Origin of the sequence: Plantactinospora sp. B6F1, assembly GCF_040120695.1 — a bacterium.
Taxonomy (GTDB): Bacteria; Actinomycetota; Actinomycetes; order Mycobacteriales; family Micromonosporaceae; genus Plantactinospora.
In genome coordinates this window covers 1-57671 of sequence record NZ_JBEEAC010000040.1, presented here as the reverse complement: position 1 = coordinate 57671, position 57671 = coordinate 1, and the positions used below count along the sequence as shown (strand labels likewise).

The 57671-nt window shown below is 72.0% G+C and carries 38 protein-coding genes and 1 pseudogene (1 of these 39 running past the window's edge); 27 read left to right on the top strand and 12 right to left on the bottom strand.

The window, feature by feature from the left end:
* Positions 1 to 714: the 3' portion of a PIG-L deacetylase family protein gene (locus ABNF97_RS30330; protein ID WP_349340617.1), read on the top strand. Its footprint begins 48 nt before the window's first position; only the last 714 of its 762 coding nucleotides appear in the window; its start codon lies off the left edge, out of view; the stop codon is at positions 712 to 714.
* A 28-nt stretch (positions 715 to 742) separates the two neighbouring features.
* Here ABNF97_RS30330 and ABNF97_RS30325 read toward each other — a convergent pair whose 3' ends face one another.
* On the bottom strand, positions 743 to 2182 hold the full coding sequence (locus ABNF97_RS30325) for a condensation domain-containing protein (RefSeq protein WP_349340616.1): 1440 nt from the start codon (positions 2180 to 2182) through the stop codon (positions 743 to 745).
* A 343-nt stretch (positions 2183 to 2525) separates the two neighbouring features.
* Between ABNF97_RS30325 and ABNF97_RS30320 the strand changes: the two genes are divergently transcribed.
* The 4 genes from ABNF97_RS30320 to ABNF97_RS30305 are packed head-to-tail and all read left to right on the top strand — an operon-like array spanning position 2526 to position 9142.
* Complete coding sequence (locus ABNF97_RS30320; protein WP_349340615.1) at positions 2526 to 3344, top strand: hypothetical protein; 819 nt, start codon at positions 2526 to 2528, stop codon at positions 3342 to 3344.
* The gene (locus ABNF97_RS30315; protein WP_130463503.1) at positions 3341 to 6655 is read left to right on the top strand and encodes a non-ribosomal peptide synthetase; all 3315 of its coding nucleotides are present in this window, start codon (positions 3341 to 3343) and stop codon (positions 6653 to 6655) included. The genes ABNF97_RS30320 and ABNF97_RS30315 overlap by 4 nt, the downstream gene beginning before the upstream one ends.
* On the top strand, positions 6652 to 8574 hold the full coding sequence (locus ABNF97_RS30310) for an AMP-binding protein (RefSeq protein WP_130463504.1): 1923 nt from the start codon (positions 6652 to 6654) through the stop codon (positions 8572 to 8574). Before ABNF97_RS30315 ends, ABNF97_RS30310 begins: the two co-directional genes overlap by 4 nt.
* Complete coding sequence (locus ABNF97_RS30305) at positions 8555 to 9142, top strand: phosphopantetheine-binding protein (RefSeq protein WP_130463505.1); 588 nt, start codon at positions 8555 to 8557, stop codon at positions 9140 to 9142. Before ABNF97_RS30310 ends, ABNF97_RS30305 begins: the two co-directional genes overlap by 20 nt.
* A 53-nt stretch (positions 9143 to 9195) precedes the next feature.
* Here ABNF97_RS30305 and ABNF97_RS30300 read toward each other — a convergent pair whose 3' ends face one another.
* Genes ABNF97_RS30300 through ABNF97_RS30290 form a run of 3 tightly spaced genes read right to left on the bottom strand, consistent with a single transcriptional unit; the run spans position 9196 to position 18963 of the window.
* Positions 9196 to 12771 carry a non-ribosomal peptide synthetase gene (locus tag ABNF97_RS30300; protein ID WP_349340614.1) on the bottom strand — a complete coding sequence of 1192 codons (3576 nt, stop codon included), beginning with the start codon at positions 12769 to 12771 and terminating at the stop codon, positions 9196 to 9198.
* Positions 12768 to 13004, bottom strand: a complete 237-nt coding sequence (locus ABNF97_RS30295) for a phosphopantetheine-binding protein (protein ID WP_130463507.1) — start codon at positions 13002 to 13004, stop codon at positions 12768 to 12770. Before ABNF97_RS30295 ends, ABNF97_RS30300 begins: the two co-directional genes overlap by 4 nt.
* Positions 12997 to 18963, bottom strand: a complete 5967-nt coding sequence (locus tag ABNF97_RS30290) for a non-ribosomal peptide synthetase/MFS transporter (RefSeq protein ID WP_349340613.1) — start codon at positions 18961 to 18963, stop codon at positions 12997 to 12999. Before ABNF97_RS30290 ends, ABNF97_RS30295 begins: the two co-directional genes overlap by 8 nt.
* A gap of 336 nt (positions 18964 to 19299) precedes the next feature.
* Between ABNF97_RS30290 and ABNF97_RS30285 the strand changes: the two genes are divergently transcribed.
* From ABNF97_RS30285 to ABNF97_RS30255, 7 genes are all read left to right on the top strand, one after another.
* Positions 19300 to 20724 (top strand): AMP-binding protein, encoded by a 1425-nt coding sequence (locus tag ABNF97_RS30285; protein WP_130463508.1) that lies wholly within the window; start codon positions 19300 to 19302, stop codon positions 20722 to 20724.
* A 266-nt stretch (positions 20725 to 20990) separates the two neighbouring features.
* Positions 20991 to 22166, top strand: coding sequence for a 3-dehydroquinate synthase family protein (locus tag ABNF97_RS30280; RefSeq protein ID WP_165436767.1), 1176 nt, complete (start codon positions 20991 to 20993; stop codon positions 22164 to 22166).
* A complete protein-coding gene (locus tag ABNF97_RS30275; protein WP_349340612.1) occupies positions 22163 to 23233 on the top strand; it encodes a glycosyltransferase family 2 protein in 1071 nt (356 codons plus the stop codon). Before ABNF97_RS30280 ends, ABNF97_RS30275 begins: the two co-directional genes overlap by 4 nt.
* Before the next feature lie 130 nt (positions 23234 to 23363).
* Positions 23364 to 24065: a VOC family protein gene (locus tag ABNF97_RS30270; RefSeq protein WP_349340611.1), complete on the top strand. Its 702-nt coding sequence runs from the start codon at positions 23364 to 23366 to the stop codon at positions 24063 to 24065.
* A gap of 97 nt (positions 24066 to 24162) precedes the next feature.
* Positions 24163 to 25629, top strand: coding sequence for a peptide MFS transporter (locus tag ABNF97_RS30265; protein ID WP_349340610.1), 1467 nt, complete (start codon positions 24163 to 24165; stop codon positions 25627 to 25629).
* 84 nt (positions 25630 to 25713) lie between these two features.
* Entirely contained in the window at positions 25714 to 27525 is a 1812-nt protein-coding gene (locus tag ABNF97_RS30260) for a glycoside hydrolase family 15 protein (protein ID WP_130463512.1), read from the top strand.
* 112 nt (positions 27526 to 27637) lie between these two features.
* On the top strand, positions 27638 to 28228 hold the full coding sequence (locus ABNF97_RS30255) for a DinB family protein (protein ID WP_349340609.1): 591 nt from the start codon (positions 27638 to 27640) through the stop codon (positions 28226 to 28228).
* Positions 28229 to 28430: 202 nt separating this feature from the next.
* On the opposite strand, the gene ABNF97_RS30250 is transcribed toward ABNF97_RS30255, so the two are convergent.
* Positions 28431 to 30677 (bottom strand): ATP-binding protein, encoded by a 2247-nt coding sequence (locus ABNF97_RS30250; protein ID WP_349340608.1) that lies wholly within the window; start codon positions 30675 to 30677, stop codon positions 28431 to 28433.
* 195 nt (positions 30678 to 30872) lie between these two features.
* Between ABNF97_RS30250 and ABNF97_RS30245 the strand changes: the two genes are divergently transcribed.
* Together ABNF97_RS30245 and ABNF97_RS30240 are read left to right on the top strand one after the other, a co-directional pair.
* Positions 30873 to 31328: a carboxymuconolactone decarboxylase family protein gene (locus ABNF97_RS30245; protein WP_349340607.1), complete on the top strand. Its 456-nt coding sequence runs from the start codon at positions 30873 to 30875 to the stop codon at positions 31326 to 31328.
* Between the two features lie 73 nt (positions 31329 to 31401).
* Positions 31402 to 31860: a DUF1801 domain-containing protein gene (locus ABNF97_RS30240; protein WP_130463516.1), complete on the top strand. Its 459-nt coding sequence runs from the start codon at positions 31402 to 31404 to the stop codon at positions 31858 to 31860.
* 84 nt (positions 31861 to 31944) lie between these two features.
* Here the strand turns inward: ABNF97_RS30240 and ABNF97_RS30235 are convergent, their stop codons facing one another.
* Positions 31945 to 34917: a 3-keto-alpha-glucoside-1,2-lyase-like domain-containing protein gene (locus ABNF97_RS30235; RefSeq protein WP_349340606.1), complete on the bottom strand. Its 2973-nt coding sequence runs from the start codon at positions 34915 to 34917 to the stop codon at positions 31945 to 31947.
* 480 nt (positions 34918 to 35397) lie between these two features.
* Between ABNF97_RS30235 and ABNF97_RS30230 the strand changes: the two genes are divergently transcribed.
* A complete protein-coding gene (locus ABNF97_RS30230; RefSeq protein WP_349340605.1) occupies positions 35398 to 37371 on the top strand; it encodes an ABC transporter ATP-binding protein in 1974 nt (657 codons plus the stop codon).
* Between the two features lie 21 nt (positions 37372 to 37392).
* On the opposite strand, the gene ABNF97_RS30225 is transcribed toward ABNF97_RS30230, so the two are convergent.
* Both ABNF97_RS30225 and ABNF97_RS30220 read right to left on the bottom strand, forming a co-directional pair.
* Positions 37393 to 37995: a histidine phosphatase family protein gene (locus ABNF97_RS30225; RefSeq protein WP_130463519.1), complete on the bottom strand. Its 603-nt coding sequence runs from the start codon at positions 37993 to 37995 to the stop codon at positions 37393 to 37395.
* A 9-nt stretch (positions 37996 to 38004) separates the two neighbouring features.
* Positions 38005 to 38649 (bottom strand): transcriptional regulator, encoded by a 645-nt coding sequence (locus ABNF97_RS30220; protein WP_207230557.1) that lies wholly within the window; start codon positions 38647 to 38649, stop codon positions 38005 to 38007.
* A gap of 105 nt (positions 38650 to 38754) precedes the next feature.
* On the opposite strand from ABNF97_RS30220, the gene ABNF97_RS30215 reads away from it, so the two are divergent.
* The 6 genes from ABNF97_RS30215 to ABNF97_RS30190 all read left to right on the top strand — a co-directional run bounded on the left by ABNF97_RS30215 (position 38755) and on the right by ABNF97_RS30190 (position 46877).
* Positions 38755 to 40041: a PEP/pyruvate-binding domain-containing protein gene (locus ABNF97_RS30215; protein ID WP_349340604.1), complete on the top strand. Its 1287-nt coding sequence runs from the start codon at positions 38755 to 38757 to the stop codon at positions 40039 to 40041.
* 107 nt (positions 40042 to 40148) lie between these two features.
* A complete protein-coding gene (locus ABNF97_RS30210) occupies positions 40149 to 41933 on the top strand; it encodes a gamma-glutamyltransferase family protein (protein ID WP_349340603.1) in 1785 nt (594 codons plus the stop codon).
* 274 nt (positions 41934 to 42207) lie between these two features.
* Positions 42208 to 42921 carry a hypothetical protein gene (locus ABNF97_RS30205; protein WP_130463523.1) on the top strand — a complete coding sequence of 238 codons (714 nt, stop codon included), beginning with the start codon at positions 42208 to 42210 and terminating at the stop codon, positions 42919 to 42921.
* A 99-nt stretch (positions 42922 to 43020) separates the two neighbouring features.
* The gene (locus tag ABNF97_RS30200; RefSeq protein WP_130463524.1) at positions 43021 to 43257 is read left to right on the top strand and encodes a preprotein translocase YidC; all 237 of its coding nucleotides are present in this window, start codon (positions 43021 to 43023) and stop codon (positions 43255 to 43257) included.
* A 272-nt stretch (positions 43258 to 43529) separates the two neighbouring features.
* The gene (locus ABNF97_RS30195; protein WP_349340602.1) at positions 43530 to 45137 is read left to right on the top strand and encodes a glucuronyl esterase domain-containing protein; all 1608 of its coding nucleotides are present in this window, start codon (positions 43530 to 43532) and stop codon (positions 45135 to 45137) included.
* 321 nt (positions 45138 to 45458) lie between these two features.
* The gene (locus ABNF97_RS30190) at positions 45459 to 46877 is read left to right on the top strand and encodes a glycoside hydrolase family 43 protein (RefSeq protein WP_349340601.1); all 1419 of its coding nucleotides are present in this window, start codon (positions 45459 to 45461) and stop codon (positions 46875 to 46877) included.
* Between the two features lie 48 nt (positions 46878 to 46925).
* Here the strand turns inward: ABNF97_RS30190 and ABNF97_RS30185 are convergent, their stop codons facing one another.
* Positions 46926 to 48128 carry a fumarylacetoacetate hydrolase family protein gene (locus ABNF97_RS30185; protein ID WP_349340600.1) on the bottom strand — a complete coding sequence of 401 codons (1203 nt, stop codon included), beginning with the start codon at positions 48126 to 48128 and terminating at the stop codon, positions 46926 to 46928.
* A gap of 378 nt (positions 48129 to 48506) precedes the next feature.
* Positions 48507 to 49988 (bottom strand): RICIN domain-containing protein, encoded by a 1482-nt coding sequence (locus ABNF97_RS30180; RefSeq protein ID WP_349340599.1) that lies wholly within the window; start codon positions 49986 to 49988, stop codon positions 48507 to 48509.
* A 360-nt stretch (positions 49989 to 50348) separates the two neighbouring features.
* Here ABNF97_RS30180 and ABNF97_RS30175 point away from each other — a divergent pair, with 360 nt between their 5' ends.
* From ABNF97_RS30175 to ABNF97_RS34375, 5 genes and pseudogenes are all read left to right on the top strand, one after another.
* Positions 50349 to 51083 carry a M23 family metallopeptidase gene (locus tag ABNF97_RS30175; protein ID WP_349340598.1) on the top strand — a complete coding sequence of 245 codons (735 nt, stop codon included), beginning with the start codon at positions 50349 to 50351 and terminating at the stop codon, positions 51081 to 51083.
* A 60-nt stretch (positions 51084 to 51143) separates the two neighbouring features.
* Positions 51144 to 51851, top strand: a complete 708-nt coding sequence (locus ABNF97_RS30170) for a TnsA-like heteromeric transposase endonuclease subunit (protein ID WP_130466091.1) — start codon at positions 51144 to 51146, stop codon at positions 51849 to 51851.
* The gene (locus ABNF97_RS30165) at positions 51848 to 53848 is read left to right on the top strand and encodes a TnsB C-terminal domain-containing protein (RefSeq protein ID WP_349340597.1); all 2001 of its coding nucleotides are present in this window, start codon (positions 51848 to 51850) and stop codon (positions 53846 to 53848) included. Before ABNF97_RS30170 ends, ABNF97_RS30165 begins: the two co-directional genes overlap by 4 nt.
* Positions 53845 to 54936, top strand: coding sequence for a TniB family NTP-binding protein (locus ABNF97_RS30160; protein WP_130463527.1), 1092 nt, complete (start codon positions 53845 to 53847; stop codon positions 54934 to 54936). Before ABNF97_RS30165 ends, ABNF97_RS30160 begins: the two co-directional genes overlap by 4 nt.
* A gap of 4 nt (positions 54937 to 54940) precedes the next feature.
* Positions 54941 to 55318, top strand: a pseudogene (locus ABNF97_RS34375) (TniQ family protein); the annotation flags it as partial.
* A gap of 162 nt (positions 55319 to 55480) precedes the next feature.
* On the opposite strand, the gene ABNF97_RS30155 reads toward ABNF97_RS34375, so the two are convergent.
* Positions 55481 to 55810, bottom strand: a complete 330-nt coding sequence (locus ABNF97_RS30155; protein WP_349340596.1) for a hypothetical protein — start codon at positions 55808 to 55810, stop codon at positions 55481 to 55483.
* A 182-nt stretch (positions 55811 to 55992) separates the two neighbouring features.
* The gene (locus ABNF97_RS30150) at positions 55993 to 56325 is read right to left on the bottom strand and encodes a hypothetical protein (protein ID WP_349340595.1); all 333 of its coding nucleotides are present in this window, start codon (positions 56323 to 56325) and stop codon (positions 55993 to 55995) included.
* Between the two features lie 21 nt (positions 56326 to 56346).
* On the opposite strand from ABNF97_RS30150, the gene ABNF97_RS30145 reads away from it, so the two are divergent.
* Complete coding sequence (locus ABNF97_RS30145; protein WP_349340594.1) at positions 56347 to 57381, top strand: LysR family transcriptional regulator; 1035 nt, start codon at positions 56347 to 56349, stop codon at positions 57379 to 57381.
* Positions 57382 to 57671 lie beyond the last annotated feature (290 nt).

Genomic DNA, 57671 nt, shown 5'->3' with positions numbered 1-57671 from the left:
GAGGACTGGCAGCGCGGACTCGCCATCGTCGCCCACCCCGACGACCTGGAGTTCGGCGCCGCCGCCGCCGTTGCCCGCTGGACGCGGCAGGGCAAGGACATCACCTACGTACTGCTCACCAGTGGCGAGGCCGGCATCGACGGGATGGAGCCGGCCCTGGCCGGACCGGCCCGGGAGGAGGAGCAGCGCGCCTCCGCGGCGATCGTCGGCGTGTCCCAGGTCGACTTCCTCGGGCTGCCCGACGGCATCCTGGAGTACGGCGTCGCGCTGCGCCGTGACCTCAGCCGGGTGATCCGGGCGTACCGGCCGGAGATCGTGATCACCAACAACTTCCGGGACAGTTGGGACGCGGACGGCAACGCGCTGAACATGTCCGACCACATCGTCACCGGCCGCGCCGTGCTCGACGCCGCACGTGACGCGGCCAACCGCTGGATCTTCCGGGAACAGCTCGACGAGGGGCTGGAGAAGTGGAGCGGCGTCCGGGAGGTGTGGGCCGCCGGCTCGCCGCTGTCGAAGCACGCGGTCGACACCACCGAGACGTTCGACCTGGGCGTCCGGTCGCTGGAGGCGCACGCCGCCTACCTACGGGGCCTCGGCACCGGAGACTTCGACCCCGAGGAGTTCCTGGAGGGCATCTCCCGACAGACCGGCAGCCGTCTGGGTGTCAAGCACGCGGCCGGCTTCGAGGTCTTCCGCCTCGGCCTGTACTGAGACCCGCCCACCGTCCCCGCCGCGCAGGTCAGGAGATCTTCAGATCGGAGATCCGCTGGTTCGGGTCACGCAGCAGTTCCGCCAGCACGACGCGGTACCCGCGGACCGCGTCGACCACCGCGTCCCGGTCGTAGCACGTCGGGTTGTAGTTCAGCTCCGCGCTCCGCCGATCGTCGCTGACCGTCATGCCCGGCTCGCCCCGCTTGGCCCACAGCGCCCGCCGGTCCGGCGCGATCGCCGCACCGACCGGAAGTCTCCCCCGCGACCGGTGTTCCCGGATCTCGTCCCCGGCCTCGGCCCGGCCGCCGGGGGCACCGCCGGCCGGTGGAGCGGACTGGAACCACGAGTGGTACAGCAGCAGGAACGGCCACGGCCGCGACCCCGGGAAGCCCGGATTGACCGCCTGGGCGATCTCCTTGAAGGACGCCACCTGCCGCATCGCCGCGAAGGTGCCGGCCCGGACCTCGGCGACGGCGTCGGCCAGGGTGGTTCGCAGCGGGATGGTGGTCGCCACGTAGATGTTGTGGGTGAACTGGCCGACCAGTTCGGTCGCCCCCGGCTCGTCCCGGCCGGAGGTGGCCGTCCCGAGCACCAGCCGGGGCCAGCCGGTCATCGCGCCGAGCAGCACCCGGTACGCCGCCAGGGAGAGCACGAACGGCGTCATCCGGTGCTGCCGGGCGTACCCGTGCAGCCGACGGGCCAGCTCGGCGGGGAGTCCGATCGTCACCTTCGCCGCGGCGGCCACGTCCAACCCGGCGTACCGGTCGACGTCGGCGCCCTGACCGTCCGCGCCGGCCGACCATCCGCCCTTTCCCGCACCGACCCCGGGAAAGGGCAACGCCTCCGGCAGCGGCGTGAGCTGCCGCTGCCAGAACTCCGCCCGGCGCCGCTGCTGCGCGGCGCTCCACCTCGGCGCGGCGGTCGCGTCGGCGTACCGGAGGGGCAGCTCGGGCAGCGGGCCACCCCGACCGGTGCGGGCCGCCAGCGCGGCGGCCAGGTCGCGCAGGAAGACCCCGGTCGACCAACCGTCCGCGATCAAATGAAACATGGTAACCGCGACCAGGTGGTCGGTCGGGGACGAACGGACCAGCGTCACGCTCCACAGCGGACCGCGCCGGAGGTCGAAGGCGCGGCCGCTCTCGTAGCCGAGCACGCTGCCCCGCCGGGCGGCGGTCCGACCCGGCGGCCCGGCGGAGAGGTCGACGAAGGTCACGATCGGCTCGACCTCGTCCTCGATCCGGATCAGCGGGTCGTCGGCGATCGTCTCGAAGACGATCCGCAGCGCGTCGTGCCGTCGCGCCACGTCCGACACGGCGGCCCGGAACACCGCCAGTTCCACCGGACCGGGCAGCGGCATGGTGCGGAAGACGTTGTAGCCGAGGCATCCCGGGTCGTCCGGCGCGAAACAGCGGACGAACTCCCAGAGCGTTTCCTGACTGCGAGCCAGCGCGGTGACCGTCGGCGGCATGGGTGCAGAGCCTTCTCTCCGGCGTTCGGTTCTGTCAAGGCCGGGAACCCCCGCGGTCGGTCGATCCGCGGAAGGATCGATCGGGCCGAAGGTCGATCCGGAACTGATCCGGAAATCCCTTGGGCGGACGACCGGTGCCCAGGCGGGATCGGCCGGCGGTTCGGCACCCCGACTCTCGCGCTGAGCTGCGATTCATCGACCACCATCCAGGGCCGAACGGACCGAAAAATATCCGGGACCTCGACGGGCGTGGATGATCGCACTAGGGTGATCGGCCAGCGGGTGCCTCGGCGGGGAAGGGACCGGGCGGTGGGTGACGCCGCCGGTTCCGGGAGGGGGAGGTATGTCATCCGAAGGCTGGCGACTGCTGCGCCCCGGAGCCGGGCCCGGTCTGCTCGCCGTCGACTTCACCCCGGCGCAGGCCCGCACCGGAGCCGGGTTCACCGATCTGGCACGGCTGCTGCCCGAGCCGTACCCGGTCTGGGGCACCGAGGAGGCCGGCTGGAAAACCGTCGCCGCCGCGTCGGTCGACTCTCCCGGCGGTGGGCTCGACGCCTGGCTGGACCGGGACCTGCCGGCATCCGGCGGGACGGCCGGCATCCTCGGGTACTGCGCCGGCGCTGCGCTCGCCTGCGCCCTGGCCCGACGGCTGGCCGACCGCCACGGGATCGCGCCGCCGGTCGTCCTCTTCGATCCGGCCGAGGTGACGCCGGAGACGCTGTACGACCAGTTCGGAACCGCACTGGACGGTCTCGCCGCCGCGCTGCCCGCCGCCGAGGTACGGTCCGCCCGGGAGGCCGCCCGACGGGACGTACGAACCGAGTCCGACCTGAGCCGGTTGGCCGCGCGGCTCTCCGACCGGTACGCGGCACTGGCCCGGCCGGCCTGTGCCGGGCAGGGCGTTCCACCGTCCATCGCCGACCAGCTCTGCGCCCGGATCGACACCTACCTGCGGTACCTGCTGCTGTCGGCGGCGGCACCCGCCGGGGCCCCGGGGCCGGTGCTGGTCGTCCTCTCCGCCGGCCACGAACCACCGCCGATCCCCGGCGCCGACCGGGAGGTCCGGCTGGAGGTTCCGCAGCCGGGACTGCTCGCCGACGTACGCGCCGCCGAGCTGGCCGGACGGGCGCTGGTCGGCGAGCCGCTGGGCGGGCGGTCATGACCCGGTCGACCCGACAGCGGCCGGCCGGCCCCGACCAGGCCGACGAGGCAGCGCTGAGTCGCAAGGAGGAGGCGCTCTGGATCTTCCAACGGCTGGCGCCCACCGTCGCGGTGGACAACCTGCCGTTCGCGATCAGCACGTCCAGCCCGATCGATCCGGCCGGGCTGACCGCCGCGGTGCACGAGCTGACCCGACGCCACCCTGTGCTGCGTACCATCTTCCCGGCCCGCGACGGCGTCCCCGGCCGGCGGGTGCTCGACCCCGACCTGCCGCCCCCACCGGTACGGAGTCGGCAGACCACTCGGGCCGGTCTCGCCGACACCCTGGCCGAACTGGCCGGAGAGCCCTTCGAGCTGACCACCGAGCCGCCGCTGCGGGTGGCCCGGGTGGAGTTCTCGGACGGCCCGGGCACCGTGCTGTGCCTGGTCGTCCACCACATCGCCTTCGACGGCCGGTCCGCCGGCATCGTGCTGCCGGAACTCGCGACGATCTACCTGGAGCTGACCGGCACCGGCCCGGCGCAGGGGCGACCGGCGGGGAACCCCCGGCGACCGGCGGGGAACGTTCGCCGCCCGGCCGACGGGGTCGTCGCACCGGCTCTCACCGGCCACCGGGAGCCCGCGCCCCGGGCGACCAGCCTGCGGTACTGGACCGAGCGGCTGGCCGGGATCGACCCGAGGACCTTTCCGCTGGGTCGGGCCCGGATCGAACCGCCGGAGCCCCGCTTCACCGGTGCCCGGCTCCACCGGGTGCTCTCCGTCGAGGGTCGGGCGGCGTTGGACTCGCTCCGCCGTCGGCTCCGGGCCACCGACAACATGGTGCTGCTCGGCACGTACCTGTTGCTGTTGGCCCGGCACGGCGGCGGCCCGGACCTGGTGGTGGCGGTGCCGGTCGACACCCGGGGCAGCGGGGCGGCCGGCCGGGTCGGGTACCACGTCAACACGCTGCCGCTACGGGTCACGGTGCGAGGGCGGGAGAGCTTCCGGAACCTCGTCGCGAGTGTCCGCGCGGAGCTGGTGGCGGGGCTGGCGCACGCCGACGTCTCCTTCGAGAGCCTGCTCGGCGGGCTGGGCCTGGAGATGAACTGGCGCGCGCCGCTGTTCCGGCACATGTTCAACTTTCTGCCCGCCTCGACCGTGGTGCCCGCCGGCCCGTTGCCGGACTCCGCGTGGGTCAGCGTCGACTCCCGGCTGAGCCGGTACGACCTGCAGTTCGTGGTACTCCGCTGGCCCGAGCGGATCGCCCTGGAGGCGGTCTACAGCACCGAAATCCACGACGAGGACTACGTACGGGCACTGCTGAGCCGGTTCGAGCTGCTGCTCCGGGCTGCGGCGTCCGACCCGGACCGCCCTCTCGCCGACCTGGAGATGTGGCATCCCGACGAGCGGACGGCCCTGGACCGGGTGCTCAGCTCACCGGCCCCGGTGAGCCGGCTGGTGCCGCACCTGGTCGCCGAGCGAATCCGGAGCGGTGCCCGGGAGGTTGTCCTGGTGGAGTCGGAGGGGCGGGCCCGGGACCGGGCCTGGCTGGCCGACCGGGCCGCCGTCATCCGGGCACACCTCGCGGCCGCCGGGGTCAGGCCCGGCGCGGTCGTCGGGCTCGCCCTGCCCCGCGGCGGCGACCTGGCCGCAGCCGTCCTCGCCACCTGGTCGCTACGCGCCGGCCACCTGCCGGTGGACCCGGCCCAGCCGGCCGCCCGGCTGCGGGCACGGCTCGATGCGGCGGACGTCCGGGCGGTACTCACCACCGCCGGTCCCCCACCGGCGTGGGCGGCGGACCGACACGTGCTCCGGCTCGACCAGCTCGCCCCGGGGACCGGGTCGGCCGACCCGGCGCTGCCGGCCGGGCTCGACACCGTCCGGGACGACGACCTGGCCTACGTCATCTTCACCTCCGGCTCGACCGGGACGCCCAAGGGCGTGGAGATCACCCACGGCAGCCTGGCCAACCTCGTCGGATTCTTCGCCGACCGCCTCGCCGTCTCCGACCGGGACCGGGTGCTCTGGTTGACCTCGTTCGGCTTCGACATCTCCGCCCTGGAGATCCTTCTCGCGCTCGGCTACGGCGGTGCCGCGGTGGTGGCCCCGGACTCGGCGCAGGTACGCCCGGACCTGCTGCTCGACCTGGTCACCCGGTACGACGTCGGTGTGCTCCAGAGCACGCCGACCATCTGGCGGCTGGTGGCCGCGGCGCTGACCGACGAGTTGGCCGGGCGCCGGGTGCTGTGCGGCGGCGAGCCGCTGACCGCCGCGCTGGCCCACCGGCTGCTGCGCTCGGGCTGCCGGCTGTTCAACGTCTACGGCCCGACCGAGACGACGATCTGGTCGACGGTGGCGGAGATCCATCCCGGCGTGCCGGACCCGGTCGGGATCGGCGGTCCGATCTGGAACACCACCCTGCACGTGCTCGACGACGCGGGACGGGAACTCCCACCCGGGGTGGTCGGTGAACTCTGGATCGGCGGCGCCGGGGTGGCCCGGGGTTACCTGGGCCAGCCGGCGCTGACCGCCGAACGCTTCGGCCACGGACCCGGGGCGGCCCGCCGCTACCGGACCGGCGACCTCGGCACCTGGCGACCGGACGGCACGATCGAGTTGCTCGGCCGGGCCGACCGGCAGATCAAGCTGCGCGGCCGACGGATCGAGCTGGGTGAGATCGAGTCGACGCTGGAGCGGCACCCGTCGGTCGCGGCGGCGGCCGTGGTGGTGCGCGGCGACCCGCAGGGCGACGGTCGGCTGGTCGGCTACGTACAGCCGGTCGATCCGTCCACCGACGACGGGTTCCTGACCGGGCTGGCCCGGCACGCAGCGGCGGTACTGCCGCACTATCTGGTCCCGGCCGACCTGGTCCGGCTCGACGTGCTGCCCCGGAACCCGAGTGGCAAGGTCGACCACCACGCCCTGTCGGAGGCCGTGCCGTCGGTCGCCCGACCCGGCGCGCCCGGCCCGGCGCCCGCCGCCGCGACGGCGAGGAGCGCCGGGCACGCCCCGACCCCCGACCCCGCTGGCGGTCAGGACGGACCGCACCGGGTGGCTGGTGGAGATTCCCTGCTGCGATCGCTGGTCGACCTGTGGGCGGAACTGCTCGGCCACCGGGACGTCGACGAGCGGAGCAACTTCTTCGCCAGCGGCGGCCAGTCCCTGCTCGCGGCGGTCCTGGCCAGCCGGATCGCCGACCGGACCGGCCACGAGGTGACACTCCAGGACGTCTTCGACGCGCCGACGCCGTACCAGCTGGCCGAGGTCGTCCGCGGCGGCCGTCGGGGTTGCCCGGACGACGCCCACAGCAGGCCGGGTGAGCTGGCCGGATGACCAGACTGGAGGGAGCCGCGATGTCGGCGCAGCCGCGTACCGGGGCCGCCCGGTACGGCAACTCGGGCGCGCCCCGGGTGGTACCCGATCTGCTTCGTCGCAGCGCGCGGCTGGTACCCGATCGGCCGGCGATCGTGGTCGACGGCCGACCGGTGCTGACCTTCGCCGAACTCGAGGCGCGGTCGAACGCGTTCGCCCGCGGGCTGCGGGACCGTGGTGTCCTTCGGGGCGACCGGCTGGCCCTGGTCTTCGCCGGTCGAGCCTGGCCGGAGTTCGTGGTGGCGTACTTCGGCACGCTGAAGGTCGGGGCTGCCGCGCTGCTGCTCGGCGAGCGCTTCACCGACGCGGACATCCGGCGGCTGGTGGCCCGGCACCGGGTCGCCGGGATCGTCGCCGCACCCGGCACCGCCGGCCCGGTCGGAAGTGCCGGCTGCTGGACCGCCGACACCGCCGAGCTGACCGCCGGGCGGGACGACTCGGCGGTACCGATCGAGGCCACCCCGCTGGACACCGCCGATGTGGTCTTCACCTCCGGCACCACCGCGCTGCCCCGGGGCGTCGTCGCGACCCACGCGAACGTGGTCCGGGCCCAACCCACCTGGCCCAGCGGTGTCCGGGCCAACCAGCCCGGCCTGCACGCCCTGCCACTCGGGTCGGTCGCCGGGCAGATCCACCTGGTCAACAGCATCGGTGGCCAGCAGACACTGGTGATCATGCCCGAATTCACCGTCCCGGACTTCCGGCGGCTGACCGAACGGTGGCAGATCGCCTCGGTCTTCCTGGTGCCGGCGATGGGGCACTGGCTGGTCCGGGCCGGGACGGACCAGGCACCGGCGCTGCCGTCGGTGCGCGGCGTGCACTTCTCCGGCGCGGCCCTGCCGGTCGGCATCATGCCGGACCTTCCGGCGATCTTCCCGAATGCCACCTTCTACAACTTCTACAGCTCGACCGAGGCGTTTCCGGCCCGGGTGGCGACCCAGTTCGATCCCGACCGACCGGACTCCGTCGGCCGGCCCGTCGGTGCGAACCAGGTACGGATCACCGCCGAGGACGGCAGCCCGCTGGGCGCCGACGCTGTGGGCGTGGTCTGGCTGCGGTCCACGGTCGCCCCGTCCCGCCGGTTCCTCGACGCCGACCACAGCTCCACCCCGCCCGACGGCGGTACGACCGCAGCCGGCGACCCCCAGCCCGGTACGGCCAGCGCCGGCGACCCCACGGCCGGTGCGGCCGGCTTCCAGGACGGCTGGACCCGGACCGGAGATCTCGGGTACCTGGACGCCGAGGGATACCTCTTCCTCGCCGGCCGGACCGACGACGTGGTGAACGTGGGCGGGTTCAACGTGTCGACCTACCGGGTCGAGGAGGTGCTCGGCCGGCACGAGGCGGTGATCGAGGCCGCCGTCTTCCCCGTCGACCATGCGGTGCTCGGCGAGGTGATCGCGGCCTTCGTCGTACTTCGGGCCGAGGCCACCGCCCGGGAGATCCGTCAGTACGCGGCCCGGCAGTTGAGCCGCCGGGAGTTGCCGGCGATCATCCGACTCGTCGAGGAAATCCCCCGGAACGCGGCTGGGAAGGTGTCGAAACGGCACCTGCCGGAGCTGCTCGACGGCACCGGTCCGGCCGCGTTCACGGCGCCCCGGACCGAGGTCGAGGAGCGGGTGGCACAGACCTGGGCGGAGCTGCTCGACGTCGGTTCGGTTGGCGTACACGACAACTTCTTCGAGATCGGCGGCGACTCGCTGCTCGCGGTCGATGTCGCCGCGCAGCTGCGGGTACGGCTCGGCGTCGAGCTGGACGCCGTCACGATCTTCGAACTGGCCACCGTCGCGGAGCTGGCCCGGTACGTGACCGAGGAGCGGGCGGCCGAGGACCAGGCAGGCACCCCAGGAGAGGAATCCGATGAGCACCCTGCCCACTGAGTCCGAGGCCAACGCCGCCGAGCCCGAGGCCAACGCCGCCGAGTCCGAGGCCAACGCCGCCGAGTCCGAGGCCATCGAGTCGCTGCTCGACGGGCACCCGGACGTCGCCGAGTTCGCCGTCGTCCGGGCCGGAGCGCGGCGGATCGTCGCGGTCACCGCACGTCTGTACTGCGCGGCGGTGGACATCCGTGACGACATCTGGGAATCGGTGCCGGTCGAGCAGCTCCCGGACCTCGTCCTGGTACTGCCGGAGCTTCCCCGGGACGCCGAGAACCGGGTACTGCCCGACCGGATCGCGCACCGGGCGGCCGACGACCCCGGGGCGGGTACCTTCAGCCCGCCGCAGACCCCGACCGAGGTGGCACTCGCGGACATCTGGCGGGAGATCCTCGGCCGCCGCCGGGTCGCTGCGGACGACAACTTCCTCGATCTCGGCGGCGACTCGATGACCGCCACGCTGCTGCTGGACTCGACCAACGAGCGGTTCGACGTCGCACTCTCCTTCGACGAACTGCTGTCGATGCCGTCGCTACGGGCGGTCGCCGAGGCGATCGACCAGCGCCGGTAGGCCGACGCCCCGACCGGCCTCGCTCCCCCGGCCGGGCGTCTCCCTGGCGGCGGTCAGCCGTCCGGCGACCGCGTCGTCACGCCGTCGATGGCCAACAGGTTCGCCACCTCCTCCTCGTCGAGCTGCTCGATCTCGGCGATCAGCAGATCCTCGACCGCCTCCGCCAACTCGGCGACGGTGCTGCGTCGGAAGATCGTGTGCAACGGTACGGTGACTCCGGCGACGCCCCGCAGCCGCGCCGCCATCCGGGTGGCCAGCAGGGAGTGGCCGCCCAGTTCGAAGAAGTCGTCGTGGACGCCGACCCGTTCGACGCCGAGCACCTCGGTCCAGACCTGCCCGACGAGACGCTCGGCATCGGTCCGGGGCGCGACCGGTGTACCGCCGGGGGCCGGGGCCACCGAGGTCGGCGCGGGCAGGGCTCTCCGGTCGACCTTTCCGTTCGGGGTCAGCGGCAGGGCGGCCAGCACCCCGTACGCGTCCGGGTGCAGGTGTGGTGGAAGCAGTTCGGACAGGTGTGCCCGCAGCTGGGCCGGCGACGGTGCCGTGGCGCCCGGCTCGGGGACCAGGTGGGCGACGAGTCGCGCGTCGCCGTCGGCCGTGACGACCGCGTGCCGGACGTCCGGGTGGGCGACGATCGCGGCCTCCACCTCGCCCGGCTCCACCCGGTGACCCCGCACCTTGAGCTGGTCGTCGAGGCGGCCGAGAAACTCCAGTACACCGTCTGGCCGCCACCGCACCCGGTCACCGGTCCGGTACCGGCGCCCGCCGTCGTACTCGACGAAACGTTGCGCGGTCAGCTCCGGGCGCCCGAGGTATCCCCTGGCCAGCCCGGCACCGCCGAGCAGCAACTCCCCGGGCACGCCGACCGGCACCGGGCCGCCGCCGGGCCGGTGTACGTGTGCGGTGGTGCCGGGAAGCGGGCGCCCGATCGGCGGCCGGCCGGTGGCGTCGGCCGGAGTCAACCGGTGTGCCGTCGCGATGATCGTCGCCTCGGTCGGCCCGTACGTGTTGAACACCTCGACCCGGTCACCGAACGCCTCGAACCAGCGGCCGAGCGCGTCGGGCCGGACCTGCTCGCCGCCGAGGATCAACAGCCGCAACCGAGCCGGCCAGGCGATCCCGGCCAGGTCCGCGACGAGTTCGTGCCAGTACGACGTCGGCAGGTCGAGTACGGTCAGCTCCTGCCCGGCCGGGGTGGCCAGGAAGTCGGGCAGTTCGGCCCGGGACGGCGGCACGACCAGCGTGGCACCGCCGACCAGGGCCGGGTACGTCTCCTCGCCGAAGGTGTCGAAGCTGGCCGAGGAGAACTGCAGCACCCGGTCGCCCGGGCCGATCCGGTACGCCTCGACCATCCACCGCACCCGGGCGGCGAGCGCCGTCAGCGGCACCCCCACCGCCTTCGGCTGTCCGGTCGACCCGGATGTGTGGATCGCGTACGCCAACGGGTCCGACGCGGTATCGGGCCGCCGCGTGCCGGGTTCACCACCGGGCCGTCCGACAGTGGACGGCTCCGCTCCGGACGGCCGTGTCGACGGCTCCTCGGCCCGACCCAGCCGGTCCGGGCCGACGAGGTCCAGATCGACGAGGTCCAGATCGACTACCTCGCACCCGGCGGGATCGAGGCGGTCCCGGAGCCGGCTCGTGGTGACCAGCAGTTCGGCCCCGCCATCGGCGAGCAGATACGCCAGCCGACGGCGTGGATGTCCCGGATCCAGCGGGAGGTACGCCGCCCCGGCGGTGAGCACGGCGAGCAGGGCGACGACGAGATCCGGGCCCGGGTCCAGGCAGACCGCGACGAGATGGTCCCGCCGGGCGCCGCGCCGACGCAGCAACCGGGCCAGCCGATCGGCGCGGCGGTGCAGCTCGGCGTAGCTCAGCGCACCGTCGACGCCGCTGACCGCGGCCGTCTCCGGGTACGCCGTCGCGGCGGCGGTGAGTAACTCCACCAGGCCGGCCGAGGGCGGCTCGACGCGGGCGGGTTCGCCAGGTGCGGGCTCGCCAGGTCCGGAGTCGATGTGTGCGGGGGCGCCGGGTCCGGAGTCGATGTGTGCGGGGGCGCCGGGTCCGGAGTCGATGTGTGCGGGGTCGTCGGGCGCGGGGGCGTCGGATGCCGGTCCGGCAGGGTTCGCCGACGGGTCCGGCTCGGCAGCGGCCAGCCGGTCGTAGAGCGTGGACAGTGGCGCGTCGGGGGTCTGTGCCGCGCATCGCAGCAGCCCCTCGAAGCGGCGTAGCAGCAGTGTGATGGTGGCCGGCTCGAACAGCTCCGGGCGGTAGTTGGCCTGGAGCCGCCAGCCGTCGTCGCCGGTGTGCACCTCAACCACCAGGTCGAACTTGGCCTGCTGATGCCCCGGGTCGAACGGTCCGGCGACCAGGCCGGCGAGCCGCAGTTCGTCGGCCTGGGTGCCGTGCACCATGAACATGGTGTCGAAGAGCGGATTGCGGTCCGGCTCCCGACGGAGCGCCAGGTGCGAGATCAGCTCCTCGAACGGCGCGTCGAGGTGGCCGTAGGCGCCGACTGCCGTCGCCTTGACCCGGGAGAGCAGCTCCCGGAAGGTCGGGTCGGCGGTGAGGTCGCCGCGCAGTACCACGGTGGTCAGGAAGAACCCGATCAGCGGTTCGAGTTCCGCCCGGTCCCGGCTGCTGACCGGCGAGCCGACCCGGATCTGCGACTGACCGGTGTAGAGCCCGAGCAGCGCGAGGTACGCGGCGAGCAGGGTCATGAACGGCGTCGTCCGGCCGACCCGGCAGAGTCCGCGCACGTCCTCGGCCAGCCCCGGCGGCAGCCGGTGGCCGGCGAAGGCTCCGGCCGTCGTCATGGCCGGCGGTCGGGGTGCGTCGGTGACCAGGTCCAGCGGTTCGGCACCGGCCAACTCGCCGATCCAGTACCGCCAGCTCTCCTCCCGGCCCGCCGCGAGCCGCCGCCGATCGGCGCGGGCATGGTCGAGGTACTGCATCGGCAGTGGGGGCAGGTCGGCGGGGACGCCGGCCAGCCGGGCGGCGTAGCCGGCCGACAGCTCCCGGAACAGCACGCCCAGCGACCAGTCGTCGGCGAGCAGGTGGTGCAGCACGATGCAGAGAACATGGTCGTCCGGCCCGAGTCGCAGCACGCTGGCCCGGATCGGCGGAGCCTCGGTGATCTCGAACGGCGCGTTGACCCGGCCGGCCACCAGCGCCGAGACGTCCGCCAGCCGCGCCGGCTCGCCGAGGTCGGCCCCGTCGGTCCCGTCGGCCCCGGCCGGCACCGCACCGTCGACGGCAGCGGGTCCGTCCAGGTCGGGACCTTCGGCGCGAGCCGGCGCGGCACCGGTGGCACCCTCCAGGTCGAGCAGCTCGACCGGAGGCCGCCAGCCGTCGAGCACCTCCTGTACCGGCTCCCCGTCGGCGGCGACCGGGAACCGGGTACGCAGGATGCCGTGCCGGCGCACGACGTCGTGCAGGGCGTCGGCCAGCGCGGCCACGTCCAGCGGCCCGCGCAGTCGGGTCACCTGCGGCATGTGGTACTCGCTGGATCCCGGATGAAGCCGGGTCAGGAACCACAGGCGTCGCTGCCCCAGGGTGAGCGGTCCCCGGGTGGCCGTCCCCGCGGCCGGGTCGTCGCCGGCCCACTCCCCCGCCGCCGCGCCGGTCATCGTGGACGCGCGGCGGCCACGGCGGCCACCAGGTCGGCGACGGTGGCCGCGTCGAAGTACGCCGACAGCGGCAGGTCGGCGTCGAGACGCTCGCTGACCCGGGCCGCGGTCTTCACGATCGCCAACGAGGTGAACCCGAGGTCGAACAGGTCGTCCTCGGGACGCACCGGGTCGACGTCGAGCACCTCCCGGACGATTTTGAGCACCTCTTCTTGAGTCACGCCGTCAGTCACCGGTACCCCTACCCCCGTTCATGCTCTGTCCGACGGTCAGCGCCCGCTGCCGCTCCTCGCGGGCCCGCACCCCGAACAGGTCGTCCGGGGGCGCCTGCGGTACCGCCGTGTCGAATCGGGCCAGGATGCCCACCCGCAGGCAGGTCAGGGCGAGCGCCGCCATGGCGAGCCCGCAGAGCAGGTACATCAGGCCGATGCCCCGGCCGGGTCCGACCCCGATCAGCTGGCCCACCGTGCCGGCGAGCGCGCCGCCGGGGGCCAGCATCGGGTCGAAGAGGCGCGGGCCGAACGGGACGATCACCGCGAAGCCGAACGGCAGGGTCGACCAGGCCACGATCGTGTTCAGCGCGAAAACCCGGCCGTGGAACCGCTGCGGCACGGTCACCTGCACGATGGTCGCGTAGATCGCGTTGACCAGGGTCAGCATGAACATCATCCCGAACACACCGGCCGCGACCGGCGCGATGGCCGGCCGCACGCCGACGACCAGGGCACAGAGCGCCAGCACGGCGGTACCGACCAGCATGCCGCGCATCCGGCGCCGGGCCGGCCCGCCCCAGATCGTCATGGCCAGCCCGCCGAGTACCACCCCGAGAGCGCCGCCGAACGCCACCTGACCGACCTGCGACAGCCCGGCGAAGGAGAGGACGAGCGGTGAGACGAGCAGGATCAGCGGACCGAGGAAGATGTTGAGCCCGGCGAAGAAGAGCAGCATCGCGCGGATCCCACGGTGGTTGAGGGTGTACGCCAGTCCGCCCTTGATCTCGGCCAGCAACGACTCGCGCCGCTGGTACGCCATGGTGGCCGGGAACCGGAGCACCAGCAGCATACCGATCACCACCGTGTAGCTGAGCACGTCGATCGCGAGGATCCCGCCGAGCCCGATGCTCGCCATCAGCCCCACCGCGACCAGCGGCACGACGAACTGGGCGATCCCGGCCGCCGTCTGGGCGAACCCGTTGGCGTGCCCGAGGTAGCGCTTGGGCACCAGCTGCGGCACCGCCGAGGTGAAGGCGAGCCGTTGGAAGGTCAACGCGCAGGAGAGCGCGGCGAGCAGCGGATAGATCTGCCAGACGTGCAGGCTGTCGGTCCAGAGCAGGAGCCCGAACAGCAGTTGGACGCTCCCGGCCGCGATGTCGCCGCCGAGCATCACCCGGCGCCGGTCGTACCGGTCGACGATGGCGCCGGCCAGTGGCGCGACCAGCATACCGGGTACCAGGCCCACCACGAAGAAGATGGCGAACCTGGCCAGCGATCCGGTCTCCATGTAGATCCAGATCGGCACCGCGAACTCGGTCAGCGCCGAGCCGGTCATCGAGGCCAGCTGCCCGACGACGACCGCGAGGAACCGACCCATGCTGGGCGGGGGTGCGGCCCGTACCGCTGCGCCGCGCCCGACCCCGGCAGGCCCGACCCCGGCAGGCCCGCCGCCGGTCCGGGGGTCGGTACCTCGGTCGCCGGTCCCGACGTCGGTGCCGGAGGGTGTCGGTTCCGCCCCGCCGTCGTGTTCCCGGTAGCGGTCCAGCCACCAGCCCGGGGCCGAACCTCGGGCCGAGGCGGTCAGCGACCGGGCCCCGGCCGGGCCGGCGGCGAGCGCGGTGTGTGTGCCGGTGACGATCTCCGCCAGCTCGTCCGCCCGGTACTTCAGGAAGTAGTGCCCGGCCTCGTCGATCACCACCAGCGCGGTGTCGGCGCCGAGGAAATCCCACTCCCGGTAGCGCTCCTGGGCGTAGTCGGTGCTCGGGTCGCGGTCGCCGACCACCGAGATGACCGGCGCGCGGAGCCGGGGTACGCCCCGGTCGAGCAGACCGGTGAAGTACTCCTCTGCCGCCCGGAAGTCGTGCCGCATGTTCCGCACGATCCGCCTGGCCTGCTCCGGACCCAACTCGTCGACGTCCACCCCCATCGACTTCAACCAGTTCACCTGGTGCCGGTAGCTGGCCAGGCGGTCCTGCCGGAGTAGCGGGCCGAGCCGGCCGAGCACCCTGCCGGTCGGCTTCGCGAACGGGAACACCGCGCCGATGTAGACGGCCTCCAGGTCCCGCCCGGCCGCGTCCAGCTGGCGGGCGATCTCCACGACCAGCGCGCTGCCGAGTCCGCAGTGACCGTAGAGCACCAGCGGGCCCGGTATCCGCTCCCGGATCTCGGCGACGCACCGCCGGGCGACCTCGGCGAGCGGCAGCGAGTCCTCGGTCAGCCCGAGGTCGTGGCCGGGCACCGAGACCGAGTAGAGCGAGTGACCTGCCGGCAGCGCGTCGGCCAGCGGCTGGTACACCACCGCGCTGCCGCCGCCGTACGGGACGCAGACGAGAGTGCGGACCCGCTGTCCGGCCGGGACGGTGGGGGTCAGTTCGTGCAACAGTCGACGGGGACCGCGCCGGTCCGCCGGGGTGTCCAGCAGTTCCGCCAGCCCGGCGACGGTGGGGTGGGTGAACAGGTCCAGCACGCTGACCGGTGCGCCACCGGCCGGCACCACCGCGCGCAGTCGGGTGACCACCTGGATTCCGAGTAGCGAGTGCCCGCCCAGCTCGAAGAAGTCGTCAAGTACGCCGACCCTGGGCAGCCCGAGCACGGTGCGCCAGACCGCGGCGACCGCCTCCTCGGTGGCCGTCCGGGGCGCGACGAAGTCGGTGTCCACGGCGCGGTCCTGTTGCGGGGCCGGCAGCGCGGCCCGGTCCAGTTTGCCGTTCGGGCTCACCGGCAGCGCGTCGAGGACGACGAACGCCGACGGGACCATGTAGTCGGGCAGGGACTCCCGCAGCGCCGTGCGCAGCCGCGCCGGTTGCGGCCGCGCACCGTCGCCCGGCCCCGCACCGTCGCCCGGCCCCGCACCGTCGGTGGCGGCGGGCACCAGGTAGGCGACCAACCGCTGGTCCCCCGGCACGTCCTCCCGGGCGACGACCACCGCCTCCGCCACCCCGGGCTGGTCGCGCAGCGCCACCTCGATCTCGCCCAGCTCGATCCGCAACCCGCGCAGTTTCACCTGGTTGTCGATCCGGCCGAGGAACTCGATCGCACCGTCGGCGCGCCGCCGCACCAGGTCACCGGTGGCGTACATCCGGTCCCCCGGCGGCCCGTACGGGTTCGGCCGGAACCGGTCGGCGGTCAGGCCCGGCCGGCCGAGGTAGCCCCGGGCCAGTCCGACCCCGGCGATGTACAGCTCACCGGGCACGCCGACCGGCACCAGGTTGAGGTGCCGGTCCAGGACGTGTAGCTGGATGTTCTGGATCGGGTGGCCGATCGGCACCGGGGACCGGCCGTCGAGCGTCTCCGGGCGGCAGTGCCAGGAGCTGACGTCGATCGCCGCCTCGGTGGGTCCGTACAGGTTGTGCAGCTCTGCCCCGGGCAGCGCCCGGACCGCCTCGGCGGCCAGTCCCGGGCCCAGCGCCTCCCCGCTACAGATCACCCGGCGCAGCGACCGGCAGCCGCTGACGTCCTCGGTGAGGAACACCGAGAGCATCGACGGCACGAAGTGGACGGTGGTCACCGACTCGGCGACGATCAGGTCGCGCAGGTACCCGGCGTCCCGCTGCCCGCCCGGTCGGGCCAGCACCAGCCGGGCCCCGGTGGCCAGCGGCCAGAAGAACTCCCAGACCGAGACGTCGAAGCCGGCCGGCGTCTTCTGCAGCACCACGTCGTCGGCGCCGAGCCGGTACGCCCGCTGCATCCAGTCCAGCCGGTTCACCACCGCCCGGTGCGTGACGAGCACGCCCTTGGGCCGGCCGGTCGACCCGGAGGTGTAGATGACGTACGCCAGGTCGTCCGCTCCGGCGAGCGGCGGTGGATCCTGGCGGGGCTGGTCGGCCCAGGTCCCGGGGTCGTCCAGCAGCAGCGTGTGGACCGCCGGGTCGACGGCCGGCACCGGCGGAACCCCGTCCGGCGGTCCGGGCCGGCCGGCCGCCGGGGCGGGTCCGTCGAGCGGCGCCGCCCCGGTCGGCCCGGCTGCCACCGCCCCAGCCTGCCCGGCTGCCACCGTCCCGGGTCGGAGTGGGTCCGCTCCCCGCTGCCGCAGCAGCACCCGGGCGCCGCTGTCGGCGAGCATGTACGACAGTCGCCTGGCGGGATAGTCCGGGTCCAGCGGCAGATAGCCGGCGCCGGCCTTGAGGACGCCGAGCAGCGCCACCACCAGTTCGACGGAGCGCTCGGCGCAGACCGCCACCACGTCGTCGCGGCCCACCCCGGCGGCCCGGAGCCGATGCGCCACCTGGTTGGCCCGGGCGTTCAGCTCCGCGTAGTCGCACCACCGGTCCTCGAAGCGCACCGCGACGGCGTGCGGGGTGGCCCGGACCCGGGCCTCGACCAGTTCCACCAGGGTGGCCGGGCCGGTGACCGGAACGGCGGTGTCGTTCCAGCGCCGCAGCGCGTCCCGCTCGCCCGGGGTCAACGGGTCCAGTTCGGACAGCCGCCGGTCCGGCGCCTCGACCACGTCCCGGAGCAGCCGCTGCCAGCCTTCGATCAGCCGGGCGCAGGTCTGCGGGTCGAACAGGTCGCGATGGTAGACGAAGGTGCAGTGCAGCCCACCCCGGGCGGCGTCCGGGGCGACGTACAGCTCCAGGTCGAAGCGGGTGGCCGGGTGGGCGAAGTCGAAGGCCTCGATCCGGGGCCCCGCGAGCCGGTCCGGAGCCGGTCGCGCCGGCTCGGTGCGGGCGCCCCGGCCACCGTAACTCTGCAGGGCGAAGAGCACCTGGAACAGCGGCGGCCGGCGTACGTCGCGGACCAGCTTGAGCCGGCTGACCAACCGCTCGAACGGCAGCTCCTGATGGGCGTACGCGTCAAGCGTGGCGTCCCTGGTCCGGTCGAGCAGCTCGGCGAAGGTGGGGTCGCCGGCCAGTTCGGTGCGCATGGTCAACATGTTCAGGAACATCCCGACCATCGGGTCGAGTTCGGGCAGTGTGCGGCCGGCCACCGGCGAGCCCACCGCGAAGTCCCGCTGCCCGGAATGCCGGGCGAGCAGCACCTGGAACGCGGCGAGCAGCGTCATGTAGGGCGTGGCGTTGTGCCGGCGCCCCAGCGCCACCAGCCGCTCGGCCAGCTCGGGCTCGACCGTGCAGGTCTGGGTCGCGCCGACGTACGTCTGGCGGTCCGGGCGGGGCCGGTCGGTCGGCAGCTCCAGCGGCGGCAGTCCGGCCAGCCGGGGCTGCCAGTAGTCCAGGTCGGCGGAGTAGCCGCCCGAGTCGGCCCGGCCGCGCTGCCACGCCGCGTAGTCCGCGTACCGGATCGGGAGTTCGGGCAGGACCGGCGGGAGCCCGCCCGCCTCGGCCGCCAACTGCTCGCCGATCTCCCCGACCAGTACGTCGGCGGACCAGCCGTCGCAGACGATGTGGTGGATGGCGAGCAGCAGGACGTGGTCGTCGGCACCGAGCCGGAACAGCGTGGCCCGCAGCAGTGGCGGCGCCGCCAGGTCGAACGGCCGAGCCAGCTCGGCGGTGATCAGCCGCCGGGTGGCCTCCTCCACCCGGGACGGTCCGGAGCCGCCGACGCGCGGTCCGGGCCGCTCGGCGTCGACCTCGACGGAGCCGCCGGCCGGCTCCGGCTCGACGGATTCGTTCCCGTCGACGGCCACCTCGGCCAGTGGCACCGGCACGGGGTCCACGACGTAGGTGCCGGCGGTGCCGTCCGGGCCGGCGGTGAAGCCGGTACGCAGGCTGTCGTGTCGGATGACGCAGTGGTCGAGGGCACGGCGTACCGCTGACGGATCCACCGGGCCGCGCAGCCGCAGCACGACCGGGACCACGTAGGCGGCGGTGCCGGGGGCGAACTGCTCCATGAACCACAGCCGTTCCTGGGCCCAGGAGAGCTCCGGGTCGGCCGTGTCGGGCCGGCGCGGCACGGTGCACGCCGGGCCGGTGTCGACGGTGCCGAGCCGGCGGGCCAGCATCGCCCGCTTGGCCTCGGAGAGCCGGGCGATGCGCTCGGCCCGACTCTCCGGCGTGGTGCGGTCGCGGTCCAGTGTGGACAAGGCGACTCCCCGTTCGGCTGCTGACCGGCCAGCCCGGCGGGCACGTCGGAACCCAAGTTCCGAAGATGTTCCGGAAGCCGGTGAGGATGATCAGCGTCGACCACAACATAGCAGCCGGCTTCGATGTCGAACATGGGCAATCGGCGTTGGATGCCCTCGACCGCAGCTCCGGCCGAGGTCGGCCGGGTCGGGCACGCCGCGGCGGCCGGCCGGGTACGCCGCGGCCGCCGGCCGCCCCACCGGTGGCGAAGCGACCGGTCCCGGTGCCGGAGAGTTCCCGATCTACGGGCCGGCGGGGTCTGGCCGCATCCGGAAGTACCGGGTACTTTTCGGTCGATGATCCCGCTGCCGGCACCGGGAGCGCGGCTGATCGACGCGGTCACCGGTGAGACGTGCTCCGGAGCCCGGCTCGATACCGCGCTCGACGCCGTCGTCCGGGCCCTCGAACCGGTTCCGCCGGGCGTCGTGGTCTGTCCGCTGCCGCCCGAACTCCGCCCGGTGCTGCGCTATCTGGGCGCGTTGCGGGCCCATCGGCCGGTCGTCGTCTGGGGGGCGGGCATCGGAACCGGTCCGGTACGGGACCTGGTCGACCGGTTCGGCCCGGCCGCCGTACTCAATCTGGAGGCGCTGGCGGCACCCGGCGTTCCCGGGCCGGCCGGCGCCGACCCGCCACCGGGCTACCGGTCGGTGGAGCCGGCCGGGCTCGGGCCGACCTGGGTCCGGCGGGCCGGACCGGAGGTCCCGGCGCACGACCGGCTCGGCCTGCTGCTCGGCACGTCGGGATCGACCGGTCAGCCCCGGCTGGTCCGGCTGTCGACCGCCGGCGTGCTGGCCAACACCCGGGCGATCCGCACCGCCCTCGGGATCGGCCCGGACGACGTCGCCGTCACCACCCTGCCGCTGTGCTACTCCTACGGGCTCAGCGTGCTGCACAGCCACCTGCTCGCCGGCGCGACGGTGGTGCTGGACCGGCGGGGCGTACTCGACCAGGGCTTCTGGCGGGACGTCGACCGGTACGGCGTCACCTCGCTGGCCGGCGTGCCGCACACCTACGAACTGCTGGCCCGCAAGCCGTGGAGCCCGGAGCGCAGCCCGAGCGTCCGGGTGCTCACCACCGCCGGTGGCCGGCTTTCCAACGAGCTGGCCACCAGCTTCTCCACCGCGATGGCCGCACACGGTGGCCGGCTGTACATGATGTACGGCCAGACCGAGGCCGGGCCCCGGATCTGCGTACTGCCACCGGAGCGGTTGCCGGCCAAGCTCGGTTCGGTCGGCCCGCCGCTGCCGGGTACCCGGCTGTCGATCGAGCCCGATCCGGCCGGGCCGGGCGACCCGGGCAGCGGTGAGGTGCTGGTGCACGGGCCGGGCGTGATGCTGGGCTACGCCGAGACCGCAGCGGATCTCGGCCGGGGCGACGACCTGTGCGGCACGCTGCGCACCGGGGACACCGGCCGGCTCGACGACGACGGCTACCTGTGGCTCTCCGGCCGGCTGGGCCGGATCGGCAAGGCCTTCGGGGTCCGGGTGAACCTCGACGCCGTGGAACACCTGGTCGCGGGGATCGTCCCCGCCGCCGCCGTACCGGCCGGGGACCGGATCCAGGTCTTCTGCGAGAAGGCCGACCGGGAGCGGTTGGCGGCGGTGGTCGGCACGGTGACCGGGCGGCTCGGGCTGCACCGGCTCGGGGTGCTGGCCACGGCGGTCGACCGGCTGCCGCGCCGTCCGAACGGAAAGATCGACTACCGGTCGCTGGTCGAGTGACCGTCGGTCCCGAAAAAGCCACTGGTCGTTGCGGACATTTTCCGGAAGGCTTGCTGATCGATCTTAGCTGATCTAATCTGACGCCGATGGTCCTGAAGCCACCCCTTCCGGCTGGTTGTGGTGGCATTTCACCAGGGGGAGGGCCCGGCCTTGACCTTGCCCAACCAGCGCGCGACAGACACCCTCCGGCCGATATCGGAACACTCGGCGACCGGCCTTATTTCCGAAAATTCTCGGTCACTCAACGTCAAGATGACCGGTGCCCGATGACGCTGACCGAGCGCGATCTGGTCTTCGGCGACATCCGGGTTCCCTACCGGTACGGCGCCGACTGCCTACCGGAACTGGTCGACACGGTCGCGGCCCGGCTCGCCGACGCCGACGCGGTGCTGGTGGTCGCCGACCGGCAGGTGAAGGACCACGCGGGCCGGCTGACCGTCCCGCTCGCCCGGCACCTGCGGGTCGAGACGTTCACCCTGGACGCGGTCGAGGCGCACAAGACGCTCTACTCCGTACAGGCCATCCTGGAGTACGCCACCGAACGGAAGCTCACCCGCCGCTCGGCGATCCTGGCGATGGGCGGCGGAACGGTCGGCAACGTCGCCGGACTCGCCGCCGCGCTGCTCTACCGGGGCACCCGGCTGGTGCACGCCCCGACCACCCCGGTCGCGGCGTTCGACGCGGTGATCTCGCTCAAGCAGGGGGTCAACCTGCCGGCCGGAAAGAACCTCTGCGGCGCCTACTTCCCGCCCTCGCTGATCGCCTGCGACCTGCGCTGGCTGAGTACCGTGCCGCAGGGCAACCTGCACACCGGTCTCGCCGAGATGGCAAAGAACATCCTGGTCGCGGTCCCCGGAGAACGCGAGCGGTTCGTCCGGGCGATGACCGAGCTGCGGCACCGCCCGATGGCCGCGCTGCGCGAGCTGCTGGAGATCGGGATCGAGGCCAAGCAGCCGTACCTGGTCGGCGATCCGCACGAGCGGGGCCCGGCCGTGGTCTTCGAGTACGGCCACACCGTCGGGCACGCCGTCGAGTTCGCCTCGGCCGGCGCGGTCGGGCACGGCGAGGCGGTCGCCTGGGGCATGCTCGTCGCGGCCGAACTGGGCCGCCGCAGGTACGGGCTGGACCAGGACACCGTCGAGGCACACCACGGGCTGACCGCGCTGCTCGGGCTGCCGGAGGCCGGCGACCGGTTCCGCCGGCTCGACCGGGCGGCCGTGCTGCGGGCGCTGACCGCCGACAACAAACGCGGCTACGCCGGCTGCGCGCCGGACGAGGTGCTGATGGTGCTGCTCGACGGCCCGGGCCGACCGGTGCGGGGCGAGGACGGGCGCCCGCTGGTGCCGGTACCCGTGGCAGAGGTGATGGGCGCCCTGGACACGGTGATCCGGGGCACGGGGGCCCGGGCGGCCTCCGGAGAGCGAAGTGGGGTGCCGAGGTGACGGAACGGGGTCTTTCGGTCGTCGTACCGGTCAAGGGCCGGGTCCACGAGACCCGGGCACTGCTGTCCAGCCTGCGCGAGGCCATCGCGTTCTGCCCGGAACCGGTGCAGGTGCTGGTGGTGGACGACTCGCCCCCGGCCGACGCCCGGCTGCACCGGGCCCAGTGCGCGGAGCACGACGCGAGGTACGTCCTCGGGCCCCGGCACGTCGGCGCCAAGCGCAACCTGGGGGTGCGGCTGGCAAACTACGATCTGGTGCTCTTCATCGATTCGGACTGCCTGGCCACCCCGGACCTGTTGCAGCGGCACCTGAAGACCCTGCGGGCCGCCCCGCCCGAGGTCGGCGCGGTGGCCGGACCGACCTACGTGGCGGGGGCGGAAACCGCCGTCTTCCGGGTGATGCGCCGCTCCCGGCTACTCAACGCCGCGTTCGAGTGGCCCGCCCGGTGCCGTCGGGTCGGCTGGGCCACGACCTGCAACCTGGCCGTCCGCAAGAACGCGTTCCAGTCCGTCGGTGGCTTCGCCGAACGCCCGTTGACCGTCGTCGGCGGCGAGGACGTGGACCTGGGAATCCGACTCACCGAGGCGGGCTGGACGATCGCCTGCGACCCGGCGGCGGTGGTCGTGCACGACAAGGGCAGTACCGACTCGCTCGGCACGGTGAGCCGGCGACTGGTCACCTACGGACGGTCCGGGCAGTGGCTGCTCGACGTCCACCCGAAGCGGGGCCGGCCCAAGCTGAACCGGGTCGGAGCGCTGATGATGGCCGCTGCGGCGGCGCTGCCCGGACTCCGGCGCTCCCGGGGGCGTACCGCCCTGCTGGTGCCGCTGGTCGCCGCCGTGCTCCTCGCCCGGGACACCCGCGAGCGGCTCGGCCCGACCGACCAATCGCCGGCCGCGATCGCCGAGGCCGCCGCCTGCGCCCTGCTCGACTGGTCCTTCGACCTCGGCGAGTTCGTCGCCGCGCTGCAGCTGGGGCGGCCGGACCGGATCTTCACCGGCTTCGGCTGGACCGACGACCCGGCGTTCGAGTGGGACGAGACACCGGACCGGCCGTACGGCGGATGACGCTGCCTGCGGGGCTGCCGTAGCCGGCATGAACCCGCGGATCACGCTCTCGTCCGCCGGTGAACCCCGCAGGCGGGCAGCTTCGGCAAAGTACCTTGTCGTCCCGGGGACGGGTGCCTATCGTGCGAGGGTGCTTCCACGACCGCTGACGGTGACCTTCGATGCGCAGGACCCGGCCCGCCTGGCGCGGTTCTGGGCCGGCATGCTGTCCCGGGAGATCGTCGACGGGGCCGGTGGCCCGGTCCTGCCCGGCGAGGACGGACAGCTCGGTCTCAGGTTCGTGCCGAGCCGCGCGGGAAGGGTGGGGCTCAACTGGCTGCACCTCCATCTGACCAGCGACGACATCGGGCAGCAGCAGCGGGTGGCGACGGCCCTGGAACTCGGTGCCGGCCATCTCGACGTCGGGCAGCGCCCCGAGGAGGGGCACATCGTCCTGGCCGACCCCGAGGGCAACGAGTTCTGCGTGATCGAGCCCGGCAACGCCTTCCTTGCCGACTGCGGCCTGCTCGGAGAGCTCGCCTGCGACGGCACCCGGGAGGTCGGCCACTTCTGGAGCGAGGCGCTGGGCTGGCCGCTGGTGTGGGACCAGAACCAGGAGACCGCGATCCAGTCACCACTGGGCGGCACGAAGGTCGCGTGGGGAGGCCCGCCGGTGGCCCCGAAGACCGGCCGGAACCGGCAGCGCTTCGACCTCGTTCCGGCCGGCGGTGACCAGCGGACCGAGGTCGACCGGCTGGTGTCCCTCGGCGCCACCCGGCTGGAGGTCGCCGACGACGGCGCCGTGGTGCTGGCCGATCCGGACGGCAACGAGTTCTGCGTGCGACAGGACTGACCGCGGCCGGCCCGCCCGGTGCGTCCCGATCCCTGGCCACCCGACAACGGCGGTGGAACGTCGCATAGTGTCCGGGCGAGGCGGGTAGGGGCACGGCATGACCGGGGTCGATCGCACGCCGCCGCCCAGGGCGGAGAAGACGTTCTTCGGACAGCCACGGATGCTGGCGAACCTGTTCGGTGTCGAACTCTGGGAACGGTTCTCCTTCTACGGCATGCAGGGCATCCTGCTCATCTACCTGTACTACACAAGTGCGGAGGGCGGGCTCGGAATCAACCGGGACACCGCGACCAGCATCGTCGGGGCGTACGGCGGGCTGGTGTACCTCTCCACCGTGCTCGGCGCCTGGCTGGCCGACCGGCTGTTCGGTGCCGAGCGGGTGCTGTTCTACAGCGCGATTCTGGTCATGCTCGGCCATCTCTCCCTGGCGGTGCTGCCCGGGCTGATCGGGGTGGGCGTCGGCCTGATCCAGATCGCGCTCGGCAGCGGAGGCGTGAAGGCCACCGCGACCTCACTCGTCGGATCCCTCTATGCCGAGGATGATCACCGCAGGGACGCCGGCTTCTCGCTGTTCTACCTCGGCATCAACCTCGGTGCCCTGGCCGGGCCGCTGGCCACCGGCCTGCTGCAGAAGAGCGTCGGCTTCCACTACGGGTTCGGCCTGGCCGCCGTCGGCATGGTGGCCGGGCTGACGCAGTACGCGCTCGGCCGTGGCCGGCTGACCGGCGCCGCCCGGGAGGTGCCCAATCCGCTGCCCGCCGCACGCCGGCCACTGGTCGCGGTCGGTGCCGCGATGGCGCTCGGGCTCGTCGCCGTACTCGTCGTCGCGGGCATGCTCCCGGCGCGGCGGTTGTCCGCGATCGTCGTCGTCCTGAGCGCGCTCGCCGCGGTGGCGTACTTCGTGGTGATCCTGACCAGCAGGGCGATCACCGGGACCGAACGGCGGCGGGTGTTCGCGTTCATCCCGATGTTCGTCGCCAGCACGGCCTTCTGGTCGCTGTACCAGCAGCAGTTCACCGTCGTCACCATCTATTCGGACACCCGGCTGGACCGGCACATCCTCGGTTGGCAGATGCCGGTCTCCTGGGTCCAGTCGATCAACCCGGTCTTCATCATCCTGCTCGCCGGCCTGTTCACCGCGCTGTGGACCAGACTCGGGCCGCGCCAGCCGTCGGCCCCGGTCAAGTTCGCCGCCGGTACGATCCTGATGGGCCTGGCGTTCCTGCTCTTCCTGCCGCTGGCCGGCGGTGGTCCGAACAGTGCGCCGCTGCTGGCGCTGGTCGGCATCCTGTTCGGGTTCACCGTCGCCGAGCTGCTGCTGTCGCCGGTCGGCCTGTCGCTGTCGACCAAGCTTGCCCCCCGAGCGTTCCACACCCAGATGGTCGCGCTGTTCTTCCTCTCGGTCGCCCTCGGCACCGCCCTGTCCGGCACCCTCGCCGGCTACTACGACGAGTCGCACGAGACCGCCTACTTCGGCGTTCTGGGTGGTGTCGCGATCGCGCTCGGCATCGTCCTCGCCATGCTCAGCCCGCTGCTGCGCCGGCTCATGGGCGGCGTCCGCTGAGCCGGGCCCGGCCGGTCGGGGCGATACTGGCCGTGCCGAGCCCGACCCGCCAACACCTGGGACCCGACCGGAAGGAGACGCCGGATGCCCGGCCTCATCGAGGACTACGCCGTGATCGGTGACCTGCAGACGGCCGCACTGGTCGGCCGCGACGGCTCGATCGACTGGCTGTGCCTGCCCCGCTTCGACTCACCCGCGTGCTTCGCCGCCCTGCTGCACGACGACAGCGCCGGGCACTGGCGTATCGCCCCGGCGGCCGGCGGGCACGCCACCCGGCGTCGCTACCGGGGCGAGACCCTCATCCTGGAAACCGAATGGGAGACCCCGGAGGGCTCGGTCCGGGTCATCGACTGCATGCCGCCGCGAGGCCGGGCCGCCGACGTCGTACGTATCGTCGAAGGGCTCTCCGGTGCCGTGCCGATGCGGATGCAGATGCGGCTGCGGTTCGACTACGGCCAGGTCGCACCCTGGGTCCGCCGCCACGGCGGCGATCTCGGCGCGATCGCCGGACCGGACGCCGTGTGGCTGTCCACCGACACCGAACTGGGCGGGACCTCCCGATCCACCATCGCGGACTTCACCGTACGCGCCGGACAGCGGGTGCCGTTCGTGCTCACCTACCGGCCGTCGCATCTGCCCCGTCCGGAACCGGTGGACGCCTACCGGGCGGTGGCGGAGACCGAACAGTTCTGGACCCAGTGGATCGGCCACTGCAGCTACCGGGGACGGTGGCCGGAGGCGGTACGCCGTGCCCTGATCACCCTGAAGGCGCTCACCTACGCTCCGACCGGCGGCATCGTCGCCGCAGCCACCACCTCGCTGCCGGAGCAACTCGGCGGTCCCCGCAACTGGGACTACCGCTACTGCTGGCTGCGGGACGCCACCTTCACCCTCCAGGCGCTGCTCGGCACCGGCTTCGCCGAGGAGGCAAAGGCATGGCGGGAGTGGTTGCTGCGGGCGGTCGCCGGGGACCCCGCCAAGCTACAGATCATGTACGGTCTCGACGGCGCCCGCCGGCTGCCCGAGTACACGATCGACGAGCTCTCCGGCTACGAGGGCGCCAAACCGGTCCGGATCGGTAACGCCGCCGCCGACCAGTTCCAGCTCGACGTCTGGGGAGAGGTACTGGAGGGCATGCACCTGGGCCGCGAGGCCGGGATCGACCCGATGGAAACCGCCTGGGAGGTGCAGCGGGAGCTGCTCGACTTTCTCGAAGGAAACTGGCGTCGGCCCGACAACAGCCTCTGGGAGGTACGCGGCCCTCGCCAGCAGTTCGTCCACTCCAAGGTCCTCGCCTGGACGGGGTTCGACCGGGCGATCGCCGCCGTGCGACACCACGGCCTGGACGGGCCGATCGATCGGTGGCGCGCGGTGCGGGACGAGATCCACACCGAGGTCTGCCAGCGCGGCTTCGACGCGGACCGCAACACGTTCACCCAGTTCTACGGCTCCCGAGGGCTCGACGCCGCGCTGCTGCTCCTACCCCGGGTGGGCTTCCTGCCCTGGGACGACCAACGCATGATCGGCACGGTCGACGCCATTCAACGGGAACTCTGCACCGACGGTTTCGTGCTGCGCTACCACCCTCAGCAGGACGAGAATGTCGACGGCCTGCCGGGCACCGAGGGCGCCTTCCTGGCCTGCACCTTCTGGCTGGTCGACGCCCTACACGGGATCGGCCGCCAGGAGGAGGCCACGGCGCTCTTCGGGCGGCTGCTCGACCTCCGCAACGACGTGGGGCTGCTGGCCGAGGAGTACGACCCGGTGACCGGGCGCCACCTCGGCAACACCCCGCAGGCCTTCAGTCTCGTCGGCCTGGTCAACTCGGCGCGCCAACTGAGCGGCACCACCACCCGCACCTCGGCGAGCGCCGAGGAACAGCACGCGCATGCCTAGTGAACCGCTGGTGCCCCGCGTCGCTGCCCGCTGACCATCTCAGCCACCGGGGCGTCGCGGTGCGGCGACACCCCGCACGAACGGCTCGGCCGGATGGGGAAGACTGGGAGGCATGACTGACCTCGGCGCCCCGAAGGCCGCGCTGCGACACTACCTGCAGGCGACTCGCGAGGACCTGATCTGGAAACTGGACGGGCTGAGCGAGCGCGAGGCCAGGATGCCCCGCACCGCGACCGGCAACAACCTGCTGGGGGTCCTCAAGCACTGCCTCCATGTCGAAGCCGGCTACTTCGGGCCCACCTTCGGGCGAGAGTTCCCGACACCTGAGGAACTGGTACCCGTGCAGGCGTACGAGGAGGACCCGCAGGCGGACTGGTACGCATCGGAGGACGAGACGAAGGATGGGCTGATCGACCTGTATCGGCGGGTCGGGGTCTTCGCGGATCGGACGATCGAACAGCTACCGCTCGACGCGCCCGGGCGGGTGCCGTGGTGGCGGCCAGGTCGGCAGGACGTCACGCTGCACCGGGTCATCGTGCACGTGATCTGCGACATCACCCGGCACGCCGGTCAGGCCGACATCATGCGCGAGCAGCACGACAGCGCGGTCGGCTTGCGGCGGGACAACACCAACGTCCCCGACGACTACGACTGGCCGGCGTACGTCACCAAGCTGACGAAGCTCGCCGACCGGTTCGGTTAGCCACCCGGTCCCGTCGCCGGTCTCCTCGTCCATCCTTCAGCCGCGGTATCCAACCCGATCGGCGGCAGAACGGATACCGCGAGGTGAGACCGCCGCCAGATCGAGTTTCGGCGTGGCACGATCGAGGCGGTAATGCACCCCAATCCCCGGGAAGCTGGGGGCCGGCGGCCTGCACGGGGCACCGGGGCGGCCACCCGGCGGCTCAGCAGGCGGCCCGGACGATCTCTCGTGCCGCACGGGCGCGCTCCTCGTCGTAGGGCCGGTGCAGCTCACGCGCGAGCTCGATGGTTCGGTCGAGCAGCGCCAGCGCCTCGGCACCGCGCCCCGCCGCGCGGCACGTCTCGGCGTAGGTATGCAGAAAGTCGATTTCCATCTGCACCTCGGCCAACGGTTCCAGGAGCTCGAAGGCGCGCCGGTGGTGTTCGAGCGCCCGCTCGGGTGAACCCATGATCCGCAGCGCGACACCGAGGTAGTTGTGACACCACGCCTGGTTGTGTCGGAGATCGTGCTGTTCGGACAGGTGTAACGCCTCGTGCAGCGTGCGCAGCGACTCCGTCGGGTCGTCCGCCGCCAGCGCGACGCCGAGGGTGACCAGCCCGGTGATCTGGGCCGGCCCCTCGGCCAGCGCGACCGAGGCCCGGGCCAGCTCGACGGCTTCGCCGGGCCGCCCGAGGTGGAGTGTCACCCATCCGTCGAAGGCCAGCGCCTGGGACTGCCCCGGTCGACGCCCGGTCTTCTCGAACAGCTGGCGGGCCCGCCGAAAGTGCGCCTGTGCCGCCTCGAGGTCGCCGAGATCCCGGCGCACGAAGCCGGTGCGCAGGGCCAGCGCCCCGGCGAGGTCGTCATCCGGTCCCGACCGCTCGGCCAGTTCGTAGGCGGCGAGCGCCTCGGTGAGGCGGCCGGCGGCGGCGTGGGTGTGACCGAGGTCCGCGAGGAGCGCGGCGCGCTCCCGGTCGCGGCCGAGACGTGCCGCCGCAGCCGCCGCGGCTTCGAGCAGGCGTGCCTGGTCGTCGGTTCCGCGGTGCCGGAAAAACCAGACGCGCATGGCCTGCGGCAGCTCGGCCACCACCTCGTCCTGGCCAAGCCGCACCGCGGCGTCGAAGCAGGCGACCAGGTTGACGTACTCGAGGTCGAACCAGGCCATGGCCTGCGCCGGATCTCCCGGCGAGGGTTGCGGGCGGTGCGGCGAGGGCAGTGTCCGATCGTGCGCGACGGCCTGCGCCAGGTAGTGCGTCAGGGCCCGGCGCAGGGCGGCTTCGGCCCGCGGCTCCTCGTCGGCGGCGACGTCCGCCGCGTACTGCCGGATCAGGTCGTGCATCCGGTACCGCCCCGGCGAGGGCTCCTGGACCAGGTGGGCGTCGACCAGCTCCTCCAGCGCCGCGCCGACCCGGTCCGGCGGCATCTCGGTCAGCGCGCCCACCACCGCCGCGTCGAAGTCGGCGCCCGGCAGCACACCGAGCAGTCGGAAGGTACGGCGCTGCACGGCGTCGAGCTGCTGCAGGGACATGCCGAAGACGGCGTCGAAGCGGCCGGGGGTGACGCGCAGCCGCTCGGCGAGCACCGCCACGGTCCAGCCGGGGCGGTGCCGGAGCCGGGCACCCGCCATCCGCAGCGCCAGCGGTAGCCCGTCGCACTGCCGCAGCACCTGGCCGACCGCCTCCTCCGCGCCGAGTGCGAGCCCGGCCGCCCGGCCGAACAGCTGCGCCGCGTCGACGTCGGTCAGTGGCGCCAGGGACACCGGCGGCACCCCGTCCAGGCTGACCAGCCGTTGCCGGCTGGTGATGAGGACCGCCGATTTGCCCGCGCCGGGAAGCAGCGGACGTACCTGCTCCGCGTCGACCGCGTTGTCGAGGACCACGAGCACTCGTCGCCGGGACAGCTCCGACCGCCAGAGCGCGGTGCGTTCCGGGGTGCCGGCCGGGGCGTGCGGGACGTCCAACGCGCCCAGCAGCCGGCCCAGCGCGGTGTGCGGCTCCAGCGGCTCCTGGCCCGGGGTGAAGCCCTGAAGGTCGAGGTAGAGCCCGCCGTCTGGATATGCCGGGGCGAGCCGATGGGCCACATGCACGGCCAGGCTGGTCTTGCCCACGCCCGCCATGCCGTCGATCGTGACCGCGCCGGCGCTGCCCAGGATCTCCTCGACCAGCGCGGACTCGGCCTGCCGGCCGGTGAAGTCGAAGAGGTCGGCCGGCAGGTCGTTGCGACGCGGGGCGGGTGCCGGGCCGGCTTTGGTCGCCTCGACCCAGACCGGTCGCAGCGGCCGGGGGTCGCGGCCCACGGCCCGGCACAGCGCCACGACGGCCTCCCAGGGCGGCACGAGCCGGCCGGTCAGGTAGCGGGACAGCGACGAGCTGCTCAGACCGGTCTGGCGGGCGAGGGCGCGCAGGCTGAGTCCGCTCAGCTCCTTGATTCGGGCGAGCTGAGCCACCAGTCGATCCTGGGGGCCGGACACCTGCGACACCGTACCCTGTCCCGCCGCGTCGACGACGGATCGGTGGGGTGTTTGCGCTGGTAGCGGGGGTGCGGGCTGTCCCACGGTGTCCCACGGGCCGGGCGGATGCCGGTGCGCCGATGGTCGGATGACTCCGGTCAGCGACACGCCCGGCTGAACGCCGAGGGACGGGCGCTGCGGGACGAAGGAGAAAAGATGTCGACCGAGCGCATGCCGAACCCGGCGGTCCTGCTCCCGGAGGCGATGGAGGCCCTGATGGCGGTCAACCGGGCCGTCGTGGATGCCGGGCTGGACGGCCGGCTGTTGGCCCTGAGCCACCTGCGAGCCAGCCAGATCAACGGCTGCGGCCCGTGCGTGGCCGGGGGCGCCCACCAGGCCCGGCGGCACGGCGCGACCGACGAACAGGTGTACGCCGTCGCCGCCTGGCGGCAGACCCCCTGGTTCAGCGCCGAGGAGCGTGCCGCGCTGGCGCTGACCGAGGCCGTGACCCGGCTCGCCGACCGGCCGGATCCGGTGCCGGACCGGGTATGGGACGAGGCCGCCACGCACTTCGACCAGAAGGAACTGGCCGCGCTGCTGCTCAACATCGCGATCGCCAACGCGTTCAACCGGCTCAACGCACCGACCCGGCAGCCTGCCGGCAGGTGGTGACCGGGTTCCACCGGACAGTACCCCGCGACCAGTACCACCCGACGCCGAACGATCACAGACAGGAAGGTTTGTCATGTCGACCAGGACCAGGACCACCGCCACGAACGGTGGGCAGCGCGACGGTTTCACCGAGCAGGAGCGGGCGGCGTTGAAGGAGCGCGCCCGGGAGTTGAAGGCGGGCGCTCGGCGGGGCGCCAAGGCCGACCCGGAGGGCGACGTACTCGCGAAGATCGCCGACATGTCGGGGTCCGACCGGGTGATCGCCGAGCGACTGCACGACGTGATCAAGGCCGACGCGCCGGGCCTGCGGCCGAAGCTCTGGTACGGAATGCCCGCGTACGCCCTCGACGGCAAGGTGGTCTGCTTCTTCCAGAGCGCGGCGAAGTTCAGGACCCGGTACGCGATGCTCGGCTTCAGCGCCGAGGCGAAGCTCGACGAGGGCGACATGTGGCCGACCTACTTCGCCCTGACCGAGCTGACCGCCGACGAGGAGGCGAGGATCGGCGCGCTCGTGCGGCGGGCGGTTGGCTGAGGGCCGCCAGCCGGCACACGGCCGTGCCGGGGGGCCGCCGGCTGCACCGCCGGTCGCCGGTGACCGGCGGTGCAGCGGAACCGGTCAGTTGAGTGGTTCGACCCAGATGTTCCGGTAGAAGAGGTTGGGGCCGGGGTCGCCGTGGTCCTGGAGACGGATCGGGCCCACCGAGGGCCCCTCCGGGGCTCCGCCGCCGGTCGGCCCGTCGATCTCGGCGTTGTCGTGCACGGTGACGCCGTTCCACACGACGGTCACCCTGGCGTTCTCCGTCTTGGCCCCGGACGGGCCGAACCGGGCGGCGCGGAATGTCACGTCGTAGGTCTGCCAGGTCTGTGGTGCGGTCGCGGCGTTCACCCTCGGCGCCAGCTTCTCGTAGATGGCGCCGCACTCGTTGGTGGCCGGGGTGGTGTCGCCGTACGAGTCGAGCACCTGCAACTCGTACCGGTCCTGGAGATAGATGCCGCTGTTCGCCCGGACCTGCCCGGTGACGTCGGCCGGCAGGTTCGGCAGCCAGAACTCGACGTGCAGCCTGAAGTCGCCGAAGCTCTGCCGGCTCCAGACGTCGCCGCCGGACACCTCCACTCCGCCGTTGCCCAGCGGCCAGGTCGGGGCGGCCCCGTTCGCCTGCTGGAAGTTGTTCATGGTGGTCCCGTCGAAGAGCGTGATCCGGTCGGCACCGCCGGAGCCGTACACCTCGAACTCGTAGATCCGGGCCGCGTTGTCGGTGCTGCTGGTCGGCGCGCTCACGGCGAGCCGGACGTACCGAGCCTGGGCGGCCGGGATGTCGTGCGTGGTGACGTTCGCCGTGTTGCCGGTGACGCTCGCGACCGTGCTCCAGGCCGTACCGTCGGTGCTGACCTGGACGGCGAAGTCCCGGGTGTTCCAGGCGACGTTCTCACCGCCGGCACCCGCGTGCCGGAGCACGACCCGGTGCACGCTCCGGACGACGCCGAGGTCGACCCGCAACCACTTGCTGGCACCGAGGGAGCACCACTTGTCGAGGTTGCCCGAGGTGGTGGTGCCGTTGACGGCCTTCGCCGGGCGCTCCGTCGCCGAGCAGGAACTGTCCGCCGTGGCCGGCTTGCCGAGTGCGAGGTTCACCGGTGGCGTCTGGCCGGGGATGGCGTTGAGGGTGTACCAGACCTCGGTGCTCCACAGCGCCTGGCCGTCGCTCGCGCTGAACGGCCGGGGCGAGCGGACGTGTACCACCCGGCCGGCCTTGAGTCCGTCGACGACCAGGGTGACCTTCCGGCCGTCCGCCGACAGCGTCGCCGAGGAGACCGTCAGCGTCTCCTCGTCCACTTTCGGCCCGCCGTAGGCGGCGGTCGGGACGTACCGCCACTGCTTTACCCGGTACTTCGAGGCCAGCCCGGTCGCGGTCGCCGCCGAGATCGGCTTGGTGTACTCGATCTCGAACCCGTTCGACCGGGCCCGCATCGCCAGCATGTCGAAACCGGTACTGCCGTTCGGGGTGATCTTCTGTAGGCCGTGGCTCAGCTTGCCCTCCTGGCCCCAGTTTCCGCCACCGTGCAGGCCGCCGGTGTAGAGGGCGCCGTCCGGGCCGACGCTGACCTCGGAGACGCCGGCCTCCAGCCCCTGAGTCATCCGGAACAGCGCGCCCTGGTACTCACCGTTGACCTTCTCCAGGTACGCCCGCTGGAGGCCGCCGTACGTCACGTCGCCGATCGCCACCTGTCCGGCGAAGACGCCCTCGGTCATCATCACCGGCGTGCTCGGCGAGTTGCCGATCTCGTTCTGCGGGAACCAGATGACCGGTGGGGTCACCGGGTTGTCGTCGAACGGCCCGGCCGGGTTGAGGTAGTGGTTGAAGAACCGGTCCTGCTTGATGTGCAACAGCTTGGACGCCGGCTGGTAGCCACCCTGGTTGTCGGTGACGAAGAGCCCGTTCTCCGGCCCCCAGCCGATGCCGTGCGGGGTGCGCAGCCCGCCCGCGAGGTACGACACCGCGCCGGTGCTCCGGTTCACCTTGATGGTGGTGCCCCGGTTTCCCGCCGGCTGCGGGTTCGTGGTGGCGCCGCCGTAGTTGATCGACACCGAGAGGTTCAGGTAGAAGAACCCGTCGGCGTAGAGCAGCCCGAACCCGAACTCGTGGAAGTTCCCGCCGAACGGCCAGGTGGCGACGGTCCGGTAGGTGTCGGTCACCCCGTCGCCGTCGGTGTCGTTCAGTTCGGTCAACCGGTGCTTCTCCGACACGTACATCCTGCCGTCGACGACCTTGATGCCCATCGGCTCCCGGAGCCCGCTGGCCACCCGGGTCCGGGTCACCTGGGCCGGGCCGGTGTTGCCGGTGACGTTGTCCAGCAGCCAGACCTCGCCGGCGGTGGTCAGCGAACCGCCCCAGGTCAGCACCGCGAGGCGTCCATCCGGAAGCCAGTCGAAGCCGGTCACCTGCGGCTCGAAGCCGCTGGGCCGCAGGTTCGTCAGGGTGTAGCCGGGATGTACGGCGTTCAGCGGCAGCCCGTCACCGGGCGAGTCACCGCTGGCCTCACACTCCTTGCGGCCGGGCGCGGTCACCCGGACGACACCGGCGTCGGTGCTCAGCACCGAGTTGGGCACGGTCACGAACGACGTCGAGCCGGGCGTGCGCCACTGCAGCGTCAACTGTTGGCCGCCGTCGCGCTCGAAGTGGTCGATCCGCAGCGAGTGGTAGCCGGTGGTGAGGACGACGGTGCCGTCCTTCGGGTCCGGTCCGTGCAGCCCGTCGTGGTCGACGACCACGGCGTCGTCGACCAGCAGCCGCGACCCGTCGTCGCTGATCAGCCGGAAGGTGTAGCTGCCGGCCTGGGCGATGTTGAGGTTGCCGAGCGCCTGGGCCAGGAAATGGTCCTCGAAGCCGAAGTCGGCCGCGCTCGTCCAGTCGACCACCGGCATCAACCTGTCCACGTTGGGGGTCTGCGCGGCCTTGAGGGTGCAGAGGTTGTTCAGCGGCACCTGCAGGTCGAACACTCGCAGGGTGACACCGGGCTCCTGCGGCGGCGGGGCGGCCGTGGCGGCGCCGGCAGGCAGGCACACCGCGGCGACGGCGAGCAGGGCCATGACCGAGCCCAGGATGGGTAGACGCGCGCGTCGGGGTGGTGGGAACACGTTTCCTCCCAGGGGTGAGCGGGACGATGGCGCACCGTCACGGCACGGCAAACCGCTCGGCGGCGCGCGCCGTGATGGCCGACCGGGACGATGGGTCCGATGGCTGACCGGGCACGCCGCTGCCTGGTGGGCAAACCCTACGATCGTTATGTTTAGATGTCCAGATGTTTCATCGCCGATCCCCCAACTTTCATAACGTTCGACAAAAGTTCGGGTCGTGTCGACACGATGTCAGTGTCAAAAATCCGTCGGAGCTGGTGTTGGCGTCCAGCGCCAATTTCAGCGCCGGGCGCTGCGGGCGTGTCGGGCTGAGCTCGCCCTACGGTCCATCCATGCCCTCCGGTCGCCCCGACGTCACCACCGGCCGGCCGGCCGGATCGCCGCTGCGCCTCGGAAGCACCGGAACCGCCGCTTCTGATCCGGAGGTACCCGATGCGCACGACGGACCGCCGCACAGCGACCCCGCCCGACCCGGCGCCGCCGGACTCGGTCCTGCCGGAACTGCGGGAGATGTGGTGGGAGACCGGAGTGCGGGCACGGGCCCAGGCGGGCCTGTTCGCCGTCTTCGCCGAACTCCCCCGCCTGGTCTGGGCCGCACTCGTGGTGAGCTGGCGGGCCGACCGGGTCCGCACGTCGGTGGTGGCGGCCACGACGGTGAGCGCGGGGGTGATGTCCGCGTTCGGACTGCTCGCCGCCCAGCGGGTGCTGGTGGAGCTGTTCGCTGGCGGACCCACCGGGGACAAGGTGATGGCGGCGCTGCCCGCGCTGGTCGCGCTCGCCGCGGTGACCACACTGCGGGCGGGAATGGCGACCGCGATGGGGTACGCGCAGAACGGGCTCGCTCCGAAGGTGGACCGGGAGGTGGAACGAGGGTTGTTCGAGGTGACCACCGCGGTCCGGCTGGAGGCGTTCGACGCCGACGCGTTCGCCGACGACATGGAGCGCGCCTCCCGTGGCGCGGACTCCACCACCGACCTGGTGCAGTCGTCGATGAACCTGCTCGCCGGGCTGGCCGGACTGCTCGCCGTGGCGGTCGCCGTCGTCGTGGTCCACCCGCTGCTGCTGGTGGCGCTGCTGGTCGCGACGGTGCCCAACGCATGGGCGGCACTGCGGGCCGGTCACCTGCGGTACCAGACCTACGCGGCCGGCTCGGTCCGTCGGCGCCGGCTCTGGCTGCTGCACCGCCTGATGGCCGAGCGGGCGTCGGCACCGGAGCTGCGGGCGTACGGGCTGCGCCGGTTCCTGCTCGACCAGTACGACCGGGTGATGGGGGTGGAGACCGCCATCCAGCTCGCCCTGGCCCGGCGGGTCACCACGACCACCACCGTCGGGGCGATGGTCGGCGGCATCGCGACGGCCGCGGTCTACGTCCTGCTCGGGCTGCTGCTCGTCGACGGCCAGATCCCGCTCGCCGCCGCGGCGACCTGTGTGATCGCCGTGCAGTCCGCGCAACGCTCCCTGTCCGTGGTCACCTTCCAGGTGGACCGGGTGTACACCGAGGGCCAGCACTTCCGCGACTACACCGGCTTCATGAACCGGGCCGCCGAGTACCTCCCGCCCACCGGGGTGACGGCGACGCACGCCGCAGCCGGCGGCCGGCTGCGTGAGATCACCGTGGAGGCGGTCAGCCTGCGCTACCCCGACCGGGGCAACCCGGCCGTCGACGGCGTGAGCCTCACCATCGGTGCCGGGCAGACGGTGGCCTTCGTCGGCGAGAACGGCTCCGGGAAGTCGACCCTCGCCGCCGTGATCGCCACCCTGCGCACCCCGACCGGCGGAACGGTCCGCTACAACGGCCGGCCGCTGCGGGACTGGGACATCGACGAGCTACGCGCCCGGATCGCGGTCGTCACCCAGGACTACCACAAGTGGCCGTTCACCGCCGCGACCAACATCGCGATCGGTGGCATCGCCACCGATCCCGACCAGGACCGCATCGAGGCCGCGGCCGCCCGCGCCGTCGCGCACGACATGATCCGTGAGCTGCCACACGGGTACGACACCCTGCTGGACCGCACCTTCGCCAACGGACAGGACCTCTCCGGCGGGCAGTGGCAGCGCATCACCGCCGCCCGTGGCTTCCTGCGCGACGCCGACCTGCTGATCATGGACGAGCCCTCGTCCGCCCTCGACCCGCGGGCCGAGAACGCACTGTTCCAGGCCATCCGCGACCGGCAGGGCCGGGCCAGCACGATCCTGATCACCCATCGGCTGGCCAACGTGCGCCACGCCGACCGCATCTACGTGCTGCACCACGGCCGGCTGGTCGAGGCCGGCACCCACGACGAACTGATGGCCACCGGCGGCCGGTACGCCGAACTGTTCGCCCTGCAGGCCGCCGGTTACGACGCCGGCCCGGCTGCCCCGGCGGCGCTGCCCCTGGAGACGGAGACCGCGTCGGCGTGAGGGCCCGCCCGCCGGGCGAGATCACGGCCGTCCGTCGGCCCGGACTCCGGTCCAGCGCAGATCGCCCCGGAGGTGGCTGAGGTCGTTGAACATCACCAGGGTGGGTGCCAGGCCGGTGCGGTACTCGATGACCGTGAGTCCCGTGTTGGCGCTGTCCAGGCTGAGCCACCGGACCGGCGGGGCCTGCAGCGCAGCGCGGACCAGCCAGGCGATCGGGTACGCGTGCGTGATCAGCACCTCGTAGCTGTCCGGGCGGCCCGGCTCCGGCACCGTCGCGAACCGGGCCAGCAGCGCGTCGGCCAGGCCGCTGCCCGAGGTGGCCTCCGCCTCGTCGTAGCCGTCGAAGAAGCCGGCCCAGCCCCGGGGCATCTCCGCCGGGCCGGGCACGTACGGCACGTGGTCGACGAGTTCGGGGGCTTCGGCCACCGGCACCCCGGGCAGATGTCGGGCCAGTTCGTGGGCGCTGGCCGTGGCCCGGGGCAGCGGCGAGTGCCAGATGTGGTCGATCGGCAGGCCGGCGAGTCGCTCGCCCAGCAGGGCCGACTGCCGGCGTCCGGCGTCCTTGAGTTCGCCGAACGCGTCCGCCGCGCCGTGTCGCGCCACGTACAGGTGTCGAGTCGCCACGGCAGGAACCTACCCGGCGCCCCGCTCCGCGCCGCGCGGGATACCCAGCGTCGAGAGCAGGTCCTCGTGCAACTCCATCCAGACGGCGTGACACGAGGCGACACCGACGCCGGCCACCCACTGCCGCCGCCCCGCCCGAGCGTGTGCCAGGGCGGCGGAGTACCGCTCGTCGTACCCGCCGAATCGGGCCAGTACCGCGGCCAGCCCGGCGACCAGCCGGGTCAGGTCCCCGGAGAGCGTGGCGAGTTCGTCGAGGACCCGGCCGTCCCACTCCGGGTCGCTGTGGTCGTTGGCCGCCAGCCGGTCGTCCCGGCTGGGTCGCAGCTGCCAGTCGGTGCAGGCCTGCACCAGGCGTCCGTTGCGGGACTCGAACTCCTGGTGCGCCCGCTGCACGACGGTCCGGGCACCGGCCCGGTCCAGCTCCTCGGCGAGCCTCCTGGAATCCTCGGCCCGGCCCCGCTCGGTGAGCGTCCACCCACCGGTACCCGCGAACTCCGCGTGCGTCACCCAGCCGTAGGCCTCGTAGTCCTTCAGCAGTTCGGAGACCGTCTCCTGGTCGAGGCCGGTACGCCGGGAGACGGTGGCGTCGTCGGCCATCCCGGTCACCCGGACGGCGTGCAGGACGAGCAGGTCCGGCGTTGAGGCGTGCGTCATGGCAGTGAGCATTTAGGTCCGTACGCCGGACGTCAACGCTGGCACCCGCCCGGGGTAGAGTCGGCGGAGATATCCGGTCCGGGAGCGGTCCGGCAGGGAGAAGCGGTGCTCATCGACCTGGCTGACGCCGAATCCGCGACATCCGGCGGTAAGGCCGCCGTGCTTGCCCGGCTCCTCGGGGCGAGACTGCCGGTACCGCCCGGGTTCGTGGTGCCGACGGCCGCCTACGAGAAGGCGGTCGCCGGACTCGATCTCGCCGACGCCGGCACCGCGCGGCGGCTGATCGAGCGGCTGCCCCTCGCCCCCGCGCTGGTCGACTCGATCTCCGGCGCGCTCGACCGGCTCGTCGGAGCCCCGGGCGAGGGCTACGTCGCCGTCCGTTCCTCGGCGAGCGGCGAGGACACCGCCGAGGCCACGGCGGCGGGACAGCACGACACCGTCCTCGGAGTCCGCGGGTCCGGCCCGGTGGCCGAAGCCGTACGCCGCTGCTGGGCCTCCCTGTGGTCCGAGCGTGCCGTCGCCTACCGAAGCCGGCGGGCGGCGGCGGTCTCCACCGGCGCGCCGACGGTCGCCGTGCTGGTGCAGCGCCTGGTGGACGCCGACGTCGCGGGGGTGATGTTCACCGGGACGGACATCCGGATCGAGGCGTCGTGGGGGCTGGGCGCCAGCGTCGTCGGTGGCCTGGTCACCCCGGACTCGTGGACGGTGTCCGGCGACACGCTCGCGCACCGGTCGCTCGGCGGCAAGGACCGGCGGATCGACCGGGTGGGCAGCCGGGTCGTCACCCGCGAGGTGCCGTCCGCCGACCGGCAGCGCTGCTGTCTCACCGACGAGGAGGTCGTCCGGCTCGCGAAACTGGGTCGCGACACGGCGGACCTGCTGGGCGGGGCGCAGGACATCGAATGGGCGATCGCCGACGGCCGGATCTGGCTCCTCCAGGCCCGCCCGGTCACCGCCGCACCGCCGAGCGCCGCACCGCCGAGCGCCGCACCGCCGAGCGCCGCGCGGCCGACCGCTGCACCATGGACCGCTGCACCATCGAGCGCGCCGTCGGGCCGTACGGCGGAGGGCACCGCCCTGACCGGTACCCCCGGTAGCCCCGGCGTCGCCGTCGGACCGGCGCGCGTGGTCCACGGCCCCGGCGACTTCGGCCGGGTACGCCCCGGCGACGTTCTGGTGTGTCGGACCACCGACCCGGCCTGGACACCGCTGTTCGGCGTGGTCGCCGCGGTGGTCACCGAGACCGGCGGCCTGCTCTCGCACGCCGCGATCGTGGCGCGCGAGCAGGGCCTGCCGGCCGTGCTGGCGGTTCCGGGCGCGATGACGGCCCTGCCGGACGGCGCGGCGGTCGAGGTCGACGGGAGCGGCGGTCGCGTCGGGCTGACAGGGTAGGTCGGGCATCCCGGCCAACGGTTGAGACGGGCCCGCGAGCAGGTCCTCGCGGGTCGGACGGTACCCCGGCCCGACGTCCGGGCCACCGGTTCGAGTGAGATGGTGCGATGACCTTCACGACCAGGCCAACCCTGCAGGGGACCTTCGGCATGGTGTCCTCGACACACTGGCTCGCCAGCCAAACGGCGATGGGAGTCCTCGAACGCGGCGGCAACGCCTTCGACGCGGCGGTCGCCGCCGGATTCGTCCTGCACGTCGTGGAACCGCATCTGAACGGTCCGGGCGGTGAGGTGCCGGCCATCGTGGCGACGGTCCGGGACCCGGCCCCGAGGGTGCTCTGCGGGCAGGGTCCGGCGCCGGCCGGCGCCACCATCGCGCACTTCCGGTCCCTCGGGATGGCACTCGTCCCCGGCTCCGGCCCGCTCGCGGCGGTGGTACCCGGCGCCGTTGACGCCTGGCTCCTGCTGCTGCGCGACCACGGCACGCTCCGCCTCGCCGACGTGCTGGAGCCGGCGATCGGGTACGCGGGCGCCGGCCACCCGCTGGTCGGTCGGGTCGGCGAGACCGTGGCAGCCGTACAGTCCCTGTTCGAGGAGGACTGGCACACCTCCGCCGCGCTCTGGCTCCGCAACGGCAGCCCCCCGATGGCGGGTGAGATGTTCGCCAACCCGGCCTACGCCCGGACGCTGCGGCGGCTGGTCAACGCCGGCCGGACGGTCGGTGCCGACCGGGAGACTGAGATCGAGGCCGCGCGCCGGGCCTGGCGCGAGGGTTTCGTCGCGGATGCGGTCGACCGGTTCAGCCGGATACCGTTCCAGGACTCCAGCGGGCGCCCGCACGCCGGCCTCGTCACCGGTGCGGACATGGCGGCCTACGCGGCGAGTTGGGAGGAGCCGGTCACCCTCGACTGGCACGGCTACTCGGTGGCGAAGACCGGCTTCTGGGGGCAGGGACCGGTGCTGCTGGAGACGCTGTCGATCCTCGACGCGCTGGACGACCCCCGGGGGTACGAGCCGGCCACCGCGGCCGGCATCCACGCACAGGTCGAGGCGCTCAAGCTCGCGTTCGCCGACCGCGAGGCGTGGTACGGCGACGGCGACGTACCGGGCAAGCTCCTCCTCTCCGCCGGGTACGCGCGGGATCGGGCGGCCCTGATCAGCGCACGGGCGTCGACCGAACTGCGGCCGGGGCGGCCCGGCGGCGCCGAACCACGGCTGCCCGCCCGGGTCGTCGCCGGTGCCGCGCGGCGGGCCGGTCTGGACGCCACGACGGGGGAACCGACGGTACGGGCGGACGGGGTGACCCGGGGCGACACCTGCCACCTCGACGTGGTCGACCGCTGGGGCAACATGATCTCCGCGACCCCGAGCGGCGGCTGGCTGCAGAGCTCCCCCACCATTCCGGAACTCGGCTTCCCGCTGGGCAGCCGGCTCCAGATGTTCTGGCTGGAGGAGGGGCTCGCCTCCTCGCTGGCCCCCGGTCGCCGGCCGCGTACCACGCTGAGCCCGACCATGGTGCACCGCGACGGCGAACCCGTACTGGCCTGTGGCACACCCGGCGGTGACCAGCAGGACCAGTGGCAGTTGCCGTTCCTGCTGCGCCATCTCGTCGGCGGTCAGTCGCTCCAGGAGGCCATCGACGCACCCGCGTGGCACACCGTCAGCCTGCCCAAGTCCTTCTATCCCCGTGACATGGAGCCCGGCGTGCTGGTGGTGGAGGAGCGGCTGGACCGGGACGTCCTGGCCGCGCTGCGCGGGTACGGGCACGAGGTACGGCTCTCCGGCCCATGGAGCCTGGGTCGGCTCTGCGCCGTGGCCCGCGACCCGGGCACCGGCCTGCTCTCGGCGGGAGCGAACCCGCGTGCCATGCAGGGGTACGCCTGCGGCCGTTAGGCCGGGCGGCCGTCGGTCCTGTGGCAGCTGGCCCGGACGGTGACCTACCGCGAAGATCGTCAAGGTTGGACTGTCGGTAGGCTTGGCGGTGCCGTGGTGCGCCTGGAATCCAGCGCCAAGGAGGCCCCGCCGTTCCCACAAGGGACAGCGGGGCTGACGCGGGCAGGACGCCCATCCGGGCTCGAACCGCCGGGACGCCACCGCTGCCCGCTTCCACCGGCCGGACCTTGTAACATTGCCGCGGTTCTTCAGTCGGCTGCTGAAACGAGACGACATGCGGTGGTTCCGGCGTCTGCTGGGCAGGGGGCAGATCCAGCACGATCCGGTCCGGCAGGAGGCGCTCCTGACGGACCTTCGGCACCGGTTCGGCGCTGGCGCGCAGGTCCGGTACGCCGACCAGGCCAACGCGGTCACCCAGCTGTTGGACGGGGACGACGGGCTGCTGGTGGCGGCCCGGGTCATCCGGGAGTTCGCCGACGCGGCCCACGCGGACCTGCTCGCCCAGGCCACCGAGCTGTACCGGCGTACCGGTCGCCGGCTCGTGGTCGACCGCCGGAACTACCGGCCGCTGTGGCGGGAGGCCGGACCGCAGCTGCGGTGGCCGCTGCTGGCGCTGCCGGGCGGCTTCCACCCGTACGTGCAGGTGGCCGGGGCGGTCACCATCCTCGGGACCCGGGCGCCTCGGCTGGTGCGGATGACCGACCCGAGTCTGCTGCTGCGACACGTGTTCGAGGTGCTCGACCTCACCGCCGCCGGCTGGGAGTACGGCCGGATCCGGGCCGATGTCGACGCCGCCGCCCTGGCCAACCGGTTGATCTCGACCGCGCAGCAGATCCGCGCGGCCATGGACGATCCGCCCCGGCTGCCGCCTCCGGCCCGGGAACTGATGCGGCGCAACAACAACATCGACGTCTACGACCCCACCGGTCACCGGGTGGTGAGCGCGATCAATCTGGGCGCGGAGATGAGACCGGCCCTGCTCGCCTGACTGTTCCGGGGTGCCGTGGGTAAGTGCACCTCGCGGACGGGCCCTCGTGGGCAACGGCGGTTGGCCGTCGCGTCCGGAAGTGTGTCGAGGGAGGCGGTCATGGGATACCGAGCGCGTCAGGGTGAGCAGCCGGTCGATCCGGACCGCGCGGAGGACGAGGACGCCCAGGCCAGGTTGACGCAGGTGGTCGCCGAGACGGAGGTTCCGGCACCGTCGGGTACGGACGAGCGGCCGGACGTCGTCACCGAGGACGACAGCTCCGGGATGGCCGGTGGCGCGTCGGGCGGTAGTGGTGGTACCTCGGCGACGACGGGGCATCCCGATTCCGTGCACTGAGCCGGCTTCCAGCGAGGCGGGCGGGGTTGTGATCACCGGGTGACGATGGACGCCAAGATCGGGTATCTCCGGTGCAGCATTGACATGTTTCACTGCTTTGTTCGAAACTTATCAATGTTGACATCGGCGATCGTCGATCGCCGTCCGTCGGGACCATCACCCCACCCGGAAGGAGAGCCCAGGTGGCCATCAGCTCGGGCTGCTCTAAGCTCCGTCCAACGGTCGTCGCGCTCGCGGCAGCGGCGCTCGCGGCCGTCGGAACGGTAACTGTAGTGGCGAAAACAACCACCGCCGAGGCGGCCGCCGACGTCGTCGCGGCCGCCTCGGCCGTCGAGGACGAGGGCGCCGACTGCCCCGTGCCCGGCTCCGGATCTTCGACATCCAACTCCAGACTGCCCGACCCGTTCCGGAAGATGGACGGTACCCGCATCACCAGTAAGTCGCAGTGGCGCTGCCTGCGGGCCGAGACCAGGGAGCTGGCGGAGCGCCACGTCTACGGGCAGAAGCCCGCCAAGCCGGCCAGCGTCACCGGGACGGTGTCGAGCAGCAGCATCACGGTGAACGTGTCGGACCAGGGCAGGAGCGCGAGCTTCTCGGCCGGCGTCCAGCTGCCGAGTGGCACCGGCCCGTTCCCGGCCGTCGTCGTCGTGGGTGGCTTCGGTGCGGACACCTCGACCATCCGGTCCGCCGGTGTCGCCACCATCAGCTTCGACCCCCTGGCCGTGGGCCGGGAGGGCACCCCCCGGAACAACAAGCAGGGCGCCTTCTACAGCATCTACGGCGCATCCAGCAGCACCGGAATCCTGATGGCCTGGGCCTGGGGCGTGAGCCGGATCATCGACGTGATCGAACAGTCCGGCGGCAACGTCCTGCGGGCCGACGCCATGGGCGTCACCGGCTGCTCCCGGTACGGCAAGGGCGCCTTCACGATCGGCGTCTTCGACCAGCGCATCGCGCTGACCATGCCGATCGAGTCCGGCAGCGCCGGCGTCGGCGCCTTCCGTTCGATCGCCACCGAGAGCGGAGCCCAGCCGCTGAGCAGCGCCTACTCGGAGCAGCCGTGGCTGGGAGACGCGTTCGGCTCCTTCACCGGCAACCCGAACAGCCTGCCGATCGACACCCACCAGATGGTGGGCATGGTGGCGCCGCGCGGGCTCTTCATCATGGACAACCCGCACGTCGACTGGCTGGGCGCCCGGTCGGGCAGCGTGGCGGCCCTGGGCGGTGCGGAGGTCTACAAGGCGCTCGGCGCCGGTGACAACATCACCTACTGGTCGGACGTCCAGGACGGCACCCACTGCGCCGTCCGATCCGAGTGGCGTACGCCGTTGCAGCAGAATCTCCAGAAGTTCCTGCTGAAGACGGGCAACGCCGCGGGCACGATGCGGATCTCCAGCCGGAAGGCCGGCAACCTCGCCGAGTGGCGGGACTGGCAGACCCCGATCCTGACCGACGGTCCCACCACGCCGCCCACCACGCCACCGACCACGCCGCCCACCACGCCACCGACCGGCGGGCCGACCACGCCGCCCAGCACGCCGCCGACCACGCCACCCACCACGCGACCGCCGACCACTCCGCCGGTCACCGGTGCCTGCTCGGCGACGGTGTCGGTCAACCAGTGGACGGGCGGGTTCGTCGCCACGGTCCGGGTCACCGCCGGCTCCGCGCCGGTCAACGGCTGGACCGTGGCGATGACGCTGCCGTCGGGTGCCACCATCACCAATGTCTGGAACGCCAACCGCAGCGGAAACAGCGGTGCGGTGCAGTTCACCAACGTCAGCTACAACGGCTCGATCGCCGCTGGCCAGTCGGCCGAGTTCGGTTTCCAGGGGTCCGGTTCCGGGTCGGGCATGAGTCCGACCTGCTCCGCCGGGTAGTTCCGACGCTCTCCGGAGCTTCACCCGGGCCCGGTGTGGGGGCGACGAGCCTCCGCACCGGGCCCCTGCGCGTCGTCCACCCACCGGCCGTACCCACCCATGCTCCATGGAGCAGATCGTGGAGCGGTGTCCGGGGCGCGTGGAGCAACTCCTGCTGACCGATTGGCCCTACCGAAGGGGCGAGGGCGGGTCGACAGTGTCCGCCGCCGGTCGGTCTGCAGGCGGCTTGTAGTCAGGCAAGGCATGGATTATGTTAGCGCTAACATCGACATTCACCCATTGCTGGAGAACTGCCATGACCCTCCGCCAACGGTCCACGCCGTGAACACCGCACCCACGCCGCACCCGCTGCCGCTGAGCCGTCGCGCCTTCACCCTGGGCCTGCTCGCGTCCGCTGCGGCCACCGCGACCGGGGTGACCATCAATCCGCGAGCCGCCTTCGCGGCGACCTACACCGGCTACGTCATGACCTACTTCACGGAGTCGCCCCAGTTCCAGGGCGCCGACTACGGCCTGCACGTCGCGGTCAGCCGGGACGGTCTGAACTGGACACCGCTGAACCAGAACAACCCGGTGGTCACCCCGACCGCCGGCGAACTCGGCCTGCGTGACCCGTTCGTGTTCCGCAAGCAAGATGGCACCTTCGTCGTGCTCGCCACCGACCTGCGCGGCACCGACTTCAGCCGGAACAGCCAGTACCTGCACGTCTGGGACTCGACGAACCTGACCGGGTTCACCGGGTACCGCCGGATCCGGATGCACACGCTGAACACCCACACCTGGGCACCGACGGCGTTCTGGGACGCGTCCCGGGGGCAGTACGGCATCGTCTACTCCGCCAACAACGGCGGCCGGGACGTGTTCATGGTGAACTACACGACCGACTTCCGGACCGTCAGCGCGGCCCAGGTCTACTTCAGCCCGGGCTTCGACGTGCTCGACGGCGACATCGTCGTCGACGGCGGCACCACGTACCTCTACTACAAGAACCTCTCGAACGGCAACCTCTACGGCGCACGGTCGGCCACCGGCGCTCCGAACAGCTACACCACCTACACCAGCGGGCTCCGGCAGGGCAACGCGATGGAGGCACCGCTGCTGGTCAAGCGGAACGACGGCGGTGGTTGGTGGCTCTGGGGCGACTCGTTCAGCCCGGTCAACGCCGACTACTACGCCTGGTCCTCCAGCAACATCGGCGCGAACGCGTGGACCGAGCTGAACCAGCGGGACTACACCCCGCCACTGAACGCCAAGCACGGCTCGATCCTCGGCATCACCGACGCCGAGTACAACGCCATGGTCAACCGCTGGGGCACGCCGATCTGGGTCCGGTTGAAGTCCGCCAACTTCCCCGACTACTTCGTCCGGCACGCGAACTACGTCGGCCGGATCGACCCGTACCCGTTCGACCCGTACCAGGATCAGATGTGGCGGATGGTCCCCGGACTCGCGGACCCGGCCGGGGTGTCGTTCGAGTCGGTGAACCGTCCCGGCAACTACCTGCGGCACTTCGACTACGCGGTCCGGCTCGACTCTCTCGACGACACCGCGACCTTCCGGGCCGACGCCACGTTCTACCGCACAGCGGGGCTCGCGGACGCGGCCTGGACCTCGTTCCGGTCGTACAACTTCCCCACCCACCACCTGCGGCACGCCAACTACCTGCTGCGGATCGACGCGATCAGCGCGAGTTCGCCCGCCGCGGACCGGCAGGACGCCACCTTCCGGCTGACCTCGTAGCCCTCCCCCGTCGGGTCGGGCGTCATCCGCCGCCCGGCCCGCGGACGTTCACAGCAGGCCCCGCCGGGCGAGACTGCCCATCAGGTCGCGGACCCCGAAGTCCCAGGGGTCACACTCCTCGCTGTGCCGGACGCGGTTGACCAGCGTGCCGAGCGGAGGGGAGCTGATCCGCACCACGTCGTCGACCTTGTGCGTGAACCCCTCCCCCGGGCGGTCCCGGTCCTGGATCGGCGCGAACATGGTGCCGAGCATCAGGACCGCGCCGTCCGGATAGTGGTGGTGTGCGCCGAGCAGCTGCCGTACCAGCGCCTCCGGGTCGCGCGAGATGCGCGACATCTGCGAGATCCCGTCGAGCCGGAACCCGTCCGCACCCTCGATCTCCAACATCACCTCCAGCCCGCGTACCCGGTCCAGATCGAACCGGTCGTCGAAGAGCCGGACGAGCGGGCCGAGGGCGCAGGAGGCGTTGTTGTCCTTGGCCATCGGCAACAGCAGTGCGGACCGGCCCTCGACGTCCCGCAGGTTCACGTCGTTGCCGAGGGTCGCCCCGACGATCCGGCCGCTGGACGCGACGACGAGCGCCACCTCCGGCTCGGGGTTGTTCCAGGTCGAGGCGGCGAGGACGCCGACCGGAACGGCGGTACCCACGGCGGAGAGGACCTGCCCCTTGGTGAAGATCTCGGCGTCCGGCCCGATCCCCACCTCGAGGTACTGGCTCCAGACTCCCTCGGCGACGAGCATCTCCTTCAACCGCGCCGCCTCCGCCGAGCCGGGGGTCAGTTCCTGCAGGTCGGCGCCGACCTCGGCGAGCAACCGTTGCCGGATCTGCGCCGCGAGCGCCAGGTCGCCCCGGGTCCGCTCCTCGATGACCCGCTCGATCAGCGAGACCGCGAAGGTCACCCCGGCGGCCTTGAGCGCCTGGAGGTCGACGGGCGCGAGCAGCCACGGCCGGTCCCGGTCCCGGGCGGCCAGACCGGTGTTGGCGAGCAACTCCGCGAAGTCACCGACCCGCCGGCCGGCGAGCCCGGCCACGACCGTGGCGGGATCCGGCAGCTCGCAGATGTCCCGGACGGTGGCGAAGTCGGCGCTGATGTCGAGGACGGCACCGTCGCGGACCACCACCGGCGACGGTCCGCCGACGGCCGGATCCCAGATCCGGCCGACCAGGACGCTCCGCTCGGCGTCGTCCGGCAACGCCTCGGCGGCGGTCCCGAACCAGTCGGCGTCCGTCTCGGGCGGTGGCAGGATCACGGGGCGACACTCCCAGGCTGGCGAGGGACCGCTCGTCCCGGAACGATGTCGTCGACGGCGTCCCGGAACATGAGCAGGGCTGCGGCGTGCAACGATACCGCCGGATCGCCCGAAGATCGAACTGCCGGATCGCCCGCAGATCAGACCGGCGAGAGTGCCTCGACCCGACCGCTGCGACATCTCCCGACCGCGGACGATGGCTCTCGAAGAGAGACGTAGCCGGCTCCCACGGGGGAAGGAGTCGGCTACATCGAGTTGGAACTATAGGTCACGCCGGTCCGGAGAGCAAAGGCACCACCGCCGGCCGCGCAGCCGGCGCGGAGCGGCCAACCCGGCCCCGGGGTTCCGGACCGGGCTGGCCGCCGCGGATCGGCCGGATCAGGTGCCGATGTTCGCCTGCGGCCCGGCGTACGTGCGCAGCAGCGCGGGCACGGCGGCGGCCGGGTCGAGGCTGTACGAGTAGAAGCTACCCGGGTTGAACGCCGAGCCCTTGGCGGTGACCTTGCCGGAGTCCCAGGGGCTGTTCACCAGGATGTTGCCCCGGTTCACCAACTCGCCGGCCTCGACGTAGTACGGGTTGCGGCTGTTCTCGAAGTAGCTGTTCTCGACCACGCCCTTGGTCAGGCCGCGGATGTAGTGGCCGTACGACGAGGTGTTCTGGACGTAGTTGTTGTACAGGTGGCAGTAGGCGATGTTGTCCGCGCTCGGGTTACGGGTCCGGGTGTTCTGGAACCAGTTGTGGTGGATCGTGATCCGGGCTGTGACGTTGTCGGTCCAGCCGATCCCGAACGTCTTGTTGTTGTCGACCAGGTGGTTCCAGGAGACGGTCAGGTTGGTGGTGTCCTTGCGACTGTCGATCAGGCCGTCGTTCATCCGGGACAGCCGGTTGTGGTCGATCCAGATCCGGTTCGCGGTGTCCATCTGGATGGCGTCGTAGTCGTACGCGTCATCGCCCGGGTCGTCGTCCGGCATCAGGGTGTCGCGGATGGTCAGGTTGCGGATGATCACATTGCTGACCCCCGCGCCGAGGAAGAAGCCCCCGCCGACGATGTGTCCGCTGGTGCCCACCCCGATGATCGTCTTGTTCGAGGCGACCCGCAGCTCGGTGCCCCGGGGACTGATCGTGATGGTGCCGGCCACCCGAATCACGTACGGGGCGCTCGCGGTGACGTACTGGTTGAGCTGTGCCTGGGTGTTGACCGTGACGGTCTGCCCGCCGGCCCCGCCGGTGGTGCCCTGCGCGAAGCCGTCCGCCGTGTTCGACCAGGTCCGTCCGCCGGTCGGCGTCGGTTGGGGACTGCCGCCGACCTGGTTAAAGGCCCACTGCATCCGGGCCACGTCCGCACAGCTCTCCTGGACGATCGGGTTGCCACCCGCCGTCGAGCCGTCCCGGTCACTGACGCACAGCCCACTCGCCGCACTGGTGATCCGGTACTTCCCCGGCGCCGCCGACGACGCCGGGAAGGACCACAACTGGTTCACCTTCGTGCCGTCGCCACAACCCCACTGCTGCAACCGCAGACCCGACACCGCGGACCCCGACGGCACGTCCAGGCAGCGGGTGCTACCGACGTTCACCAGGTTGAACCGCCCTGCGGACGCCACCACCCGCCACTGCTGGCGCGCCGACGCCGAACACGACGCCTGCTGCACCAGGGCACCGTTCTCCACCGAGCCGTCCGCGACCTCCAGGCACTTGCCGGACGCTCCGACCGCGAGGGTGTAGACACCGCCGGGTGCGGGCGTCCCGGCCGCCCGGGACGGCAGCGCCGACACCGCCACCACAGCGGCGGGCACCATCAGGGCCGCCGCCCCCGCCGCCAGCACACGCCGAAGCGCCGGGGAAACTCGTCTAGACATCGACTATCCTCTCTGTTGCAGGATGGCCGGCCGGGTGGGGGTGCGACGGGTTCGCAGGTCTGAAGCGTCGCCGACAGTGGCCAGGTTGGTCCGGTCCGATGGGGGCAGGACCGGCTGCGGGACCGCCGACGCCGAGGGTGGTACCTCGCGACCTCGTCGGCCGTCATCGTGAGAGCCGGGTAGCCGTCGCCGGCCCGGACGGGCGACGGACCGATCGACTGGTGGTTGCCCGGCCACCGATCGATCTCGACCCACCTGCGAGGCTATGCCAGAGCGTAGGACCAATCAATCGACGAACCGGGCCCTCGTTTGGGGTACCCGCCGGCCGGCAGGTTGCCGCCGTCTGCCATCCTCGGGGCGGTGACGACGGGCCCGCCGACCAGACGCCGCAGCCGCCGCCCCCGGAGCCGTACCACCCGGATCCTGCTGATCCTCACCGCGGTCGCCTCGGCGGGGGTCGTGCTCGCGGCGGCCGTGGTCGTCTGGCTGCTGTTGCGGCCGCCCGGTCCACGCCCGCTGTTCCAACTGCCGGTCGCCTGTGGCGAGACCTGGCAGCTCGGCACCTATCCCGGGCACGACGACTACGACGTCGACCTCTTCCCGACCGAGGGCGAGGCGTGGGGGCGGCCGGTGCTGGCCTCGTACGCCGGCCGGGTCACGGTGGCCGGGATCAACGGTTCGCTCGGCGGTCGTACCCCGGAGAACCCGGACGGCCCGCGCGGCCGGGGCGGCGGCTACTGGGTGAAGATCGACCATGGCGGCAAATGGGAGACCCAGTACCTGCACCTGCTCGAACCGCCGATGGTCAGCGTCGGTCAGCGGGTGGAGCAGGGCCAGCAGATCGGGCGGGTCGGCAGTACCGGCAACTCCGGAGCCCCGCACCTGCACTACGAGCAGCGCCGGGGCTGGCAGAAGGTCGAGACCTACTTCGACGCCGAGCCCTCCGGGATCACCCACGACGACACCGAGTACACGGTCACCCGGACCAGTGTGGTTCTCATTAGATCTTTCGGTTTCTCAAGATTATGTCGGTGTAGTTATCGGTTCCGACATGTCGCTGAGAATCCGTCGGCGCGGCGCGGTGGTAAACGGTGATCGTTCCGGGAGGATTCTACCGTGCCCGCCGCGCTCCGTAGTCGTCTTGCATCCGTTGGGGTGATCTATCGCCCGGTCGGCGGTGAGCTGGTCGAGACGACGTTGGAGCGGGTTTCGGTGGAGGAGTTGATGGCGGCCGGGCCGGTGCGGGAGTTTCGCTGGTACAAGGGCCGTACGTTCTATTCGGGCTGGTACTGGTCGGCGACGACGGGCGGGATGGTGGCGTACGAGAGCCGCCTGGAGTTGGCGCGGATTCTGTTGGCGGACTTTGACTCCAGCGTCTGCGGCATGGTCGCTCAGCCGTTCCGGATTCAGGAGCAGACCGGGTCGGGGCTGCGGCGTCACGTTCCGGATCTGCTGCTGCGTCATCACGACGGCCGGGTGACGGTGGTGGATGTCAAGCCTGGGCGCCGGCTGGCGGATCCGCTGGTGCGACAGGTTTTCGGCTGGACGGCGGAGCTGGCCGGGCTGCGCGGATGGGACTTCGAGACGTGGTCCGGCGCGGACGCGGTGCTGCTGGATAACGTGCGGTTCCTGGCCGGGTATCGGAGGCCGTGGCTGATCGACGCGAGTCTGGTCGAGCCGATCCTGGAATCGGTTGGCGCACAAGGCGTTATCGGCGAGATCGAGCAGGTGATGGCCGGTGTCGCGCCGGCGGAGCGGGCGCGGCCGGTCCTGCTGCACCTGCTGTGGTCGGGCGTGTTGCGGACGGACTTGTCGAGGCCGCTTGGATCGGCATCGCCGATCTGGCGGACGGAGAAGCGTTGAGCGACAATGTGATCAGCCTCCGCGCTGGCAGGCGGCTGCTGTTCGACGGCGAACTGGTTCAGATCGTGGAGCTCGACGGAACTGGGGTGAGTGTCCGCAACGAGCGCACCGGCCAGTACACGGCGGTGACGCTGGGCCGACTGGTCGCCGGATGCACGTCGGCCGAGCCAGCCGCGCGGGCCCTGCCCACGGATAGCGTTGGCACGACGCTGGCGGCGCTGTCGAAGGATCAGCGGCGGCAGGTCGCGCAACGGGCCGCCCACGTCCGTGAGTTGCTGGCCGCGGACGGTTCGACGTTGCAAGAGCGGTTGCAGTCCAAGGCGTCTGAGCTGGGGCTGACCATCCGCACGCTGGAGCGGTGGCTGGCCGGATACCGCCGTGACGGCGAAGCCGGCCTGGTCGACACCAGGGTCATCCGGGGCCGGGGCAGCACCGTCGATCCTCGCTGGGACGACGCGGTGCGGTCGGTGATGGCGCAGATGGTGGCCGCGTCCACACCGAGCCGGTCGGCGTTGCTGGCCCGGGTCGAGGCGTTGCTGGAGCGCGAGTATGGGCGGGGTGTTGTTCGGGTTCCGTCACAGGCCACCGCCTATCGGCGGCTGGCGGAACTGGCCAAGGGCACCAACGCGGTCTCGGGCAGCGCGAAGGGACGCCAATCGATCGCCGACCGGCCGCAGGGCGTCTACGGGCGGCTGCGCGCGACCCGGCCGGGTGAGTACGTCATCCTCGACACTCAGGACCTCGATGTATTCGCGATGGAGCCGGTGACCTGCCGGTGGGTCGGCGCGCAGCTGACGGTTGCGCAGGATCTGTTCACCCGCTGCATCGTGGGCCTGCGCGTGACACCGGTGTCGACCAAGGCGGTCGACGTCGCCGGGACGCTCTACGAGACGGTCGCCGGACGCCAGGCACCAGCGTCCTGGCCGCAGGACGCTGTCTGGCCCTATCACGGGGTCCCCGCGAACGTCGTCTTCGACGAGGACGGCCCGCCGATGGCGGGCCCGGTCTGCGCGCCGGAGACCCTCGTGGTCGATCACGGGAAAGTGTTCCTGTCGGCGCACGTGATCGCGGTCTGCACCCGATTGGGCATCTCGATCCAGCCCGCCCAGCAGCACAAGCCCACCGACAAACCCACCCTCGAGCGGTTCTTCCGCACCCTGCGGGAAGGGCTCATCCAGCATCTGCCCGCTTACAAGGGCCCGGACGTCTACTCGCGTGGCGATCGGGTCGAGGCCGAGGCGTTCTTGTTCCTGCACGAGCTGGAAGACGTGATCCGCGAGTGGATCGCCATCGTCTACCACCGCAGCAAGCACGACGGGTTGACGATTCCGCAGTGGCCGCACCTGCGGCTGTCCCCGGCGGAGATGTTCACCATCGGGGTCGGTAGGGCCGGGCTGCTACGCATCCCCGCCACCGCGCAGCTGACGCTGGACTTCCTGCCGGTGGTCGCGCGCACCATCCAGCACTACGGCGTCGAGGTGAACGGGTTGCGCTACAACGGCGCGGCGTTGGACGGCTACCGCAACGCCACCAGCCCCTATGGTGGCGTGCTGGCCGGGAAGTGGCCGATCCGGATCAATCCCGACGACGTCCGGCACGCCTGGTTCCAGGATCCAGCCGACGGCAGCTGGCACCGCCTGGACTGGGAGCACAACGCCTTGCTGAACACCCCATTCTCGGCCGAGGCCGCAGCGTATGCCCGGCGCCTCACGGTCGCCGCCGGCGAGGCGCTGGAACCGGCGAAAGCCCTGGCAGAGCTGCTACAACGCTGGGACGCCGGCCTGATCGCCGACCGGCGGGAACGGCGCATGGCCGCCCGACTCGCGGCCGAGTACGCCGCCCTGCCCGCCGCGCCGCCAACAGACGCATCGGCACCGTTACCGCCTACGCAACGCACGGCGGCAGACCTGGCAGCAGTGGTCATCGACAGCGACGATGACGACGACACCGACCTCGACGACGGGTTCTACGACGACGCGTTCGAGGTCTTGTCATGAGCGCCAACGTCTACACACTGTCGCGTAAGGAAGGCTGGCAGCGGTGGGCTGACGCACCAGCCCGCGTCCGCCCAGAAGCGTTGGCGCCCAAGCAGGTCGCCCGTTTGGGCGAGGATGTCAGGGCCGACTACAACGACGCCCGCCATGACTGGCACGCCAACTTCGGTATCCTCAAGACGCCGCAGCTGGCCGCGATCCATGACGAGCTCGATCAGATCGTGGCCACCAACCGGCAGGACCCCGACCGCATCCGCGGTGCGGCCGTGATCGACGCGCTGCCCGGGTTGGGCAAGACCACCATCGCCAACGTGTTTGCCCGTGACTTCGACCGCGCCCAGCGCCGCCGATTCGGTGCCCTGACCGACGAGGGCCATGAACGGCTGCCGGTGTTCCGGGTCGGACTGACATCCCGGACGACGCTGCGCACCCTCAACCGGATGATCTGCGAGTTCTACGGCCATCCCGGCACCGACCGGGCCAACGCCGCCCAGCTGGCCAGCTTCGCCGTCGACTGCGTGATCTCCTGCCAGACCCGTATCGGGATCATTGACGACCTGCATTTCATCGACCCGAACCGCCGCGACGGGGTCGAGGTGTCCAACCATCTGAAGTGGCTGGCCAACGAACTGCCGGTCACGTTCATCTATGCCGGAGTAGGGCTGGCGGAGCGGCGGTTGTTCGCCGAAGGGCTTACCGGCGACCGCGCGGTCATGGCCCAGACCGCCCGGCGCTGGACCCGCCTGGAGCTGCCACCGTTCCACGTCGGCGATCAGGCCGGCCGGCGGCATTGGCAGAGCCTGCTCAAGGCCACCGAACGGCAGCTCGTGCTCGCCAAGGCGCACCCTGGGATGCTGGTCGAGTTGGCCGACTACCTGTTCGCTCGGACCACCGGGCACATCGGCTCCTTCATCACCCTGATCATCCGAGGCTGCTACAAGGCGATCCGCACCGGCACGGAACATCTGTCCGAGCAGATGCTGGACACGATCCGGATCGACGAGGCGTCCGAGGCCGCCCGGCACCAGTTGCAAGCTGGCTTCGCGGCCGGGAAGCTGACCAGCCGCCCCCGCAGGGCTACCCCCGCCTGAGCCGATGGAAGCGTCTCGCGCGCTGCCGCTGCGCGTCCGGTTGGCAGGTGGGGAGAGCCTGCACTCCTGGTTGCTTCGCCTGGCGCACCGCAACGGCATGCCGCTGCTGCGGCTGGCCCCGGTACTCGGGTTCGGTGACCGGCTGCGCGTCCCGCACAACTACGCGCTGAGCTGGCGGCTGCCACCACAGTTGTTGCGGCGCGTCGAATCTCAGACCGGGCTCGCGCCTGGTGCCCTCGATGCGACTGTCCTCGACCGGTTCGAGGCGCTGGGCTGGAAACCGATCCCCGGTTCCCGATACTGCACCCGCTGCCTGGCCGAGTCGGGCGGCGTCTGGGGCGTCCGCTGGCAGCTGCCGTACACGTTCGCCTGCCTGCGTTACCACACACTGCTGGCCGCGGTCTGCCCCGGCTGCCAGCGCCCACCCCAGGGCGCCGGACTGTCGCTACGCGCCGGGCTGCTGCCCTCGACCCGGTGCACGCTGGGCGCCCGCCGTGAGGCACGCCTCTGCGATGCGGACCTGCTCACCCACCCGCCACAACCCCTACGCTCCGGCGACGCTCGGCTCGCCGCGCAAGCCTGGATCGACGAACGCCTGAACCGGATGGACGTCCACGACGTCGTCGAGCTTCGCGACCTCGACGTGTTGGCGTTGTGGTTCCGCCACCGCGTCGAGCCCGCCGAACTGCGCCATCTCGGTGAGGCCACGGTCACCGCGATGATCGAGTACCGCGCCGACAACCACGGCATCAAACGCGACCAAGCCACCGCGCCGCTCATCGCTGCGGCGATGAGCGTCCACGCGATCGGTCTGCTGCGCGCTGACGACCAGCAGCGTTACCGATGGTTCCGGCCGCTGCTGCGCGACGTTCACACCCAATACCGACGTGGGCAGTCTCCCTCATCACGCGGGCCGATGATCCTGTCCCACAAACGACTCGGCTCCGTGTCGGAGCCGTTGCAACGCAAGCTCCTGATCAGCGCCGATCCGCACCTGCCGGTCAGTGAGAGGCTGCGTTACCGCACCTGCACCCCGACACCCCGCCCGCCCGAGCCTCAGTCGACGGCAGCGGCCGACCGGGCAAGGCACATCCCGCAATCCCTCTGGCCCGAGTGGGTGATCAGGCTCGGTCCCCGGCACGGGTCTCGCACCGACGACACCGCCGTGGACATTCCCGCCGCCCTGCTCATCCCCGGCAACCCGGTTTCACCGACGTCGCGCTCAGCCAGCAGCAGTGGGACGACATCTGCCGACGCGCCGAAGCACACCCGGGCACCGCCACCCGGCACCTGCACGCCCGCCGCTACCTGTTTCAGCTGCTCACTGGTGCTGACCTCGGCAACCCGGTACACCCGCTGGCGTTTCGTACTTCCCTGCAGCGCGAGCACTACCTGTCCTGGCAACGCGACATGCCCAGCCCGCTGCGCCGCGAGATCCGCCACCACGCCGCCGGCCTGCTCACGGCGGCGGGAATCGACGAACCGCTCACCTGGAACCCACCCCCCGAATGCGTCGCCGGGCTTGACCTGCCCGGCCGCGAACCCGACGACATCGACACCGACCGCCTTCACCTGCTGCTCGTCGTCAACGGGCTCAAACCCAAAGCCGCCGCGCGACAGCTCGGCGTCAGCATCGAGCACGTCCGCCACGCCGTGGAGAACCTGCACCGTCCCGCGCCCGACTACGCCAGCAACAGCCCGGTAACAGCCCGCAAGGTCCGCGCCCGCGCCGCCGCGCTGCTGACCCGCGACTTCTTTCAACGCGAGAACGTCGGCGCCGGCAAAGACATCAGCACGCTCATCGCCGAAACCGGGTTCTCCCGCAAGATCCTCGACGAGTACGCCAGACTGGCCGGCTTCACCTTCGTCCGCACACAGGCAAAGCAACGAATCAAGATCCCGCACGCACGCAGCGGCGACCGCATCGACCGCGCCTGGCTACAAGAGCAAGCCGGAACACTGTTCCGCGCCAACGACGACATCGGCGCCGAGCTCGGCCTGCGCGGCGAAACGATCCGCCGCTACCGGCGCGACTATGGAATCCCGGGCCGCGCCAGCGGATCAGAGGGCCACGTCGTCACCAACCTGCACCACCCCGACCTGCCGCGTGACATCCGCCGCGCCGCCGAAGGACAACGCAACGGCTGGCAACGCCTGCGACGCTTCCAGCAGATCATGGCCCACCCCAGCATGAACACCGCAGCAGCGGCGCTCGGGCTACACACCCAGAACCTCAACCTGCAGATCCAGCGCCTCGAAGCCGACATCGGCGCGCCCATCCTGCAACGAGCACCACACCGCTACGCGCCGATGGCTCCCACCAGCTGCGGGCAACGCCTGCTCGACCACCTCGCCCGGCCAGACATCCGCGAACTGCTGGACCGCTACGCCGACGCCAACGCCCGCCCCAAATGCGGACCATACAGGCGTTCTACCCAGCAGTAACGCACCCGACAACCGTAACGGATGCGTCGCCGCTAACCACCGCGCGGACAGTCAACCCCGCACTCCACAACCCTCTCGCCGAAACACGGCCAAGCCAAGATCATGGCAACATCACTCGTGAGTAGTGTCAACGCTACTGAACGTGGAAGTTGCGACCTTCTAATACTCCAACGTCACTTCGCCTGTCTGCGCTGGTAGTGGGATCGTCGGGCTCGGGCTTGGGATGTTCGTCGCCAGATCGACCAGTGCAGGGTGTGTTCTGGCGGTGGCGATGTGGCGAGGACGAAGGC

Coding starts and splice junctions, on each gene's coding strand:
- ABNF97_RS30145 (WP_349340594.1), top strand. CDS start 56,347: ATGCCCAGCCCGCTGCGCCGCGAGATCCGCCACCACGCCGCCGGCCTG.
- ABNF97_RS30255 (WP_349340609.1), top strand. CDS start 27,638: ATGACTGACCTCGGCGCCCCGAAGGCCGCGCTGCGACACTACCTGCAG.
- ABNF97_RS30160 (WP_130463527.1), top strand. CDS start 53,845: ATGAGCGCCAACGTCTACACACTGTCGCGTAAGGAAGGCTGGCAGCGG.
- ABNF97_RS30240 (WP_130463516.1), top strand. CDS start 31,402: ATGTCGACCAGGACCAGGACCACCGCCACGAACGGTGGGCAGCGCGAC.
- ABNF97_RS30310 (WP_130463504.1), top strand. CDS start 6,652: ATGACCAGACTGGAGGGAGCCGCGATGTCGGCGCAGCCGCGTACCGGG.
- ABNF97_RS30305 (WP_130463505.1), top strand. CDS start 8,555: ATGAGCACCCTGCCCACTGAGTCCGAGGCCAACGCCGCCGAGCCCGAG.
- ABNF97_RS30265 (WP_349340610.1), top strand. CDS start 24,163: ATGACCGGGGTCGATCGCACGCCGCCGCCCAGGGCGGAGAAGACGTTC.
- ABNF97_RS30210 (WP_349340603.1), top strand. CDS start 40,149: ATGACCTTCACGACCAGGCCAACCCTGCAGGGGACCTTCGGCATGGTG.
- ABNF97_RS30325 (WP_349340616.1), bottom strand. CDS start 2,182: ATGCCGCCGACGGTCACCGCGCTGGCTCGCAGTCAGGAAACGCTCTGG.
- ABNF97_RS30200 (WP_130463524.1), top strand. CDS start 43,021: ATGGGATACCGAGCGCGTCAGGGTGAGCAGCCGGTCGATCCGGACCGC.
- ABNF97_RS30220 (WP_207230557.1), bottom strand. CDS start 38,649: ATGACGCACGCCTCAACGCCGGACCTGCTCGTCCTGCACGCCGTCCGG.
- ABNF97_RS30285 (WP_130463508.1), top strand. CDS start 19,300: ATGATCCCGCTGCCGGCACCGGGAGCGCGGCTGATCGACGCGGTCACC.
- ABNF97_RS30180 (WP_349340599.1), bottom strand. CDS start 49,988: ATGTCTAGACGAGTTTCCCCGGCGCTTCGGCGTGTGCTGGCGGCGGGG.
- ABNF97_RS30245 (WP_349340607.1), top strand. CDS start 30,873: ATGTCGACCGAGCGCATGCCGAACCCGGCGGTCCTGCTCCCGGAGGCG.
- ABNF97_RS30300 (WP_349340614.1), bottom strand. CDS start 12,771: ATGACCGGCGCGGCGGCGGGGGAGTGGGCCGGCGACGACCCGGCCGCG.
- ABNF97_RS30205 (WP_130463523.1), top strand. CDS start 42,208: ATGCGGTGGTTCCGGCGTCTGCTGGGCAGGGGGCAGATCCAGCACGAT.
- ABNF97_RS30320 (WP_349340615.1), top strand. CDS start 2,526: ATGTCATCCGAAGGCTGGCGACTGCTGCGCCCCGGAGCCGGGCCCGGT.
- ABNF97_RS30235 (WP_349340606.1), bottom strand. CDS start 34,917: ATGGCCCTGCTCGCCGTCGCCGCGGTGTGCCTGCCTGCCGGCGCCGCC.
- ABNF97_RS30315 (WP_130463503.1), top strand. CDS start 3,341: ATGACCCGGTCGACCCGACAGCGGCCGGCCGGCCCCGACCAGGCCGAC.
- ABNF97_RS30280 (WP_165436767.1), top strand. CDS start 20,991: ATGACGCTGACCGAGCGCGATCTGGTCTTCGGCGACATCCGGGTTCCC.
- ABNF97_RS30260 (WP_130463512.1), top strand. CDS start 25,714: ATGCCCGGCCTCATCGAGGACTACGCCGTGATCGGTGACCTGCAGACG.
- ABNF97_RS30230 (WP_349340605.1), top strand. CDS start 35,398: ATGCGCACGACGGACCGCCGCACAGCGACCCCGCCCGACCCGGCGCCG.